We start from the raw sequence: 57,237 nt of genomic DNA, 5'->3' as shown, positions 1-57,237 counted from the left end.
CGATGTGGTTGCTAGTTGCCACAACGCAGTCACTAAAGGCGGAGCCCGCCGGTGGCTTGTTTGGCGGCCGCCAATCGTCGGAAAGCTAGGTTCAGAGAAACAGACTTGCACCTCGGGAGGGGATGAGGATTGCATCTCGCCCTTGAGGTCGCTGGAGTTCGGTTCCTAGACGACGGCGAGGTTGCAGCGGTCCTGGCGTGGCGCTCAGAGCTGTGCCGTGAGCAGGACCTAACGGAGCTTGGCGATCCCAATGCCATCGATTTTGGCGCGGTCTTTGATGGATTCCTCGCTACGCGTCATTGCTTTCGAAATCGCCTTGAGTGCCATGCCCTTCTTGGCGAGCAATTTGAGCTTTTCGAGTTCCTCATGCGTCCAGGGTTGGCGGTGCCGTTCAAATCGCTCGGCCATGATCTGCTCCTACTCTGCCGGGACATATCCAGCATTCGCACTATCTATATCAGTGATGGCGCCGAGCGGCCGGACGTGTAGAGGCGTGCCGACACCATCCCGCAGCTCGGGGCACAATCGGGCCCCAGTGGATTGACTCCAACGCTTGGAACCCTCTGTTCCTGGCGGCAATGATAGCTCCGATGGCGCTGCATGTTGCGCCCGAACACCGCGCCGCTCAGGACATCGAGCGCGGCGAACAGCGTGGTGGTTCCGTGGCGCTTGTAGTCGTGGGTCAGGGTGGCGCCGCGGCCCTTCTTCAGCGGCAGTCCGGGCTGGGTGCGGTCGAGCGCCTGGATCTGCGATTTCTCGTCGATGCTCAGCACCAGGGCATGGGCCGGCGGGCTGACGTGGAGCCCGACGACGTCGTGCAATTTCTCGGCAAAGGCGGGATCGTTGGAGAGCTTGAACTGCCGCCAGCGATGCGGGGCCAGGCCATGGGCCTTCCAGATCTTTTGCACCGTGGAGACCGGCAGTCCCGCGACCTTGGCCATGGCCCGCGTGGTCCAGTGAGTGGCCTCATGGGGCGGCGGCTTCAGTGTCATAGCGATCACGGCCGAGGCCCTGTCTTCCGCCACGGGAACCTTGCCCGGGCGCCGCGTCCTGTCGCGCAACAGCCCTTCGACGCCTTCCGCCATGAAGCGGGCCTGCCAGCGCCAGACGGCGGTCTTCGCCGTGCCGAACTCGGCCATGATGGCGTGGGTGCCGACGCCGTCGGCACTCATGAGCACGATCCGAGCGCGCCAGACGTGTTTCTGCGGCGTGTTGCGATCGGCAACCAGGGCGAGGAGCCGTTCCCGGTCCGCCTCGTCGAGAGTGACCGTGATCCCGTTGCGCATGCGCCAGACAAGCACAAACCGGGGCCAAACGGAATCCACCAACGGACTCTTCTGTCTCGGTCAATCCACTAGCTCTTTGCCCCGAAAGTACACCCTGAGAGCGCGGCGGCGGCATGACCGAAGGCACGCTGCAGCGTCAAGACGAAGAAGCTACGCGGCAAGCCACGTGATTTCAGTGGCGGGTCCTCGAGGGATGGCGTGCGTGGTCGTGGCGCCGCCATGAAGTATCTGGCCCATAAGTCATCCCTGAATGTGGGGCCAGATGGACTGATTCCACCACACTCCGAGACTGAACACCGAACCCCGAGGGGCAACGTCAAAGCGGTTGTCCTGCTGGCGGGCGCGATGGACTGAGCGTCGGCTGCGGGGTTTTGTCGGCGAAGGCCCGCTCTCCAGCGCGGATTTCCTGAAGGATACGGTCAGCGAGCGGCACGAGGTGGAAGCCCAGTGCCTGCGTGTTCACCGGCGCCATCCACCTCATGAGGTCAGACCCATGTGAGAGAAGGAGGAACAGATCTATGCCCGGTTCTCGTCAGGGATGCGATGAAGGGTCGACCATGGTCGAATACTCTTCACTCCCCTCCCGTTATCGCGATAATTTCGATTTTCTAAAAAACAATTTCGTCCATGAATACCATTACGACCCGCCCTTCCGGAGATAGTGTTTCAAAATAATCTTTTTCTATCTCGCGGAATTCGCTGACAAGAACATACTCTCCATCATTCAGCCTTGTCGGCGTCCAGTATGATATGCAATGCCTGATTTGCGTGCCGCATGCCGGTCTCCAGTAGCTTGCGACCTTGATGCTCGCGACCTCCCCAGCAAAGAACCCGTTCTGGCAGGCGATGCCCCACTGGGTCTCAAGCAGGTCGGTAAAATACCGGCGATAATCACATTGCGCCAGATCGGCCAGTTGGACGCCATGCAGCTGCGCGGCCTGCGAGGACGCCGCCATATTGACCGCGGACCGGTTCGCCACCTTCACGGCGGAGAGCGCGCATTGAATGCGGTGGAAGAAAGCGAGGTCCGATCGGCTGGAGGGGTCCCGCATCAGGTCGCGCAGCCGGCGCTGCATGCCCAGTTCCGGCACATGGGTGCCGCGCTCCCAGCGTGAAACCGTGGCCTGCTCCACGTTCAGCCGCTCCCCGAGCCCAGCCTGCGTCAATCCGTGGACACGTCGGTAACGCCGGATCTGATCGCGCCAACACTGGCTCATGTCGATCGCCTCATACGCATATATGCCGCCTCATCACCCCCGAGGGAATTAAGCACTATTTCCCGATGCTTTGGCAACCGCTCCAGCGGGGCCGAACGACACAATCGGAATTGCTTCCTTTACCTTCGAGGTTCACGTGACAGCAGCGGGCGAGGCAAACAATAGTCATCATCCTGCCTATATTTTTGGCATCGACCGCGGCGGCACATTTACCGATGTGGTTGCATGGGCACCGGACGGGACTATTCAAACCGCCAAGGTCCTCTCCGCTCAGCCGGGCGTCGAAGACGATGCGGCGGTGATCGGCATCCGCAGTATTCTGGAGGGCCCGGGCGGCGACGGCACCCCGCCCGGGGCGATCGAAGTCATCCGAATGGGCACGACGGTGGGCACCAACGCCCTGCTGGAGCGCAGGGGCGAGCCGGTGGCGCTGCTGGTCACCCGCGGTTTTCGCGATGCGCTGCGCATCGGCTACCAGAACCGCCCGCGCCTTTTCGACCTGCACATCGTCCTGCCGGAAAGCCTGCATGCAACCGCCGTGGAGATCGACGAGCGGATGGCGGCGGACGGCTCGGTGGTCACCGGGCTCGACACCGATCAGCTGCGCGCGCAGGGCTATGCCTCGCTGGCCATCGCCTTCATGCACAGCTATCGCAATCCCTCCCACGAGATCGCGGCGGCGCAGATCGCGCGGGAGGCCGGCTTCGCGTTCGTGGCCATGTCCCACGAGTGCAGCCGCCTGATCAAATACATCAGCCGCGCCGATACGGCGGTGGTCGATGCGAACCTGACGCCGGTCCTGCGCCGCTACATCGCCCAGCTCAAGGACCAATTGTCCGGCACGCCGCTGCTCTTCATGCAGTCGAACGGCGGGCTAATCGCCGCGGACGCCTTCCGCGGCAAGGATTGCGTGCTGTCGGGGCCGGCGGGCGGGATCGTCGGCGCGGTGGAGGCGGCGCGTGCGTCGGGCTTCGATCGCATCATCGGCTTCGACATGGGCGGCACGTCCACGGATGTCACCCATTATGCCGGCGAGCTTGAGCGCACGACGGAAAGCGAGATTGCCGGCGTGCGCATCCGCGTGCCCACGCTGGCCATCCACACCGTCGCCGCCGGTGGCGGTTCGCTTTTGTCCCTGGACGGGCAGCGCTTCCGCATCGGCCCGGGGTCGGCGGGCGCCAATCCGGGGCCGGCCTGCTATCGCAACGGCGGGCCGCTCACGGTGACCGATTGCAATCTCCTGCTCGGCCGGCTGGCCCCGGAGCATTTCCCCCGCATCTTCGGGCCCGGCCGGGACCAGGGGCTGGATGCGGACGCCACCCGGGCCGGCTTCGAGGCCCTCGCAGCGGAACTGGCGCTGCGGACCGGCCGCGGAAAGTCCATCCACGATTGCGCGGAGGGCTTCCGGCGGATCGCCGTGGAGAACATGGCGAACGCCATCAAGAAGATCTCCATCGAAAAGGGATACGACCTCGCCAGATATGTGCTGTGCAGCTTCGGCGGCGCCGGCGGGCAGCATGCCTGCGACGTGGCCGACGCGCTCGGCATGTCCCGCGTGCTGGTGCATCCCCTGGCCGGGGTCCTGTCCGCTTATGGCATGGGGGTCGCCAACCTGCGGGTGATCGAGGAGGAGAGTGTCGAGGCCCGACTTGACCCGGCCTCCTGCCCGCAGTTCGAGGCCAGGAGCGAGGCTCTGCTTCGACAGGCCGCCGCGAGGCTCGCCGCCCAGGGCATCCACGCCGGCGACATCACCTTCGAGCGGCGGGCGACGCTGCGCTACGAGGGCTCGAATGTGGGCCTGCAGGTCGCGTTCGCCCGAATGGAAGAGGCGGCCGCCGCCTTCGTCGCTGCCTATGCGGCGCGCTACGGCTTCACGCTGCCGGGCAAGGCCGTCATCGTCGAGGCCCTGTCCGTGGAGGCGATCGGCCACTCCCGGGTGGAGGATGTCGCGCTGCGCCCGCAGGCGGAGGGGGAGCCCGCCGCGCCCATCGCCGCCAGCCGGCTCTATGTGGATGGCGCCTTCCATCCGCTTCCCGTCTTTCACGGCGAGAGCCTGGCTGCAGGCCAGCGCCTGCCCGGCCCGGCGATGATCATCGACCGGAACGCGACCACGGTGGTGGACCCCGGATGGGGCGCGCAGGTGATGGCGGATGGCGCCATCCTGCTGACCCGCGCCGGCCAAAAGGAGAATCCGCTCCTGACGCCGGATGTGGCCGATCCGGTCTATCTCGAAGTCTTCAACAACCGCTTCATGGCCATCGCCGACCAGATGGGCCAGGCGCTCATCAACACCGCGCACTCGGTCAACATCAAGGAGCGGCTCGACTTTTCCTGCGCCATCTTCGACCGCGCGGCAAACCTCGTATCCAATGCGCCCCACATTCCCATCCATCTGGGCGCCATGTCCGAGAGCGTGGAGGTGGCGCTGCATGCCTTCGGGGAGAGCTTCAAGCCGGGCGATGTGTTCGTTCTCAACTCACCCTATCGCGGCGGCGCCCACCTGCCGGACATCACCGTCATCGCCCCGGTGTTCGACGCGCAGGGCCGGGAGCTGATGTTCTTCACCGCATCGCGCGGCCACCATGCCGACGTGGGCGGATCGACCCCTGGGTCCATGCCCCCGACAGCACCTCGATCCTCGATGAGGGCGTGCTCATCGAGCCCACCCTGCTGGTGGAGGCGGGGGTGTTCCTTGAGGAGAAGATGCGCGCGCTGCTCGGCTCGGGCCGGTATCCGGCGCGCAACCCGGAGCAGAACCTGGCGGACCTCAGGGCGCAGGTGGCGGCCTGCATGCGGGGCGCGGCGGAGCTGCGGGGCCTATGCGCCGAGTTCGGGTCGGCGGTGCCGCTCGCCTATGCCGGGCATATCCAGGATGCGGCGGAAGAGGAGGTGCGGCAGGTCATCTCCACCTTGGATGACGGGACCTTCACCTACGAGCACGACCTCGGCTTCCAGGTCTCGGTGCGCATCTCCATCGAGCGGGAATCGCGCAGCGCGACCATCGACTTCACCGGAACGAGCGCCGAGGTGCCGCTCAATTTCAATGCCCCGCCCTGCATCACTCGGTCGGCGGTGCTCTACGTGTTCCGCACCCTGGTGCAGCGGGACATTCCCTTGAATGCGGGCTGCCTGCGGCCCATCACCATCATCATCCCGGAGGGCTCGCTGCTCAATCCGCGCTATCCGGCGGCGGTGGCCGCAGGCAATCCGGAAACATCGGTGCTGGTCACCGATGCCCTGTTCGGCGCCCTCCAGATCCACGCCGCGTGCCAGGGCACCATGAACAACGTGACCTTCGGCGACGCGGAATACCAGTATTACGAGACGATCTGCGGCGGCGCCGGCGCGGTGGAGGGCTTCGACGGCACCTCGGCCGTCCACACCCACATGACCAACTCGCTGATGACCGACCCGGAAGTGCTTGAACTGCGCTTTCCGGTGCGGCTCGAAGACTTCAGCATCCGCGCTGGATCGGGCGGGGCGGGGCGGTTCCGCGGCGGGGATGGCACCGTGCGGCGGCTACGCTTCCTGCGGCCGATGGAACTTGCCGTGGTCACCAACCGCCGGCGCATCCCGCCCTATGGCGTGAAGGGCGGCGCGCCGGGTGCGCCCGGCCTGAATGCCCTGCTGCGCGCCGACGGCACCATCGAGCCCCTGGGCAGCTGCAGCCGCGCCATGGTGGCTGCGGGCGACTGCGTGGAGATCCAGACCCCCGGCGGCGGCGGCTTCGGCGCGCCGGGCGATCGCAGCTGAGGGGAAGCCGCATGAAACCGTTCCTTTACATCGACAATTGGAACCGCGCCCAGCCCAGGAACCGGCTGGAGCAGCTGCTCGAGGAGCGCAGCTGGCCGGTGGAGCGCATCCGCGCCCAGTCGTCCACCCTGCCGGCACCCCTCGAATATTGCGGCGTCTTCGTCGGCCCGAGCGATTCATCGGCCTATGATCTCGACCCCTGGATCGTCGAGGAGCGGGGCACCCTGCGGCGCCTGGCGCAGTCGGGCGTGCCGGTCCTCGGCCTGTGCTTCGGCTCGCAGATGCTCGGCGCCGCGCTGTTCGGGGTGGACGTGGTGCAGCGGCGCCGCGCGCGGGAGAGCGGCTTCGGCGAAATCGTGCGTGCGCCCGCGGCATCCGATGACCCGCTGCTGGCGAATCTGCCGGATCGCCTGGACGTGTTCCACTGGCATGGCGACGAGGTGGTGCCGGGCCATCCCGACATGGAGGTGCTGGCGGCGAGCGCGGCCTGCAGCAACCAGATCTGGCGCTGGCGCGGCGGCCCGGCCTGGGGCGTGCAGCCTCATCCCGAATACGACCGGGCCGGGCTGTGCGCGTGGTTCTCGCAGGACGAGGAGCGCTTCCGCGCCGCCGGCTACGACACCGGGCAGGCCGCCGCGGCTGCGGTGGATTGCGGGCCGGCAGCGACGATGTTCGAGAATTTCCTCGCCATCGTGGCGGCGCAGGCGGCCGCCGCCGCAGGGAGGCGCCGATGAGCGCGCCCTCCTTGGTTCCCGCCGGGGCCTCGCCGCACGCGATCCGCCTGGCCTGCCGCAGCGGGGCGTTCGCCGGCCTCACCTCCGGCATCGCCGCGGGCTATGTGCAGGGCAACATCGTGATCCTGCCGCGGGACTGGGCCGACGACTTCCTGCGCTTCTGCCAGCGCAATCCCAAGCCCTGCCCGCTCATCGCCGTCGGCGATCCCGGCGATCCCGCCTTCGAGGAGCTGGGCCTCGACCTCGACATCCGCACCGATCTGCCCGCCTACCGGATCTACGATCACGGAAAGCTGGTGGCCGAGGTGCCCGACATCATCGCCCACTGGCGGAAGGACTTCGTGGCCTTCGTCATCGGCTGCTCCTACTCGTTCGAGGAGGCGCTGGGCGCCGCCGGCCTGGGCATCCGCCATGTGGAGTGCGGCTCCATCGTGCCCATGTACCGCACCAACCTGGCCTGCCGCCCAGCCGGCCGCCTGTCCGGGAAGATGGTGGTGTCCATGCGCCCGTTCACGCCGGCGCATGCCATCCGGGCCATCGAGATCACCTCGTGCTTTGCCGCGGTCCATGGTGCGCCCGTGCATCTGGGGGCGCCGGAGGCCATCGGCATCGCCGACCTTTCGGCCCCCGCGTTCGGCGACCCGGTGCCGCTGCGGCCCGGCGAGATTCCGGTGTTCTGGGCATGCGGATACACGCCGCAGACGGTGATCGAACATGCCGCGCCGCCGCTCGCCATCACCCACGCGCCTGGGCGCCTGCTGGTGACCGACCTTCTCAACGCGCGTCTCGGCGCGACTTGAGGCTTTCAGCAAACAACAAGGAAACCTTCCATGAACCGCAGGGAACTCATTGCCGGCATCGCCGGCCTCTCGCTCGCCGCCGCCGGCCGCGCCCAGGCGCAAGCCGTGCCGGAGGTCACCATTGGGACGATCTACCCGCTCACCGGCGCCAGCGCGCAGGTCGGCTTCGATGCGAAGCTGGCGGTGGAGACCGCGCTCGACGTGGTCAACACGGTGCACGACCTGGACCTGCCCACCGCCCGCAACGCCGGCCTCGCGGGCCTTGGCGGCGCCAAGGTGCGGGTGGTGTTCGCCGATCACCAGGGCGATCCGCAGAAGGGGCGGGCGGAAGCCGAGCGCCTGATTACGCAGGAGAAGGTCTCCGCCATCTTCGGCACCTACCACAGCTCGGTCGCCACCACCGTGAGCACCACCGCCGACCGCTACCAGGTGCCTTTCCTGGCCGCGGATTCCTCCTCGCCGACGCTCCAGCGGCGCAAGCTGCGCTACTTCTTCCGCGCCATGGCGGACGACGAGCAGTTCTCGAAGGTGATGTTCGATTTCCTCGATGCCGAGCGTAAGGGCGGCCGGGCGGTGGAGAAGATCGCCCTGTTCCACGAGGACACCATCTTCGGGACCGATTCCTCCAACATTCAGCGCCAGCTGGCGGAGAGCCGCGGCTACCGGATCGTGGCCGACATCAAGTACCGGGCCAACTCGCCCTCGCTCACCTCCGAGGTGCAGCAGCTGAAGGCCGCGCAACCGGACGTGCTACTGCCTTCGAGCTACACCACCGACGCCATCCTGCTCATCAAGACCATGAACGATCTGGGCTTCCAGCCTCCGGCGATGATCGCCCAGGCGGCCGGCTTCGTGGACAAGGCGCTTTATGATGCGGTGGGCGACAAGGTGGACGGCCTGATCACCCGCGCTGAATTCTCCCTCGACCTGGCCCAGCGGCGGCCGATGATCGCCAAGATCAACGACCTGTATCGCGCCCGCTCCGGCAAGGACATGAACGAGAACACCTCGCGGGAATTCATGGCGGTGATCCTCCTCGCCGACGCCATCGACCGCGCGCGCTCCACCTCCGGCCCCGCGGTTCGCGACGCCCTCGCCGCCACCGATCTTCCCGGCGACCGCACCATCATGCCCTGGAAGTATGTGAAGTTCGGGCCGGACGGCCAGAATACCGGCCTCAACCCGGTCCTCCTCCAGTATATCGACGGCCGCTTCGCCACCATCTTCCCGCCCGACGTCGCCGTGCGCCCCGTCAAGTGGCCAATGCGCTGACGGGGGCCCACATGACAAGCGATACACTGATCCAGGTGCTGCTGAGCGGGCTGCTGATGGGGCTGATCTACGGCCTCGTCGCAGTGGGGCTCTCGCTCATTTTCGGCCTGATGGACGTGGTCAACTTCGCCCATGGCGAATTCCTGATGATCGCCATGTATGTGATGTTCGGCCTTGTGGTCTTCTCCGGCATCGACCCGCTGGTGATGACGCCGCTGGCGGTGGGGGCGCTGTTCGTGCTCGGGGCCCTCACCTATGTGGGGGTCATCCGCCACGCCATGCGGGCCAAGACCAATGTCGGCATGGTGCAGATCTTCGCCACCTTCGGCCTGGCCATCACCATGCGCGGCGTGGCGCAATATTTCCTGACACCGAACTACCGCTCCCTGCCGGAGAGCCTGCTCGGCGGCAAGACGGTGGCGCTGGCCGGAATCGTGGTGCCGCTGCCTCAGCTGGCGGGTGGGCTGATCTCGCTGGCGGCCTTCGGCGCCCTGTTCGCCCTCATGACGCGGACGGATCTCGGCCGCGCCCTTGAGGCGACGCGCGAGGATGCAGGCGCGGTGGCCCTCGTGGGTATCGACAAGGATCGCGAGTTCATGATCGGCTGGGGAATCGGCGCGGCCCTCATCGGCCTCGCCGGCTCCGTGCTGGCGATCTTCTACTACATCTATCCAGATGTGGGCGCGCCATTCGCCGTGATCGCCTACATCACGGTTGTCCTCGGCGGCTTTGGCAGCATCTTCGGCGCCCTGCTGGCCGGCGTCATCGTCGGGCTGGCGGAAGCGGCGATGACCCTGGTTGCGCCACCCGCGATGAAATCCATCGGCATCTACATTCTTTTCCTGGCCGTCGTCATCTTCCGCCCGCGCGGCCTATTCGGGAAATTCTGATGTTTGGGACAAGCAAGACTCCACAATCGCGCGGGCAGGTCGCCATCGCCCTTTTGGCCACGGCCGGGGTGCTGGTGTTCACCCGCTGGGTCAGCGACCCCTATGTGCAGAACGTGCTGGTGCTAACGCTGATGTATGCGGCGCTGGCCCAGAGCTGGAACATCCTGGGCGGATACTGCGGCCAGATCTCTCTGGGGCACGGCCTCTACTTCGGCATCGGCGCCTATGCCTCCACGCTGCTGTTCGTACGCGCGGACGTGTCGCCCTGGCTCGGAATGCTCGTCGGCGGTGCGCTCGCCGGCGGGCTGGCGGCGGCACTGGGCTATTTCCTGTTCCGGCTGAGCGGCCATTACTTCACCATCGCGACCTTCGTGGTGGCGGAGGTCGGGTTTCTCCTGATGCTGAACTGGGAATGGGTGGGCGGCGCGCTGGGCATCCAGATTCCATTCGAGGCGGACAGCTGGGCGACGCTCCAGTTCGCGCGGGACAAGGTGCCCTATATTCTCACGGCCCTTGCTCTCGCGCTCATCGCCTGGGTCGCCTCGCTGGTGCTGGAGCGGTCGAAATGGGGGTTCTGGTGGCGCGCCATCAAGGATAACCCGGAGGCGGCCGAAAGCCTCGGGGTCGAAGTCTTCGGCTCGAAGGTCGCCGCGGCCGCCATATCCGCCTTCTTCACGGCGGTCTGCGGCTCCTTCTACGCGCAGTTCGTGTCCTATATCGACCCGGAAAGCGTGATGAGCTTCCATTTCTCCCTGCTCATCGCCCTGCCGGCGGTGCTGGGGGGCATCGGCACCCTGTGGGGGCCGGTCCTCGGCGCGGTGGTGCTCATTCCCACGTCGGAACTGACGCGGAGCTATCTCGGCGGCTCCGGCAACGGCACCGACCTCATCATCTACGGCGCGCTCATCCTCCTGGTCTCGCTGCTGCGGCCGCAGGGCCTCGTGAGCCTCTTCGCGTTGCCCCGAACAAAACAGGTGCATCCCTCATGAGCGCCACCATCCTGGATGTGGGTCACATCACCTGCCGCTTCGGCGGACTGCTTGCGAACGACGACATTTCCCTGTCCGTGCAGGAAGGGGAGATCGTTGGCCTGATCGGCCCGAACGGGGCGGGCAAATCGACCCTGTTCAACATCGTTGCCGGAGCCGTATCGCCGACGTCCGGCTCAGTCTCCTTCCTGGGACGGGATGTCACCGCCCTCCGCCCGAGCGGGCGGTGTCGTCTGGGCCTCTCGCGGACCTTTCAGGTGATGCGAAGTTTCAACTCGATGAATACGCTGGAGAACGTCATCGTCGGGGCCCTTGCCTGCGGCGAGGGCGCGCGTCAGGCGCGCCGGAACGCATATGAGGTGCTCGACTTCGTGGGGCTCACGCGGCGCGCCGAGGTTCCGGCCAGCGAACTGACGCCCGCGGAGAAGCGCCGGCTAGAGGTCGCGCGGGCCCTGGCGACGCGCCCGAAGCTGTTGTTGCTCGACGAGGTCATGTCGGGCCTCACGCCCTCCGAGGCGCGCGCAGGCATGGACCTCATCGTGCGGATTCGGGAGGCCGGCATCTCGATCCTGCTGGTGGAGCATGTCATGGAGATCGTGGCGCCGCTTGTCGACCGCGCCATCGTGCTCAACCTGGGACGGATCCTGACGCAAGGAGCTCCTGCGGACGTGCTCAAAGACGAGCGCGTCGTTTCTGCTTATCTGGGAGAGGAATATCATGCTTGAGGTTCGCTCTCTCACCACCACCTACCAAGGACTAACGGCGATCTCGGATATTTCCATCGACGTGCGCGAGGCAGAGATCATTCTTGTGGCCGGGGCCAATGGGGCGGGAAAATCCACGCTGCTCAAATCGATTACCGGGATGGAACGTGCCCAGGCGGGCACGGTGTCGTTCCTCGGCACACGGATCGAGCGAATGCCACCGCACCGCATCACGGCGGCTGGCATTGCTTTCGTGCCCGAAAACAGGCGGCTGTTCCCGCGTCTCTCGGTACAGGATACCTTGCGGCTCGGCAGCTATCTCCATCGGCGGGACCCGCAGCGCGATGCGCCGCTGAACCTAGTGTTCGATATCTTTCCCCGCCTAGCCGAGCGACTGGACCAGCGGGCGGAGACGCTGTCCGGCGGCGAACAACAGATGCTGGCCATAGGCCGAGCCCTGATGACGCGACCGCGCCTGCTGCTCCTGGACGAGCCATCCCAAGGCATCATGCCCAAGCTCGTAAACGAAATTCTCTTTGCGGTGGAAAAAATATGCGCAGAAGGAGTGAGTATAATTCTCGTTGAACAGCGGATAAAGCAGAGCATCAAAATCTCAGACCGGTACTATCTGCTAAAAAATGGTAAAATTATCTCGTCCGGACCATCGAATGCGATTGGAGGGGCGACAGACCTTGAATCTGTCTATCTGTCATAGTAGCGGCGCCATGCAATACCACCCGCCACATTTTGACGAATATGCGGCCATGAGGGCCGGGACCGCCCAATGCAGCGCGATCTGGGTGCGGGAATATCCGGCGGAGACTGAGACGGTCATGTCTTTCCCTTTCCGTATCGGAGGATGGGGCGGGCCCGGCGCGGGGGCGCCCCCAGTCCTGAATCAGTTCCCCGGCTTCGTGCCGGACGCGGCCGGCTGGCCGTACCATCATCTGAGCGGGAAAGCGCATTTCCTCGGCGCTCAGCTAGCCGTCCCCGTTGGCGTCGGGCATGGCGAAGGGGCGGTCGGCCATGTTCTTCGTCACCTCGGCGAGGAGCTTGCCGAACTCCTCGCGGGACAGCGTTGATCACGATGGCATTCACGCGGGTCAGGTCGGCAAAGCCGTCGCCGTCTAGGTCCGTTTCAGTGGTCATGGTCCGGCCGTCGGCGCTGGTCGTGATGATCTCGCCGGGGGCCCGCGCCCCTGGGTTGATCGTCTGACCCTGGTAGTTCGCGATGTTCTCGACGCGGTTGCCATTGGCCCGCACCACGGTCGTGTCATTCTGGGTCGCGATCAGCGTGCCACTGCTGCTGCCCAGATATTGTTTGACCGTCTTCGCAAGGCCCGTCCGCCGTCGTCGTCACCACGCTGGTATCAATCGATGAGCCGTCGCGCGCAAGGTCTGTCAGTGTGACGGTCGTGCCGCTGGCGTTTGTCACCCGGCTTTCGTGCTGGTCAATGACGCTGTCGCCGTCCAGATCGTAGTCGATATTCGTTGTTTTTCCGTCGGCACTGCGGGTCGTCGTGGTGCGATCGACGTGGGCACCGACCACATTAGTGTAGGAAAGCGTCGTGGTGCGGCCGTCGTCGCCATTGTTGACAATGGCTTGGGTCTGAGTGCTCTCGAAGATGCCCTCGCCATTGGCGTCCTGCTGCAAGGCGCTTGTGAGGCCATTTGCGCTGGTGGTGCTGATCGTCTCTTTGGCGAGATTTCCGCCGGCATCGTAGGCCTTCACATCCATAGAGCTCGATCCGTCGCCGTTGACGGTGGTGGTGCGCTGCGTGAGGCAGCCATCGTTGTCGCAGCTCAGCACGACGTCGGCCGCGGTTCCGGGGGAGCCGTCGGACTTGGTGAAAGTCGTGGAGACGAGCATCTGCGAGCCGTCCGCCAGCACGGCTTGCGTGTTGTCCGGCTTGAGGTTGATCGAGGTGATGCCAAGCTGCGCGAGGGAATTGAGCGTGGTGGTGCCGTCGGTGTTGGTGACAAGCACCTTGAAGCTCGACCACTGGGCATCGCCGGAATCGAGCTTGCCGTTGTGGTTGGTGTCGAAGACGTCGGCGAGCGCCTGCATGTCGCTCGTGGCCGTCGGGTCCCAGGTGGTGAATTGGAAGGCCTGGGGCGAATCCACGTCTCCCGCGCCCGTATAATCGTAGACGAGCATACCACATCTATAATTTTCAAAAATAGATAGCATTTCCGATGTCAAATAATAATGATACGGAAATTGAGATCCGTCATCTCAGATATTTAGTCGCTGCAGCCGAGCATGGGAGCTTTCGGAGGGCTGCGGCGGCACTTGGGGTGCAGGAATCATCCGTGAGTCAACGGATCCGGGACGTCGAGGACCAGCTCGGCGCTTCCCTGTTCTTGCGACACCCTGGAGGGATTAACCTGACGATAGCTGGACAACACTTCCTCCATCGGGTCCGACACGCCTTGAACCATATTCGTGACGGAGCAGCGGAGGTGGCAGCCATTGGTCGCGCTGAGGAGAGATACATCAAAGTAGGACTGTTTTCGTCACTTTCTTCGGGATTTCTGTTGATCTTGTTTCGAACATATGATGAAAAACATGGGCCCGTTCACATATATTTCGTCGAAGGCGAGGCACATGAACATGTAAGTGCTCTTCGACAATTTCAGCTTGATATCGCTTTTGTCATCGGATTGGCCGATTGGCCGGAATGCGATACGACTTATCTTTGGTCGGAACAAGTCCTTGTGGCATTGCCTGAAGGCCATCCGCTTTCCGCCAAAGACGCGTTGACATAGCGAGATCTCAGTTCTGAGAAAATTCTTATCCGAGACACTGCGGCTGGGATGAGAATCCAAGACTATGTCATTCGCAAGATCCGGGAAGTCGAATGCGAGCCCCATGTCGAGGCTCAGCTCGGTGGGCGATATAAGCTTCTCAATCTCGTCGCGTCCGGCCGCGGAATAACGTTGGAGCGAGATACATCCCGTCAGCGGTAGGATCAGGAACGACGCGCTCGACCCTGGCGATTGCGAAATAGCCGCGGGTCTCGGCAACCTTCCGGGGTTCGTAATAAACAATCCAGTCCCCGATGCAGGCCTCGACCCGTCCTAGATACTGATGCGGGAACTGATACCGTTCAGCCGGGCTGTCGTCGTAGATCGAGTCCGAGCGGTGAATGAAGACGCCGAATCCCATGTGCCATCCCTGATCCCCGTTCGATCGTATCGCACATTGGAGGGCATTCGGCAGCGAGGGGCCCACTCACTCTCGGTCGCGCGTGCGCACTACCGGCGCGGCACAAACGTTCAGTATTCCCTTCTCTTTGCCATGAGCGATAAGACGCCTATCTATAAATCATCGAATCGCTATCATGTGAGCTATAGAAAGGAGCTCTATCGCTCATGGTGTGGAACTGGACGCAGCACGGCTGGCCGCAGTTTGCCTTTGATCCGGTCGCCCTTGAACCGCTGGAGCGACGGTTCCTGCTGCTTACCGGCGAGGTGATCGGCGCGGTCCGGCATGTGAGCGACGACGAGCGCGACCTGCTGCGGATCGAACTGCTCAGCGACGAGGCCGTCAAGACCAGCGCGATTGAAGGGGAGACGCTGGATCGCCTCAGCGTGCAATCCTCCCTGCGCCGCCAGCTCGGCCTCGATACCGACAATCGCAACGTGAAGCCGAAGGAGCGCGGCATCGCGGAGATGATGGTGGATCTCTACCGGAGCTGGGCGGCCCCTCTCGACGCCGACACATTGTTCCGTTGGCACCGCATGCTGATGGCGGACAGCGGGCATCTGGAGACGATCGGGGGCTATCGCCGCCACGAGGAGGCGATGCAGATCGTCTCTGGCCGGCATGATCGGCCGATGGTGCATTTCGAGGCGCCTCCATCCTCCCGGGTTCCAGAGGAGATGACCGCCTACCTCGACTGGTTCAATGGCTCAGCACCGGACGGCGACACGCCCCTGCCGGCACTCACCCGGGCCGGGATCGGGCATCTCTATTTCGAGAGCATCCATCCCTTCGAGGACGGCAACGGCCGGGTCGGCCGAGCCCTCGCGGAAAAATCCCTCGCCCAGAACATCGGGCAACCGACCCTGATCGCGCTCGCTTATACCATCGAGCAGCACCGCAAGGCCTATTACGACCAGCTCGAGGTTCATCAGCGCACGCTCGCTATCACGGGCTGGCTGGTCTATTTCGCCGAAACGATCATCAAGGCCCAGCAGGTGACGCTCGACCGCGTGGCGTTCCACATCGCCAAGGCCCGCTTTTACGATCGCTTCCGCGACAAGATGAACGACCGGCAGGAGAAGGTGGTTGCCCGCCTGTTCCGCGAGGGTCCCGGCGGGTTCACGGGTGGCCTGAGCGCGGAGAACTACATCGCGATCACCGGCACCTCACGTCCGACCGCCACGCGCGACCTGCACGACCTAGTCGAAAAAGGCGCCCTGACGCGCATCGGCGAGCGCCGATACACGCGCTACCATTTGAACCTACCGGGAACAGCTTGAATGCCATAACTTCGGGAGAGGCATAGGGCGATAATCGCGCTCTGTCGGTCAACAGGACGCAACGGGCAAAAGGGTCCCGATCTGGAGGAGCGCCAAAAGCAGACTTTGGCGAACCTCCAGGAATTGGACATCCCGCTCGGTCATCTCGTTCGGCAAGTTGCGCATTTTGGGGCACCGCCGTCTTTCAAGTGGTTGGTAGAACACGGTTGCAAGCACTGCCATGATTGCGCAGTACCCGACACGTTGTAACGCGGCGCGCTGGACAAATTCCCCATCGAAGAAGAAGACGAAGTTCGGCCTGCAAAATTGTAGAGCCGTCGATCATATGCCCTGGCGCGATCGGTTCCAAGGGCGAGAGGATGATCCGCTGTGCCGCTTCCCATAGAGAATGGGTCCGCAGCATTGGCGAACCATGATCAACTTGCATCCAGATCCACTATGCCCATCCAGAACATGGAGTATGCGCCCACATCCACATCGTACTTGCGCGCAAAAGTCAGCTTGCCGTCGTCATGGACGCGGAAGACGGACAGTCCGGCGGCATTCGTCTTCATCCCTGATCCATAGCGCACAGTCACTGGAAGATTGTGCTCGACCACCATCATCCGGCCGCTCGGGTCCACATGGAACGTGCGCGGGTGGATGCCTTGGGTGTCCACATGCTGGATGGGCCGCGGCTCGCCCGTCGCCTGATCGATCGCAAAGACGGCGATGCTGTTCTCGCCGCCTTTGAAGACCTCGACGCCGTCGACGTCCTCGGTCTGCTCCGCCCGGTTTGCCACATAGACGAACCGGCCGTTGGGGTGGACATGGATCGGCCCCGCGGCCTGCCGTGCCCGTCCGGCGTGCGAGCCATCAAGGGTGCCAACCCTGAACAGAAGCCGGGGATCGACGCCGTCGTCGCTCATCTTCATAAGCGCGATCTGGTTCTGCGTCTCGATAGATAGAAAAATCCACGGCTTCGTCGGATGAAAGTCCAGATGACGGGGGCCGAAGGCCCTGCCCCCGTCGGGAGCGATGGAGACCTCATTGGTGAGAAGGCCGCGCCGATAGTCGAAGACCTTGATCGCGCCGGGCTCCTCGGGCCGCGCGGAGGTTCCTTCGTTGCCACGGGTGACGAGGAGCGCGCGCCGGTTGTCCGGCGTCACGCGGACCTGATGGGCATAGATGCCTGCATCGGGCATTTGCGGCTGTCGTACCTCCTCTCCCGGCGTGCCATCCCCGTTGATGCGGTACACCCTGAGTGCGCTCGGCCGGTTGAAGGCGACCAGGATGTTCTGCGCGGGAATGTCGGTGGAGAGGTGGATGGGGCGCGTGGGTAGCGCCACCGGCGCCCCATAAAGCCCGAGCTCGCCGCTGCGTTCATCGATGCTGAGAGCGCTGAGGTGATGGGCCGTGCCAGGCGTCGCGCCATTGCCGGGCGCGGTGTTGCTCGTGGCGACGTAGAGGAACCGCCGCGAGCGGTGGGGCCACGCATATTGCACGTTGTCGGGCAGCGTGACGGTGCCGCGACGCGTCAGGGTCAGTGCCTCCACGTCGACATCATAGTGGGTGAGGTCCGGCCCGACGTTCGCGTAGAGCGCCAGCCTGCCGGGTGGCGTCTGCGCGGACGAAGCGGCCGAGAGGGTGAGGCTACCGGCGACAGCGGACAAGAAGGCTCTCCGATCGATCATGTTGAGGCTCCTGCATGGGCTAGTGGGCCGACGTTGAGCGGCGCCGGTTCACTCGTCGCGGACGACGAGCTTGAGCAGGAGGGCGAAGACCATGGACACCGCGAGAAATCCGGCCATGGCTAGCAGTCCGGCCTCGAAGGTGCCGGTGGCATCCTTGAGCCAGCCGACGACCGTCGGGCCGAAGAACCCGCCGGTGGTGCCGATGGTGTTGATGAAGGCGATGCCGCCCGCAGCCGCGATGCCGGTGAGGAACCGCGTCGGGATCGACCAGAAGATCGCCCGCGCTGCCGTGACGCCGACGAGTGCGGCGGTGAGCCCCAGCAGGGAGAGGTCGAAGCGCCCGGTGGAGATGGCGATGAGAAAGCCGGCAGCGGCGAGGCCGCAGCAGGTGGCGAGATTGAAGACCTTGCGTCCGGACCGGTCCGCGAAGCGGGCCCACAGGATCATGCCGATGCTGGCGGCGAGATAGGGCAGCGCCGAAATCCAGCCGATCTCCAGATTGGTCAGGTTCTGCTGCTTGAGGATCTGCGGCAGCCAGATCTGGATGCCATAGGAACCGACGGTGAAGCCCAGGTAAACGACGGTGCAGATCCAGACGCGAACGTCACGCAAAGCGGAGCCGAACTTGGTCACGGCGCGATCGCGCTTCTCGCCTTCAACGCTGGCGATGATGACGCGCTTCTCGTCGTCGGTGAGCCACTTGGCGTCCTGAGGCCGGTCGGCCAAGAGTTTCAACAGGATGAGGCCGATGATGACCGCCGGAAGCCCCTCGATGATGAACAGCCACTGCCATCCGGCAAGACCGTGGTTGCCATCGAGCTCCAGCAGCATCCCGCCGAGGGGACCCCCGATCACCGACGAGAAGGGAATGGCAACGAGGAACCACGACAGGATCCGCGCGCGATACTGGGCCGGGAACCAGGCCGACAGGAAGAAGGCGACGCCGGGAAAGAATCCGGCCTCCGCAACGCCCAACGCGAACCGCATCAGGTAGAAGCTCGTCGGGCCCGACACCAGGCTCATGGCGCACGACAGGAGGCCCCAGGAAATCATGATGCGCGAGATCCAGATCCGGGCCCCGAACCTGTAGAGCATCATGTTGCTCGGGATCTCAAATCCGCAATAGCCGATGAATAAGATGCCCGCGCCCCAGCCGAACTGGGTGGCGGAGAGGCCGATGTCGCGGTTCATCTGCAAGGCCGCGAACGCAATGTTGGTGCGATCGAGGAAATTGAAGACGTAGCCCAGAGTCAGGATGGGCAGCATCCGCCAGATCACTTTGCGGAATGTAGCTTGCCTGAGCGCGTCATCATCCAGGGCGACGCCTTGCGGACTGGTCTGTTCGATGGCCATGTTGGTCACGGTTTCCTCCCCGTTCAGCCTCTTGTTGCCGAGGCCTTTCTTGGTTGGTGCCCGTCTTGTGCGGGCAATATGATGAGGTCAGTCCTGAGGCGAGCGGGACGCCAGTTCCTGAAGCTTGGCGAGCAGGGCCTGGTCGACGGCGATGCCCTCCCGCCGTGCCCGCGCGAGGTTCCGGTTCTCGATCTCGCCGGGCACCAGCACGGGAGACTTGGGATCGGCCGGCGGGGTCGTGTGCAGGATGTGGGCGAAATCTTCCATGCGCTCGGACAGCCAATCGGGGGGCCGAGGCGCCGGGTATCAATCAGAAGGAAGTAATGGCCAAGATTCTGTGGCTCTTCGGGCGCGTCGACCCAGGATTTGACGTGGGTGAGATAGGCCGCACCCGAGAGAAGGCCTGCCAGCAGGTCGACGACCAGAGCGAGGCCGTAGCCCTTGTGGCCCCCGATGGGCAGGAGGAAGCCGTCCAGTGCCGCATTCGGATCGGTGGTGGGGCGACCGAGCCGATCGGTCGCCCAGGTGTCGGGAATGGGCTGGCCCGCCTTGGCGGCGTTCCGGATCTTGGCCCGGGCCGCGACGCTGATTGCCATATCGAGGATGATGGGATCGCCCCCGGGATTGGGAAAGCCGAAGCCGCACGGGCTGTTGCCAAGACGCGCCTCGCGTCCGCCCCAGGGCACGATGGTGGTGGTGGCGTTGCTGCCAATGAGGCTAGCAAAGCCGGCCTCTGCGGCGATATGGCTGTAGGGCGAGACCGGACCGAAATGATTGCTGCCGCGGGCCAGCGCCAGCGCGACGCCTGTGGTTGCGGTAGCGGCCATGGCGGCTTCCAGCGCCCGCATCCCGACCAGGGGACCGACGCCATTGTCGCCGTCCACGCGGACAAGTGCGGGCGTGACCTGTTCGACCGTGATGGACGGGCGCGGATTGATGCCGTTGATCTGAAGGCGCTCGCCATAGGATTCAATGCGGCCGACCCCATGGGTCGCAAGGCCGAACATCTCCGCGAGCGCTAGGACACGGGCGGCATCGACGGCATCCTTCCGGTCGAGGCCCAGCCCCGTCAGCGCCGTCGTCGCGAGTTCGGTCAGCTCGGCCTCGGACAGGACCGGCTTCGATTGCTTGTCCAACAAAACGCTTCCTCCACTCCTGCGGACAAGCGCATGCTTTCCGCATCTTTCCCGGGCCGGCCGGCACGCTTCTTGACGACAATTATGGGGCGGTGGATAGGATATGAAAACGAAGCTATACATGCCTTCATAACGCAGGATTTATGAGCAATGGATACGCGCTTTCTCGAGTGCTTTGTGGCCGTGGTCGAGCACGGCTCCGTCGCCGAGGCCGCTCGCCAGCTCAATCTCGCTCCGACGACGCTGGCGCTGCGGATCCGTGCCCTGGAGGAGGAGTTCGGCTTCGCCCTCATGGCCCGCTCGGGGCGCACCGCCCGGCCCACCTTGGCCGGCGAGGCGCTGGCGCTGCGCGCGGCAGGGATACTGCGAGATCTGCGCGACCTTAGGACGGTGCATGATCAAGACAAGCCGCGTGGACAATTGCGGCTCGGCGTCGCCCAGACTGCCATCACGACCATCCTGTGCGACGTGCTTCCTGCTCTGGCGCAGAAGTATCCGGACCTAGAAATCATCGTCCAGAAGGGATCGTCCGCTCACATTTTCGAAAAGCTGAATGCGGGGGAGGTGGACGCAGGTTTCCTGTTCCATCCGCCCTTCAGGCTGCCCAAGACCCTCGCCTGGCGTGCCCTGAGGGCCGAGCGCTTTATCGTCATAACCTCCAGCAGCGAGGCCTGCGCCGATCCGCTCCGACTACTCAAGGAGCGGCCGCTGGTGCGCTACGATCGCTCCCTGTGGTCCGGCCAGATCGCGGAGAATTACCTGCGGCAGCAGCGGATACGTCCGAAAGACCGGATCGAACTCGACGCGCTCGATGCGATCGCCGTCCTGGTCCATCGCGGCCTCGGCGTCTCGCTGGTGCCGGACCGCGCGCTGCCGCTTCCCGAAGGATTGACCATCCGCAAGCATGCACTCCCCGAGCCGGCACCCCGAAGGGAGCTGGGACTGCTCTGGCCGGTGACCTCCACCCACGCCCGCGCGATTCGGGTAGCCGAAGAGGAGACCGCGCTGGCCATCGGCAATGGAGCGTCCTCGATACCGCTCTGAGGCAAGTCGGGCGCTCCGGAGAACTTATCCGCCGATAAGAGCCGAGCACACTCCCGGTCCGTTCTAGACCAGCGGTACCGGCAATCCCTTGGATCTGTCGACTACAAGTCTCAGATCTCGGTCTGCTTTGACAGGCTCAAGGCGTCGTCGACCTCGATGCCGAGATAGCGCACGGTGCTCTTGAGCTTGGTATGGCCCAGCAGGAGCTGGCAGGCGCGGAGGTTTCCGGTCCGCTTGTAAAGGATGGAGACCTTTGTTCGCCGCAGGCTGTGTGTCCCGTAGCCGGCTGGATTGAGGCCGATCAAGGTGACCCATTGGTCGACGAGGCGCTCCTACTGCCTCGTAGTGACGTGCCCTCCACTATGGCTGCGGCTTGGCCAAAGCCAGTCGCTGCCCTTTGCGCGCCGGATCGCGAGCCAAGCTGCAAGCGCGTCCTTGGTCGGCTCGGTGATCTCAAAGGGGACTGGCTGCCCGGTCTTGTGCTGGATGACGACTGACCTCGAGCGGACACTGCTGCCGGAGAAGACATCACCGACTTTCAATGCAACGAGATCGCAACCGCGTAGCTTGCTATCGATTGCGAGATTGAACATCGTGAGATCGCGCACGCGATTGCCGATCTGCAACCGGGTGCGCAGCGCCCAAATGTGCTTGGCTTTCAGCGGAGGCTTTGCACCGACGATTCGGCCGGCATTCCACGGTTCGCGCTGGGACAGGGTTTCTTGATTGATGTGCATGGCGCCCTCCTTGCGAGGAGCAGCCCCGCTGTAAGCTAACGCCATGATCGGGAATCGGGAACAGATTGAAGCCCGCCCCCGCGCCAGTTGCGGACTCTGACCTCTCCGCAAATTGCCGACATTCGATGGAGGGAGCTGCCCTCTCACCCGGATGCGCGGTCCTCCACTGCACCCGTTCAAAAGTAGCGGATCAGCACCAAGCGCGCGCCCGTTGGGGGCCCCTCGGGGTGACGAGACGCCTCTGGCTTCATGCGACGGATCTCGCGGCCAGCCATCTCGGCAAATAGCTCCGCGCTGTGAGCGCCAGGTCGCCGGCAGGCTGAATGCCGGCCTTGCCAAGAAACGTCATGAGCTCTCCGCGGTCGTGAAGGTCAAGGAGGTCAACCGCGCCGCCGATATGTGCGCCGCCGATGAATATCTGCGGAATGGTGCGCTGGCCGGTAAGGGTATGCAGCACCTTGCGGATATCGCCGCCTATTCCGTCAGCCTGCATCGCCACCGAATCGAGATCAACCGACCGGAACGGAAGGCCCAGGTCCCGGAGGAACCGGCGCACCGCCCAGCAGAATTCGCACCATTCCAGCGCGAACATCACGACGGGCTGTTCCGGATCGTTGATCGCCTGTCGCACGAAGTGGCGGGCGCCATCCGGAGGCGGTTCGCTTGCGGCCGCCGCTGCCGCCGCAGGTTGCGATGCGGGGGCGCTGAAACGGCACGACGGCGTCGAATTCGAAATTTCCCTCTCGACGGCGTCCATCTCCTGTTCGATCGCATCGAAGAGCGGTGTCGACAGGTAGCGCTCGCCCGTATCGGGCACCATGAACAGGATGCGGGAGCCCTTTTGCGCCGTCTTCGCGACTTCGAGCGCCGCTGCCAGCGTCGCGCCGCCGGTGATGCCGCAGAAGATGCCTTCCTGCCGCGCAAGCTCGCGGGCGAGGCGCAGGGATTCTGCGCCGCCGACGGGTTGGATGGCATCGATCAGGCCGGTGTCGAGGGCGTCCGCGGTGAGTTGCGGGATGAAGTCGGGAGCCCATCCCTGCATGGGATGCGGGCGGAACAGCGGATGGCTCTCGGCCGGGGTGCCATCAGCCTTGCAGCGCTGCCTCAATCCGCTTGCCAGCATCGGCGTATTTTCGGGCTCCGAGACGACGATCCGCGTGGCCGCACTCTCGGCCCGCAGCACCCGCGCAATGCCCTTGAGCGTGCCCCCGGTCCCCGCGCCGGTCACGAAATAGTCGGGTCCCGTCCCTCCGAAAGCCGCCAGGATTTCACGTGCGGTCGTGCGGCTGTGAATGTCGGCGTTGGCCTGGTTTTCGAATTGACGGGTCCAGAACCATCCGTGCTTCGCCGCGAGCTCGCATGCCTTCTCGACCATGCCCGTGCCCTTCTCGGCAGCGGGCGTCAACACGACCCGCGCGCCCAGGAACCGCATCAACTTTCGGCGCTCGACCGAGAAGCTCTCCGCCATCACGATAACCAGAGGATAGCCCTTGCGCGCGCAGACCATCGCAAGCCCGATCCCGGTGTTGCCGCTCGTCGCCTCGATCACGGTCTGGCCGGGCTTCAATCTGCCGTCGCGCTCGGCGGCCTCGATGACACCCAGGGCCAGCCGGTCCTTGACCGAACCCAAGGGATTGAACGCCTCGAGCTTGGCATAAAGCTCCATGTCAGGCGGGGAAAGTCGCGCCAGGCGGACGACAGGCGTGTTGCCGATCGTATCGAGGATGGAGGTATAGATTTTGGACATCGCACGATCCTTTCTGGATGAAGATTTTGTTTGGCCGGCTAGGAGCGGGCCTCAGCGCCGGTCCGTGCGCCTTCCATCCGCCGTCCGGCCTCGCTGGCTGGAAATTAGCGATGCACCCTGGCACGGGTCCTTATCAGTGGCTGATCGTTCCCTTATCATTTGTTGTTTTTCGGCCTCTGCAGAGACCATTCGTGATGCTGCACCGCTTTGGATTCTTCGAGCTGGATGAAGGGGCCCGTTCCCTCACCTTGCGGGGAGCTACCCAGAAGATGCAGCCCCGCGTCTTCGACCTGCTGGTCTACCTCGTCCGGAACGCTGGTCGCGTGGTGCCCAAGGACGAGTTGATGGACAACCTTTGGCCAAACCTGACCGTCACGGAAGCCTCGCTGCAGCGTGCTGTCAGCCTTGCCCGCGCAGCGCTCGCTGCGGGCGGGCTCGAACATGCGATCCGCAGCTACGTCAGGCATGGCTATCGCTTCGCGATTGATGAGCCAAGTCTTGGGGCCGCTGTCCCGAGCTTCGATGCGAGCGAGCCCCGTCGCGCCCGGGCGCTGGAGCTGGCACGGGCGAAGGACTGGCACGGGGCTGCGATGGTCTTCGAAAGGCTCGACGCGGAGGGGCAGCTCTGTGCGGCCGATATTGAAATTTGGGCACTGGCCGTGGAATGCCAGGGCCGCCCCGCCGCGGCGATACCGGTCCTGACCTGCGCCCTCGCTGCACATGTCGCAGAGGGAAAGCCCGAGCTGGCCGCAAGAGTAGCCGTGACGATCGCCAAGCTCGAACTCGAGCGCTCGGCACCGGCCGCAGCTTCGGGGTGGATGGCACGGGCCGAAGCGCTTCTCGGCGATGCCGACGATCCGCGCACAAGCGCCTACTTGCTATGGATGAAGGCGCGGCAGGTCATCTTCGCCGGGAATGCGGCGGAGGCGCTCGATCTGGCGCAGCAGTCCCATCGCGCCGCTGTTCAGTGCGGCGATTCAGGGCTAATCGCCCTCACTCTAGTCTATATGGGCTTCTACAATATTTCGCTTGGGCACATCGAGAAAGGCGTCGACCAGCAGAATCACGCCGCGGCCATCGCCCTGTCGAGCAACGTGGATCCGGTCTTGGGCAGCCTTGTCTACTGCAACATCCTGTGGAGTTGCCGCACCTATCCCGACTGGTCACGCGCCCGGCAATGGAGTGAGGGTTTCGACAGTTGGTGCGCCGCAAGTTATGCAGTTGTTCCAGGGACCTGCGACCTGCACCGCGCCGAGATCCTTGGAGCGCAGCGTGACCTCAGCGGCGCGCTTGTGGCCATCGACCAGGCTTTGCCGAAGTTATCCGAGGAGGAATCCTGGTCCATCGGCGATGGTTATCGGGTGCGCGGCGACGTCCGCGCTATGATTGGTGATTTGGACGGGGCGCGAAAGGACTACGCCGCTGCATATGCTGCAGGTTGGGACGCTGAGCCGGGAAGCGCGGTGCTGCTTGCCGAAACGGGCAAGGTGGAGATGGCGTTGGCGGCTCTGGACAGCGTGCTTGAGGGCGCTAGCTGGTACCATGTTCAACGGCGCGGGCTTCTCTTGGCGCACAAGGCACGCATCGCTGCCATGGGCGGCCATCGCGATATCGCCGCCAACACCCTGGACGAGTTGAAGATGCAATCCGCGCGCTGGACGCAGCCGGCAGTGCATGCCTTGATCAACGAGACACGCCATCTGCTCGCGAGCGACACGGAGGCAACACCGTTCCTGATGCTCGCCAGACAGCTCTGGACCAGCGCCGGGATCGAGTACCACGCAGCGCGCGTCCGGCTGGAACTGGCTCGTCTCTTGGTCGAGGCCGGAAACAGCGCCGCTGCGCAGATCGAGATCGCCGCAGCAGAGCGCATCGCCACCCGCATAGGCTCCCGGCGGCTTCAGAAGTTGGCCGCGGATCTGCAACCGAGGCTGGATTCCAGGCTGCAGCCGCCCGGAGTGACCGCGTAAGGGTAAACCGTCGCCGACGTAGATGATCATCGTAAGATCAGTCGCCGGTAAGGACGATCAGCGCCCACCTCCCATAGTTTCCACGTCGTCACGCATGGTGCGCGGCCACAGTGTTCGGCTCGGGTGATGCTCGGCCGTTCAGAGGGAACTATGCAATGCAACTTTATGTCATCCGCCGGCCGAGCGCCTGGGCGTCGCTCGCCGAACTGGAACTGGCCGGCGCCAAGTCCGCCAGGATCGGCAACGAAGAGATGCCCGACCGCGTTCGCTGGATCCGCAGCTATGTGGTGAACGAGCCCGACGGCCGCATCGGCACCTTTTGCATCTATGAAGCTAGGGATGGTGACGCCATCCGAGAGCATGCCCGCCGCGTCGGTATGCCGGGCGAGGAATTCTACCCGGTCGCGACCACCGTCGTCGTGCGGCCAGACCCGGTCGAAGCCGAGATGGTGTGAAACCCACGCACCGCGCGGCCGATGCAGCCACCGTGAGCCAAACCGGCGGGAGAACCTCGCAGAGGGGGCCTGGCACGTCCGGGTCTTCCGGTTTGGACGAAGGGTCCCCTCATCGGACGCGCGGTCCTCCACTGCCATCCCGTTTCAGACAGCACGCCGCTGCTTCCCATTCCAAGCGTCGTCAGAAAACCCGCGTGCGTCAGGTCGAGGGGCGGCGATCTTGAAATTGATGGATCTCAATCCCCTTGCGTACACACGCACACCGAATGGATCGCCTCCGTGTCAACCAACCCCGTCCTCCATCATCGCCTGCCGGCGGGCCGCAGCAGCCGCGGAGCCCTGGTCGTGCTTGCGGCCACGGCCGCCATGGCTATGGGATTTGGCGGCTTGGGACTGATCACGGTCTTCATGGGTCCAATCGAAGCCGACCTCCAGTGGTCGCGGTCGGACACCAGCCTGGGCTATGCCTTGTCCACCGCCGGAATGGCCATCGGCGGTCTGTTCTGGGGCCGGCTTTCCGACCGCATGGACGTCCGGATCCTGTTCGCAATCGGTGCCGCCGGAATGGTGGGCTCGCTGCTGGCGATGTCGAGCCTCCAGTCCTTGCTCGTATTCAACGTAGCTCATGCAGCCTACGGCGGCTTCGGCTTCTCCGTGCTCTACTCCTCGCTCCTCTCGACCAGCGGCGAATGGTTCCCCGAACGGCGCGGATTGGTGATGGGATTGGTCACTGCCGGTGGAGCACTGGGGCAAGGCCTGCTTCCCTTCTTCGCCAGTTTTCTCATCAACGCATTCGGTTGGCGCTGGGCCTTTGTCGGAACTGGCATCACACTTCTTGCTGTACTTGCCCTCGCCTTGCCTGTGCTGAACTGGCCGGAGGGAACGCGGGCGCCCGCGGCTAACGTGGCTAGTGTTCTCGATACGGCGAGGGCTGAGAGGGGCACAGTGGCGGTGCTGGCGTTCGCCGCATTCCTGTGCTGCGCGTGCATGGGCGTGCCGGTCGTGCACATGGCGAGCTTCATCGGCATGATCTGCGGCTCGCCCGGCGTTGGCGTCAACAGCTTGGTCCTGGCGATGATTGCCGGCGCGGTCGGTCGCGTGTGCTGTGGTTTGATCGCCGATCGGATCGGCCCTTTGAAGGTCTATGCCCTGGCGTCGACCATCCAGACCGCTTGCGTGATGGCATTTCCGGCGCTCGGAGACAGCCTGTCGTTTATGGCTCTCTCCGCCCTTTTCGGATTCGGTTTCGCGGGCAACATGACCTCTCTGTCGCTTTGCGTGCGCCAGGCAGTGCCAGCCTGCCGCTTTGGCGGAGCCATCGGTGCCGTGATGATGGTCGCGTGGGCGGGAATGGCGCTGGGCGGCTATGCAGGAGGGGTGCTCTTCGACTTGTCGCGCAGCTACACGCCCTCGTTCCTATTGGCGGGCCTCTCAGGCATGCTGAACCTCGCGGTTATAGGCGCATTCGCAGCAACGAAGAACTCGGCCGCGATTGCTATGAGGCCGGCGGGCAAGCATGAATCAACTGGCGCACCTGCGACGTGACTCTAACAGAGACCATCATGAAGATTTGGCGTGTTTGAGCACCTCGGCCGCTTTAAGGGTGCTTCCCGCGATTCAGTCCCTCCCAATGTGCCATCGAGCACGGACGGCGGATTCTCCTTCGGCCAGTAAAGTCGGAACATCGGAATGAATGCGTCGTCGACAGCGGGAAGCCAGTTTGATTCCTTGTCCGGACCCGGGTTCAAGTGCGGCCTGAGTGCGGAGAACTACATCGCGATCACGGGTACCTCGCGTCCGACCGCCACGCGCGATCTACACGACCTAGTCGAGAAAGGTCATGCTGTTCTTCGAGGATGCCGTCCGGCAGATGGCGGAAAAGTCGCCTGTTTGAGTAGAGCTGGACAGTCCTTTTCGCGTCAACGCGACAGGAGGTCCCCTAACGCCATAACCCGCCGAGAATGGCCGTGAGTTCCTGGCCGGCCGCCACGAGCACGGGGGACATGATGGCGATCTGAGACGGGGTGAAGCGGGTGCGCGGGCCGGAGATAGTCAGCGCGCCCGCAAGGGCGATGCCGCCGGAAAAAACCGGCACTGAGATGGCGGCTGTTTCCGTGTCCCGCTCTCCTTGGGACACCAAGGGCAAATTCGCGAGCAGCGTCCGCCGCTCCGCCACATCCCGGGTGCGCGAGAAGGCCGTCAGCACATGCCCAGCGGCCCCCTTGTCGAGGGCAAGCACGTCGCCCTCGCGGATATGGTCGCGGATGGGCTGATTGGAATCTTCCCGGAACAGGCAGACCCGCACCGGCCCGTCGCGATGGAAGAACGAGGCGCTCTCCCCGGTCTCCCGCACCAGCTCGCGCAGGATGGGACGGACGTGCCGGTCGAGCCTGAAACTGCGCTGGTAGAGGCTGCCGAGCCGCATCACCTCGAAGCCCAGCGCGTAGGTCTTGTCCGGCATCCGCACCAGGCATCCGGCGCGCTCCAGCGAGACGGCAAGGCGCAGGATGGTGCTCTTGTAAAAGCCCGTCCGCTCGGACAGCTCGTGCAGGCTGAGGGCCGTGTCGCCATCCCGGAACGCCCCGAGGATGCGGAAGGCGCGGTCCACCGCCTCCACCCCGCCCGCGGACTTCGCGTCCTTCTCCACGTCTGAAGACATCCCGCCTCCCGTTCACGCTTACGCACGCCTCCGCGGCGGTTGACACGCCTGATCCGTGAGGATAGTTCTATCAGAAAGAAACTAGTTCTGTCTAGCAGAATTTTGGGGAGGCAAGAGTGGAGCGCTACCAGCTCTTTATCGACGGCACGTGGTGCGATCCGGCGTCGAGCGTGTGGTTCGAGACCAGCGAGCCCTTCTCGGGAGAGCCGTGGGCGCTGATCCCCCGCGGCACCGCCGCCGATGCCGACCGCGCCATCGAGGCCGCCCACCGCGCCTTCCTCTCGCCGGAATGGTCCTCGCTCACCGCCACCCAGCGCGGCGCGCTGCTGCGCAAGCTCGCCGGCCTGATCGAGGAGAATGTGGACCTGCTCGGCAAGATCGAGCAGCGCGACAACGGCAAGCTCATGGCCGAGGTCGCGGGCCAGGTCCGCAACGTGGCGCAGTGGTTCCACTATTATGCGGGGCTCGCCGACAAGGTCGGCGGCGACGTGGTGCCGATCAACAAGGCAGACGTCTTCAACTATACGAAGCTCGAGCCGCTGGGCGTGGTTGTGGCCATCACGCCGTGGAATTCTCCCCTCGCGCTCACCACATGGAAGATGGCGCCCGCTCTGGCTGCGGGAAACACCATCGTCATCAAGCCCTCGGAATACACCTCCGCCTCGCTGCTGGAGCTGGCGAAGCTGGCTGAGCAGGCGGGCTTTCCGAAGGGCGTCGTGAATGTTGTGACCGGCTTCGGCCCCGATGTGGGCGAGCCCCTGGTCCGCCACCCGCTCACCGCCAAGGTGGCCTTCACCGGTGGCGACATCGGCGGGCAGAAGGTGAATGAGGCGGCGGCGCCGGGCCTCAAGAAGGTGACGCTGGAACTCGGCGGCAAGTCCCCCAACATCGTGTTCGACGATGCCGACCTGGAGCAGGCGGTGAAGGGGGCGGTGGCCGGCGTGTTCGGCGCCTCCGGCCAGACCTGCATGGCGGGCTCTCGCCTGCTGCTGCAGGAGAGCATCCACGACGCCTTCCTCGCCCGCCTGATCGAGGTGGTGAAGGACGCGAAGATCGGCGATCCCGCGCTCATGGAGACGCAGGTCGGCCCCATCGCCACCCGCGCCCAGTTCGAGAAGATCCTGCGCATGATCGAGATGGGCAAGGAGGACGGCGCCACCCTCGCGCTCGGCGGCCATGCCCTGTCCGGCCCGGGCTACGGCCAGGGGCAGTTCGTGGCGCCCACCATCTTCACCGGCGTGCGCAACGACATGCGCATCGCCCAGCAGGAGGTGTTCGGCCCCGTGGTCTGCGTCCTGAAATTCAAGGACGAGGACGAGGCGCTGGCCATCGCCAACGACGTGCCCTTCGGCCTCGCTGCCGGCGTGTGGACCAAGGACCTGCATCGCGCCCTGTGGTGCGTCGACCGCCTGAAGGCGGGCACGGTTTGGGTGAACAACTATCGCTCCACCAGCTTCGCCACCCCCTTCGGCGGCTACAAGCGCTCCGGCCTTGGCCGCGAGGGCGGCGTGGAGGCGATCAAGGAATATCTGCAGACCAAGAGCGTGTGGATCACCACCCGGCCCAACCGCTCCAACCCCTTCATCCTGGGCTGAGAGAGCGCCGTGACACCCTCTCCCGATCCCGGCCAGTGGTGGCGCACCGCCATCATCGACATCGCGCCCGGCACCATCCGCGTGCGGGGCTATGCCATCGAGGACCTCATCGGCGCTGTCTCCTTTCCGGAGATGATCTGGCTGATGCTGCGCGGCGACCTGCCGAGCGCCGATCAAGCGGCGCTGCTCGGTGCGGTGCTGGTGGCAGCGGTAGATCACGGTCCACAGGCGCCTTCCATCGCCATCGCACGCATGGCCATGACCTGCGGCGTCGGGGTGAACAACGCCATGGCATCGGCCGTGAATGCGCTGGGCGATGTCCATGGCGGCGCCGGCCAGCAATGCATGGAGCTGTATGCCGCCGTCGATGGCCGGGCCGGACACGGCATCGCCCTCGATGCCGCCGCCGGTGCTGAGATCGGCGCCCGCCTGCTGCGGCGCGAGCATGTGCCGGGCTTCGGCCACCGCTTCCATCCGGTGGACCCGCGGGCGGGGCGGCTGCTCGCGCTGGTGGACGGCGCGGTGGCGCGGGGCGCTGTCACGGGCCGTTTCGCCGCCATCGGCCGCGCGGTGGAGGATGCGCTCGCGACGGCCAGGGGCAAGCGCCTGCCCATGAATATCGACGGTGCGACCGCCGTGGTCCTGTCCGAGCTCGGCTTCGCGCCGGAGGAGGGCCGCGGGCTGTTCATCCTCTCCCGCTCGGTGGGCATCCTCGCCCACGCCATGGAGCAGAAGGCGCAGGGCGGCCGCATCAAGGGGCCGATGCCGCCTGCGGTGCCATACGCCTACGACGGCGCGGCCCCGCGCGCGCTCCCCCGCACGACCACCACGGCGGGAGGAACCACGCCATGATCCGTGAGAAGCACCTGCCCCTCGCCGGCATCCGCGTGCTCGACTTCGGGCATACGGTCATGGGCCCATCCTGCGCCATGATCCTCGCCGATCTCGGCGCCGACGTGCTGAAGATCGAGCCGGCTCCGGGCGGCGACCCCACCCGCCAGCTCCAGGGCTTCGGCATGGGCTATTTCGGCTATTTCAACCGCAACAAGCGCTCCCTGGCGGTGGATCTGAAGAGCGATGCGGGCCGCGAGATCGCCCGCCGCCTCATCAAGGGCGCCGACGTGCTGGTGGAGAACTTCGCCCCCGGCACCATGGGCCGTCTGGGGCTCGATTCGGAGGCCGCCACCGGCCTCAACCCCCGGCTCGTCTATGCCAGGCTCAAGGGGTTCCTCGACGGCCCCTATGCCCATCGCCTCGCCCTCGACGAGGTGGTGCAGATGATGTCCGGCCTCGCCTACATGACCGGGCCCAGTGGACGGCCTCTGCGGGCGGGGACATCGGTGGTGGACATCGCCGGCGGCATGTTCGCTGTCATCGCCATCCTCGCCGCGCTGCGCGAGCGCGAGGCGACCGGTGAGGGGCAGGTGGTGGAGGCGGCGCTGTTCGAGACCACCGTCTTCCTCATGGGCCAGCACCTCGCCTACGCGGCGCAGACCAATGAGCCCATCCCTCCCATGCCCGAGCGCGTCTCGGCCTGGGCTGTCTACGAGCCGTTCGCTCTCAAGGATGGGCGGCAGATGTTCGTCGGCATCACCACCGACGGGCATTGGCAGCGCTTCTGCGCGCTGGTCGGCTGGCAGGACATGCTTACCGACGCCAGCCTGGCCACCAACAACGGCCGCGTCGCGGCGCGCGGACGCATCCTGCCCTGCTTCTCCTGCCTGTTCGGGTCGCTGACACAGGACGAGGCGGTGGCGCTCTGCGAGAAGGCCCGCATTCCCTTCGCGCCCATCGCCCGGCCAGAGGATCTTTTCCACGATCCCCACCTCGCCGCCACCGGCGGACTGATGCCGACGCGCCTGCCGAATGGCGTGGAGACGCGCCTGCCGCGCCTGCCCATCCACATGGGCGAGGCGGACCTCTCGCTGCGCAGCGACCCGCCGGAGGTGGGAGCCGATACGGCCGACGTTCTCGAAGCTCTCGGCTATGCGCCGGACACCATCGCCGCGCTGGCGCGGGAAGGCGTGGTGGCCATGAGCAGCGCAGCGCCCCGCTGAAGCACACCAACGACAACGAAACTCCGGGAGGAGAACATGCCAGTGACAGCAAAAGGCCCGGACCTGCTCGTGGTGGGCTGCGGCATCGCCGGGCTCAGCGCGGCCGTGTCAGCTCTGGAAGGCGGACTTTCTGTGACGCTGCTCGAGCGCGCGCCGGAAGAGGAGTTCGGCGGCAACACGCGCTGGACCGAAGCCTACATGCGCATGAAGAACGACAGCGAGATCTCCGACGATTTCGAGGAGCATTTCGCCACCAATGCCGGCCCCAATCTCGATCCCAACGTCCTGACCGAAGTGGCGCGCCCCTATGCGGACTGGCCGGCGGTGGTGAAGGCCCATCCCTTCCCGGACCCCGAGGTCATCTCCACCTTTGCCGCCGAGGTGCCGCCGACCATTGCCTGGCTGAAGGGCTTCGGCCTGAAGTTCGGCCCCCAGCCCATCTATCTCCTCACCCAGAACACCACGCGCATCGCCGCGCAGGGCGGCGGGCTCGCGCTCATCGAGCGGCTCATGGCCGAGGCAAAGCGGCTCGGCGCCGAGGTGCGCTTCCGTACCACCGCCACCGCCCTGCTGCGCGATGACGACGGACGCATCGCGGGTGTCGCCGTCACCGGTCCGGACGGGCGGCGGGAGGAGATCCGCGCGGGCGCCACCGTGTTCGCCTCGGGCGGCTTCCAGGGCAACCCGGAGATGATGACGCGCTACATCGGCCAGAAGGCCGCCAACATCCGCCCCGTGGCCCGCGGCGGCTACTACAATCGCGGCGAGGGCATCCGCATGATGCTGGAGGCCGGCGCCGCGCCCGCCGGCGAGTTCGGCTCCTACCATGCCGAGCCGGTGGATCCCCGCTCGCTCCAGGCCGAGGCGGTGGTGTTCATCTATCCCTATGGCGTGCTCGTGAACCGCGACGGACGGCGCTTCCTCGACGAGGCACCCGGCACGGTGGATGCCCACTACGACAATATCGGCAGGGCCATCGCCGACCAGCCGGGCGGCATCTCCTGGGTCATCTTCGACGCCAAGGTGGAGGACATCCCGCGCTGGCGCACCTCCATTCGCTCGGATATTCCGGCAGTGGAGGCGCCCACGCTGGAGGCGCTGGTGGAAAAGCTGGGGCTGCCGGCCGAGACCCTCAGCACCATCGCCGCCTTCAATGCCGCCTGTCCTGACGACAGCGGCGACTTCACCCCCTTCGCCATCGACCACCGGGCGACCACGGGCCTCGAGCCCCGCAAATCGCACTGGTGCCGGCGGATCGAGACGTCGCCGTTCCGCGCCTATCCCATCATCTCCACCGCCTGCTTCACCTTCGGCGGCGTGAAGGTGAACGCCTCGGCGCAGGTGCTGGATGGCGATGGCAAGGTCATCCCCGGCCTCTACGCCGCCGGCGAGACGGTGGGTCTTTATCACCAAGTCTATACGGGCTCGACCTCCGTGCTGCGTGGCGCCGTGTTCGGTCGCCTTGCGGGCCTGCACGCGGCCGCGAACCTCGCCCCACGCCTGAAGGCGGCGCTCTGAACCAGATACAAGAGGGAGGACAACTATGAAAAAGACGATGCTGGCGGCCGCATGTGCGGTGGCCATCGCCCTACCGCTCGCCGGCGCCCGGGCCCAGTCCTATTCGGACGGCACGGTGAAGATCGGCATCCTGACGGACCTGTCCGGCCAGCTGTCCGACTCCACCGGCGCCGGCTCCATCCTTGCAGCGGAAATGGCGGTGGCGGACTTCGGCCCCATCGAGGGCGCGAAGGTGGAGATCATCTCCGCCGATCACCAGAACAAGGCCGACATCGGCGCCGCGACGGCACGCAAATGGTACGAGGTGGACGGCGTCGACACCATCATGGACGTGCCCAATTCCGCCGTGGCGTTGGCCGTGCAGCAGATCACGCGGGAGAAGGACCGCATCGCCATCTTCTCCTCGCCCGCCTCCTCGGACCTGACCGGCAAGGCCTGCTCGCCGAACGGCATCCACTGGACCTATGACACCTACGCCCTCGCCCATGTGACCGGGGATGCGGTGGTGGCCTCCGGCCTGAAGAACTGGTTCTTCCTGACCTCCGACTATGCCTTCGGCCATGCGCTGGAGCGTGACACCGGCGCGGTGGTCCAGACGGCGGGCGGCAAGGTCTATGGCTCAGTGCGGATGCCGGCCAATGCGCCGGATTTCTCATCCTTCCTGCTGCAGGCCCAGAGCTCCAAGGCAGAGGTCGTCGCCCTCGCGACCGCCGGCCTCGATACGCAGAATGCCATCAAGCAGGCCGCGGAGTTCGGCCTTACGGAATCGGGCAAGACTATTGCGGCCCTGCTCCTCGCCGATACGGAGGTGCACGCCCTCGGCCTCAAGGCCACGCAGGGCATCCGCCTCACCGCTCCCTTCTACTGGGACATGAATGACGGCACCCGCGCCTTCGCCAAGCGCTTCTACGAGAAGCGCAAGGCCATGCCCACCTTCTACCAGGCGGGTGTCTACGGCGCCGTGACCCACTACCTGAAGGCCGTTAAGGCGGCGAAGACGGATGCCGCCAGCGTGGTGATGGCGAAGATGAAGGACACGCCGGTCAATGATTTCATGACCAAGGATGGCAAGGTGCGCGAGGACGGCCGCGTCATCCGCGACATGTACCTGTTCCAGGTGAAGACGCCGGCGGAGTCCAAGGCGCCGTGGGACTATTACAAGCTCACGGCGACCGTGCCCGGCGACCGGGCCTTCCGCCCGCTCGCCGAAAGCGAATGCCCGCTTGTGAAGAAGATGTAGGGGCGCTGGCACTAGGCCGCGGCCTCATAAATTTGCGCATGCGGGACGTGCCAGAACGCTATGGACCGCGCACAACCTTCTACAACCTTTTCGTGCGCTGGCGGGCGGCCGGAGTCTGGGCCGGCCGCTGGAGGCGGTCTCGGCCGCCTATGACGGCAACATCGTCGTGATCGACAGTTCCTGTGTTCGGGTGCACCAGCACGGCGCCGCGGTCAAAAAGGGGGCCAGGACGGCACCGACGATCGTTGCATGGGACGCTCCCAGGGCGGCCTGACCACCAAGATCCATGCCCTGGGCGATGCTGAAGGCAGGCCCATCCATCTCGCCCTGACCGCCGGACAGGCGGGCGATGCACCCGCAGGGCGGGAGTTGCTGGCCCGCTTCCCACCGGGCGGCATCCTTCTCGCCGACAAGGCCTACGACACCGACGCCATCCGCGCCGAGATGGCGGAGCGCAGCACCTTTGCCAAGGTGCCGCCACGTGTCATCCGCAAGCGCACCTTCGCCTTCAGTCCGTGGCTCTATCGCCAGAGGACCACATCGAACGTTTCTTCAACCACATCAATCAGATGCGTGGCCTTGCCACGCGCTAAAGGAGGTCGCGGACCGACTTCTTGCCCCTGCCTTGAAGCGGACGCTTCTACCGTCGCTAACGAGCCAGTTTCGCTGTGCCGTGCCGCCCACACGTCATGACTCCAAAGCCGACGTTCCGAGTGTCCGCTTCGGGTTATCTTTTGCCTCTGCAGTGAGGACAGCCACCCAGGCTTCCAGGTCATTGGGGGCTCGCCAAAATCCGGAACATCAGTTCCCGTTGAAAGCGTGGTAGCAGCCCAGTTGCTGGTGCTCCCGTCATTGAGGACGGTGATACAATGCCTGCTTCGCACCACGCGTGCGTAGCGAAGAGCGTTCATATCACCCACCAAGGAGGGAGAGGTGGTCGCGAGTTGAAGGGACAGCAGCTCGAAGTGACGAGAGGCGGGGGCGGACCTGGTGCTTGTGAATGACGTTTCTTGAGAGGCGGGGAGGCATCGGGCGTCTGCCGACTTCCGTGCTCTTCAGAGGCCGCCGTGGAAGCAGGCTCGGCGAGCCGAGCGTCTCATAGACCGTCGAATTTTGGAGAAGACGAGATTCGGATGCCGGCGCGAGCCGCGCCCCCATCTTGCCAGGGCGGTCAATGGGCTTCCAGCGACAGGATGGAAAAGCGCGACTTCCGCGCAATTGCCGAAGCAATTTCTGTTCTGAAATGGCGCACCCGACACGATTCGAACGTGTGGCCTTCGCCTTCGGAGGGATTACTGGTAGCTCCGTCGAAATTGCGAAGGAGCGCCAAATAATGCGCTATCATACTGCGAATAATAAAGAATTTGAAACCCACCCCAGCCGCGACTATCCTTTTCTCCGCCACGATTTTCGCCCTTCTGCTTACGTGGTGCTTACGCGAGATCAGGCGATCGGACTGGAGAAGCACCATGGCTAAGCTCACAAAAAGGGCCGTCGATGCCGCGGAATCTGGCGCCAAGGATTACGTGATCTGGGACGACGAGCTCCCTGGCTTTGGCCTGCGCGTGTTCAAGTCCGGCAAGCGAAGCTACGTCCTTCAGTATCGGTCGGCTGGCCGATCGCGCCGGTTCACGATCGGACTGCATGGGGTGTGGACACCGGAACGCGCGCGCCAGGAAGCTAAAGCCCAATTGGGCCGCATCGCGCAAGGCGACGACCCGGCCGAAGAACGGCTGCTCGATCGCAAGGCGCTCACGGTCAAGGAACTCTGTGACCTCTACCTCGCCGATCTGCAAGCGGGTCTCATCCTCGGAAAGGGTGGCCGCCCCAAGAAGCCGGGCACGATCGCCTCCGATCTCGGCCGCATCCACCGTCATATCGTTCCCCTCCTCGGCACGCGTCGCGTCAGGGACCTGATGAAAGCCGACATCACGAGGGCCATGAAGGACATCATGGCAGGGAAGACGCGTGTCACCGTCATGACGAAGAACCTGCGCGGCAAGTCCATCGTGAGAGGCGGGGCCGGCACAGCTACGCGGACAATCGGCCTGCTCGGCGGCATCCTCACCTATGCGGTCGAAGCCGGGATCATCGAAACGAACCCAGCACATGGCGTGCGGCGGCCGAAGGACAACGTGCGCGCGCGGCGGCTGAGCGAAGCCGAATATCGCGTCCTCGGTGACCTTCTCAAGACGGCGGCCGAGAATGAGAACTACCAGATGTCGGTCGAGGTCATCCGCCAGATCGCGCTCACCGGATGCCGCCGCATGGAGATGGTCACGCTGCGATGGGCGGAAGCCGATACGGATTCGAGCTGCCTCCGGCTGATCGACAGCAAGGAGGGAAGCTCCATCCGCCCCATCGGGCTGCCCGTGGTGGAATATCTGGAGAAGCGCCGGAAAGAGGCGGTCGGCGATTACGTCTTCCCCGGCCGGGGCGGCGAGAATGCGTTCGGCAGCTTTCCCAATCACTGGAGGAAGATCTTCGCGGCCTCGTCACTGGCCGACGTCACCCCTCATATCCTGCGCCACAGCTTCGCCAGCGTCGCGAACGATCTCGGCTTCACCGAGGTCACCATTGCCGCCCTGGTCGGCCATGCGAAGGGATCGGTCACGAGCAACTACATCCACACGCTCGACACCGCCCTGATCATGGCAGCCGATACGATCTCCGGCTACATTCAGGGGCTGCTCGACGGAGTTGAGTTCAAGCAGACTGCCTATGCGCTGGATCGCGGCTCCCGGAAAGCGGCATTGGCCCGGTTTCTCCAGAGGGTCGCCGGTGATGAGGATCCGGAACCGGACCAAAGCGAGCATCTCGTTGCATGAGTCGGTGCTCTTCCCCAGAGCATCCTGCGCCCCCCTGCCGGTGGGGGCCCTCCATGGGGCTCCTCGCCCTGGTGGCCATCTCCAATTATGCTGACGGGCTGCCTCTTTTTTTTCGCAGGAAAGCTTCTGCACCGGGGATGGCATCGACCCCGGACGCTCGAACATGGTGGACGGAATGGGACAGGTCGGCTGCCACCCGAGCCGCTCACCGACCGTGTCCCTCAGAAATCCGCGCCGGAGATGCGAGAGATCAGCTGCGCGAGATCGGCTGCCTAGCGGCGTGCCTCCTCACGACCATTGCGTAATTCTTGCAATCTCATTGAACATCCCCGCCGCGCCCCGGCGGAGCGGATCGAGCGCCTCGGCCCGTTCTTTCGCCCATGCGATCCAATCGCTCAAATTGCGATCCCCGACGCTGACGTCGCCTTCATCGAAGGCGCGCTTCTCCACTTCTGCCAGAAGCACAAGCAACCTATCGCGCTGCTCCAAATCCGCTGCAAGCTCGCGGAGCTTGTTCCAGCGTTTGTCATCGATTTCCCTGAGACGCCTGGCCTCGTAGCGCCGGGCCTCTTCTTCCCGATGCCGCTTCTCACGCTCCTCGCGCTCGCGCTTCTGCTGATCTAGGATCGGTCCCGCAGCCATGATGGTACCGACGATCTCCGGCAGCAGGTCGCCAATCTTTGTCTTCTGGCTTTCGATCCATTGAGGCTGCCGGCCATCCAGGTAGGTGGTGATCGACACGCGCAGGAAGCCTGACGAGCCGAGGCCCGATTGATGGTGGTCGGGATAGGCTGTCCACGTCCGCGTCTCATCGCGCGGCTTAAGCGACTTCACCAGCTTCTCCACGATCGAGCATTCAACGAGGTGGCTCGCAATTTTGAAGGTCACCTTTCCTGTCATCGGGGACTGCTCAATCCTGCCTCCGGCTTTCTCGACGCCCGTGAAAATCGCGCTCGTGACCCGGAAACGGTATAGGTCACGTATGGTTAGGTCGGGAAGCAGTCGAGGTGTCCACCAACTTTCGTGCCTTCGCCGTCTGCTCTCTTGCTCGCATTCCTTCTGCTGCTTCTTGTGCTCCGCAAGCCACGCCTTCACGCGTGGATGAAGGTCATCCAGGCCATCCGGCACTCCAATGGCTTCTACCTTCGCAGCGGCAGCCGTCGCCGACCTCTCAGCTTCCTGTAACGGCGCTGGCTTGGCGGGCGTGGGGTAGATATCCGTCACCTGCGGAATTCCGTCCCTGCGGGGCGGCAGCTTGAATGCAACCACCGGCTTGCCTACCTCCCTTTTGGCCCAATAGCCGCGCGGTGGATAAGGCACGTCCATTCTGTCGCAGATCTTGGCAAGCCCATTTCCGCTGATCCCGAACTCCTCCGCTAAACGGCTCATCGGTCTTTGCCAGACCAGCGCGAACAGCTCGTCGCGGCTCACATGCCGCGGCTCCTTGTGTACCGGTATGTCCGCCATATCTATCCCGCTTCACACTTGGTTGAACGCAAAGGCGACAAGAAGCTCACGTGCCGGATCGCACGCTGCGTGATCGATGCTCAATTCCGGTTCGCGCGGCTCTGGCTGCCCATCTTGCAACACGGCTCGTGCGCGAGAAGCCCACCACTTACGATTTTGGGGACGGCAGTTCGTATCTCAAAAATCCCAATTAAAAATCAAATATTTATTTAATTTTCGCGGGCTTCAAACTCAGCAGCTAAAATGGTTTTTGAGAAGGTCTTCGCCACCGCGCGCGATTGGACCGCATCTCCCGCGCGTTTCTCCTGCCTTCGAGACTGCCATGCCGATCCTCTCGCAATTCCTGAAGGCAGAGACAGCCGAGCGGGAGGTGCCATCGACCGCCTACCAGATCAAGGCCGCGCGCTTCCCGGCCTATCGCGACCTCGCCGGCTTCGACTTCGCCAGCAGCGAGGTCAACAAGGCGCTCGCGCGCCAGCTCCACCGCTGCGAGTTCCTCGACGACGCGCACAAAGCCGTCCTAATCGGCGGTCCCGGCACCGGCAAGACCCATATTGCCACGGCTCTTGGCGTCCTCGCCATCGAGCATCATCACAGGCGGGTCCGCTTCTTCTCCACCGTCAAGCTCGTCAACGCCCTCGAACAGGAGAAGGCCCAGGGCAAAGCCGGTCAGATCGCGGGGCGGCTCGTCCACGCCGATCTCGTCATTCTAGATGAGCTCCGCTACCTGCTGTTCAGCGCCTCAGGCGGCGCTTTACTGTTCCACCTGATCAGCAAGCTCTATGAGGGCACCAGCGTGGTCATCACCACCAATCTCAGCTTCTCCGAATGGCCCACAGTCTTCGGCGACGCGAAGATGACCACGGCACTACTCGACCGCCTCACCCACCACTGTCATATCCTCGAGACCGGCAACGACAGCTTCCACTTCAAGAGCAGCTCGGCAAAGCCACCCAAACCCACCAGGGAGAAGCCCCGAAACTTGACCGCCACCTGAACCGAAGACCACCATGAGCCTGGGTCACTTGTCAGTGGAAATCCAGGGTCACTTCTCGCCGGAAATCAACACTCAGCGACCGCGGGCCCTTCGCCAACGTCGGGCCGATGAAGGGCCGCAAGCGAACGCTTGCCTTCAGCCCGTGGCTCTATCGCCAGCGCAACCTCATCGAGCGCTTCTTCTCAAAGCTCAAATACTATCGCGCCGTCGAAACACGATACGAAAAGCTCGCCACAAACTTCTTCGCCGCCGTCAAACTCGCCGCAGCAGATCTGGATGCACTTTATAATTCGGAGACCTAGTGTCCGGTCTCGACGATGTCGTAGTGGATTGACCCTCACGAATTAGACGTCTCGTTCCGATCGCTTTTGGTGCGGCATAGATCGATGAACTGCTCCATCTTCTTGGTCAGGTCATTTCGCCGCCAAGAGAGATAGGATTGCGCTTCCATCTCCGATCCGCCGGCGAGGGAACGAATGCAGATCTCCTCGCCACCGCAGAAGCGGGGCACGCCGCAAAAGATGGTGTAAGCTAGGCCTGAAGTCACCAAGCCGAGTATGCCGGTGAGGCTGCTGGCCTCGATGCCTGAGGGCATGGTCAGTCCCTGCCGGTCGAACGCGGCGGCGATGATCGCCCGCATGGTCGGCCACTCCTCCTGCGTGCCGATGACGAAGTGGTGCTCCACCAGATCGGCCAGCGTGAGCTCTGCGCGCGCCGCCAAGGGGTGGTCCGGGTGCATGAGAGCATGCAGCCGGTGGCGGGCCACGGCGAGGGAATCGATGGCGGGGTTCTGGTAGGAGTACTCCAGGAATGCGAAATCAAGCTGATTCTCCAGCAGCATGTCGCGCTGGCGGGGTGCCGATTGAAAGGTCAGTTCCACCCGCACATGGGGGTTCTGCTCCAGATAATCGCGAACCGTGTCGGCAACGAAGGTGTGGCCGTTGATGGTGGTATAGCCGATGCGAAGGGTGGCGAGCGTGCCAGAGGCGATCAGCTGCGCCCTCTCCTCGGCCTTGCGCACGCTGCCGAGCAGCGCCTTTGCATCCACCAGGAACTGGCGCCCGGCCTCGGTCAGCCGGACCACTCGGGTACTACGCCACAGCAGGGCGACGCCGATCCGCTCCTCAAGCTCGCGTACCGTTCTGCTGACCGCCGGCTGGGCCAGATGCAGCCGCTCCGCGGCGCGGTGAAAGCTCAGTTCCTCCGCCACCGCGACGAAGGCCGAGAGGTGACGCAGCTCGTACTTCAATTGATGCCTCCGTCATATCAATAGACGACACACATAGCATTTATCATGCCGGTATAGCCAATCTAAGCTGATTCTAATGGACTCAGATTGATAACAATTAGGCAACACCCGGATGTCCGCGACGCTCCAACCTCCCACCGGCCTGACGGGCTCCGCCCTCGAAATTGCGATTGCTTTCCGGTGCGGCGCGGTGACGCCGCAGGCACTGGTGGAGCAACTGCTGGCGCGGATCGCCGAGGACGGGGACGCGCGGACCTTCGTCTGGGTTGCCGGGGACCGTGCTCGGGCCGAGGCGCAGGCGGCGGGCGCGCGCATCGCGCAGGGCCGGGCCCTAGGCTTTCTGGACGGGATCCCCGTGGCCTGGAAGGACAATATCGACCTTGCCGGCGCGCCTAGCCGCGCGGGCTCTCCGCTCATGCCGACAGCGCCGGTCGCCGACGATGCCGACTGCGTGGCCAACGCCGCCGAGGCGGGCGTGGTCAATCTGGGCAAGCTCAACATGAGCGAGCTCGCCTACACCGGGCTCGGACTGAATTCCTACTTCGGCACGCCGCGCAACATTCACGGCCCCGATCACGTGCCCGGCGGCTCCTCGTCGGGGTCGGCGGCCGCCGTGGCCCACGGCCAGGTGGCACTGGGGATCGGTACCGATACGGGCGGATCGGTCCGCCTGCCGGCCGCCTTCAATGGGGTGGTGGGTTACAAATCGAGTGAGGGGCGCATTTCAACCCGGGGCGTGGTGCCCCTCTCCCGCTCTCTCGACACGGTGGGCATCCTCGCCCGCTCGGTGGCCGACTGCGTGCTGGGCGACATAGCGCTGCGCGGCGCGCTGGCGAGCCCGGTGCGGCGACCTCGGATCGCGGATGTCGCCGTCCTCGTGCCCTCCAATCTCGATCTTGCCGCCTGCGCCGAGGCAGTCTCCCGAAATTTCAGCGCATCGCTGGATCTGCTCAGGAGCGCCGGCGCTCCCGTGTCGGTCCTTCCAGTGCCCGAGCTGGACGAGGTCCGCACCCTGATCGCGCGGTACGGCACTCTGACGGCGGCGGAAGCCTATCTCGAATACCAAGCCATGATCGATGGCGCCGATCGCGGCGACATGGACCCGAACATCGTGCGCCGCATGCTCGATGGCAAAGCGATGCTGGCCAGCGATCTGCTGTCGATCCAGCGGGCGCGGGCTGCGCTCGTTCCAAGGATCCGCGAGCGCCTCGCGGGCCGTCTCCTCGCGATGCCGACGACCCCCATCACCGCGCCACGCATCGAAGCCGTCGCCAGGGATGCGGATCGGTTCCGAGACCTCAACCTGACGAGCCTCCAGTTCACCGCCCTCGGCAATGTTCTCGACCTGTGTGGCGTCGCGTTGCCCAACGGGTTCGACGGCGGCGGCCTGCCCACGAGCATCCTCCTCAATGCGCCGGGCGGCGAGGACGAGCAGCTGCTGGGAGCGGCTTTGGCCATCGAGGCAGTGCTGGAGACGGGCGCCGTCGCCGCCCGCCGGAGCGCGGCACGGGCGGCAACGCTCGCATAACAAGCCAAAACAGAGGGATTTCACACATGAGCAGCAAGCGAGAGACGACTCCCGTTACCCGCCGCGCCGTCCTGGCCTCCGGCGGCGCCCTCCTGGCGATGCCAGCGCTGATACGAACCGCTTGGGCCCGCGAGCCGGTGACGCTGGGGGTGGTGATGCCATTGTCCGGGGCGGCGGCACAGTTCGGCATCAATTCGCGCGACGGCATCCAGCTGGCGGTGAACGAGATCAACGCCGCGGGCGGCCTCAACGGCGCACCGGTGAAGCTGATCGTGGCCGATGCCACCTCCAACGCCACCAACGCCGCGACCGTGGCGCAGCGCATGATCTCCCAGGAAAAGCTCTCGGCAATGCTGGGCTGCTTCGTCTCCGGACTGACGATGGCCGTCTCCGAGGTGACCGAGCGCCGCGGCATTCCGCTGCTCTCGGTCTCATTCGCAGACAGCCTGATGACGCGCGGCTTCAAGACCTTGTTCAGCCTCACCAATACCGGCTCGGAGATCGGCCGGGCGACCTTCGACTACACGCTGGATATTGCCAGGGAGAATGGCGCGCCGGTGTCCAAGGTGGCGCTGATGTACGAGGACACCGCCTATGGCAGTTCCCAAGCGGGCGGCCTGCGGAAGGCGGCCGAGGCGGCCGGGATCAAGGTGGTGATGGATGCGGCCTATCCGCTCGGCATCACCGATGTGAGCCCGCTCATCACCGAGCTGCGCCAGTCCGCGGCGGACGTGGTGTTCCCGGTATCCTACCTCAATGACAGCCTGCTCATCATCCGCTCCATGCGCCAGCAGGGCCTCAAGCTGCCCGTCGTCGGCGGCGCGGCGGGCTATGTGATCCCCAACTTCGTCGAGAGCCTCGGGCCTTATGCCGAGGGCGTCCTGTCCATCGCGCCGTGCAACCACGATCAGGTTCCCGCTTTCGCCGAGAAGTTCCGCAGGCGCTTCGGACACTTCATGACCTGGGAGTCGCAGGCCTTCGCCACACTTGTCGGCTGCCTGCAGATGGCGGTGGAGGCGAGCGCCGACGCCTCGCCCGCCGGGGTTCAGAAGGCGCTGCAGACCATGACCTTCGACAAGGGGCTGGCGACCATGTTCACCGGCGGCAAGGTCAGGTTCGACGCCCGGAACATCAACGAATATGCCCGGCCGATCATGGTCCAGTGGCGCGACGGCAGCCCGGTGACCATCTACCCCAAGCAATTCGCCCTGGCCCAGCCCGTATGGAAGTTCTGATCCGTCTTCCATGTCATGCCGGACGCTCGCGCTCGGCATGCTTTGCAGGGTGCAGATGATGAATTTTGTGACTTTTCTTCAGCTCAGCATAGACGGCCTGCTGACAGGCGGCATCTATGTAATCGTCTCCATCGGGCTCAGCCTGGTGTTCGGCGTCATGCACATCGTGAACTTCGCCCATGCCGAGTTCCTCATGCTCGGCATGTTCATCGCGTGGTTCGCATGGTCATGGCTCGGCCTCGACCCGATGCTCGGCGCCTTCCTCTCGCTCGCGCTCGTCTTCGTTTTGGGCATGGGGCTCCAGCGCTGGCTGATCCAGCCGGTGCAGGGGGCCTCGCAGATGTCCCAGATCTTCCTGACCGTGGGCCTCATGTTCATGCTGGAGAATGGGGCGCTCCTGCTGTTCGGGGCGGATTTCCGCTCCGTCAGCACGCCCTACCAGACCATGGGCATGGAACTGCTGGCAATCCCCGGCCAGGGCAAGGTGCTGGTGGGGCTCGACAAGGTCCTGGCTTTCGCCATGGCGGCGCTCATCGGACTCGCGGTCTGGGCCTTGGTCCAGTTCTCGCGCTTCGGCATGGCGATCCGGGCCACGGCACAGGATCCCATGGCGGCCCAGCTCATGGGCATCAACACCCGGCGTGTCTATCGCATCGCCTTCGGCCTCGGCGTCGGCCTGACGGCCTTCGGCGGCGCGGTGATCCTGCCCTACATGAGCGTCTTCCCGACGGTGGGTACCCAGTTCGCAGTGCTAATGTTCACCGCCGTGGTGCTAGGCGGCCTCGGCAATGTGGCGGGCGCGGTGCTGGGCGGGTTGTTGGTGGGCGTTGTCCAGTCGCTCTCCACGCTGCTTCTGCCCATCCAGATGCAGAACTTCGCACTCTTCGTCGTCTTCATCGCCGTGCTGGCGCTGCGTCCGCAGGGCCTCCTATCGCGGAGGGCCGCATGAACAGGCGTTCGATCCTTCTCTCCGCCACCGGCCTGGTGCTGCTTGCGCTGGCGCCGCTGAACGCCGATCCGCAGGGCTACCTGCTGCGGGTGATGTGCCTCGTCCTGCTATTCGCGGCCATGGGGCAGGCGTGGAACATCGTCGGCGGGCTCGCCGCGCAGGTGTCGCTAGGGCATGCAGCCTATTTCGGCATCGGCGCCTACACCTCCACCTTGCTCCTGGGCCATTTCGCGGTGTCGCCGTGGATCGGCGCCGTGTCGGGCATGGGGCTTGCGGGGCTGTTTGCCGCCCTGCTCAGCCTGCCGACGGCGCGGCTCACCGGTCATTATTTCGCCCTCGCGACCCTCGCCGCGGGCGAGGCCCTGCGGGTGATTGCCAACAGCTGGACGTCGGTCACTGGCGGTTCGTCCGGCATCTCGGTGCCCTACCGTCCGGGAAACAGCATTTGGTATCTGCAGTTCGCGGACCTGACCTGGTATTACTACCTGTTCCTGGCGGCGCTGCTTCTGGTCACCGGGCTGTTCTGGGCGATCAAGCGTTCGGCGTTCGGCTACCGATTGTGCGCTCTGCGCCAGAACGAGGAGGCGGCAGAGGTCATCGGCATCGACACCTATCGGGAGAAGCTCCTGGCGAGCATTCTCTCTGCCGTCATCACCGCTTTTCTGGGCACGCTCTATGCCCAGTTCCAGTTCTTCTTCGACCCGGACACCATTTTCTCCCTGGCGAACATCTCGGTGAAGATGGCCCTAATCGCCATTCTTGGCGGGGTGGGAGCGGTGTTCGGCCCCTGGGCCGGGGCGCTCTTCATAGTGGTGGTGGAGGAAGGGGTGAACACGGCCTTCGGCAGCGCCGCGGCCGGCCTGTCGCAATTCGCCTATGGCGGCCTCCTGGTGCTGATGGTGCTCATCGAGCCCCGGGGGCTGTTCCGCCTTGCCGAGCGGCTTGGCCTCAAGTTCCGGAGGGTGGCATGAACGGGCCCAGGGTGCGGGTGAGCGGACTGACGCGCCGCTTCGGCGGCCTCGTCGCGGTCAACGGCGTCAGTTTCGAGATCGGTGCGGGCGAGATCGTCGGGCTGATCGGACCCAACGGAGCGGGCAAGACCACGCTATTCAACCTGCTGGTCGGCCTCTGCCGGCCGAGCGAGGGCCGGGTGGAGCTGGAAGGGGCCGATGTCGCCGGCCTCAAGCCCCATCGCGTGGCGAGGGCGGGCATGACCAAGACCTTCCAGAACGTCGCGCTATTTCCTGAGCTGTCGGTACGCGACAACGTGATGATGGGCGGCCTGCTGCGGGTCGGCCTCGGCGAAGCGCGCCGCGCCGCCGACCGGGTGCTGGAGCGGGTGGGCCTCACGGCCATCGCACACAAGCCTGCCGGTGCACTTTCCCTGCCCGAGCGCGCCCGGGTGGAGGTGGCGCGGGCCCTGTGCACCCGGCCGAAAGTGCTGCTGCTGGACGAGGTGATGGCGGCCCTCACCCCCACCGAGATGGAGGAGATTATCGACCTAGTGAAGGGGCTCAGGGACGAAGGCACCACCTTCATGGTGGTTGAGCATCACATGAAGGCGGTCATGAGCCTCTGCGACCGATTGCTGGTGCTGAATTTCGGCCGGTTGATCGCCGATGGCAGCCCGACGCAGGTGACGCGCAACCACGATGTGATCGAGGCCTATCTGGGATCGAGCTTCGCCGCCAGCCACCGCAACGCCGACATCGCGACGGAGGCCTGAGCATGGCACCGCAGGCAATTTCCCTTCTCTCCGTCACCGGCCTGCGGGTCTCCTACGGCGGTCCTTGGGTGCTCGACGACATCAGCCTGGAGATGGCCGAGAGCGAGTTCCTCGCCATCATCGGCGCCAATACGGCGGGCAAGAGCAGTTTTGTGCGGGCGCTGTCCGGCCTGGTGCCCAAGGTCGAGGGGCGCATGGTCTTTGCCGGCGCCGACCTGCGTGCCCTCGAAGCGCACAGTATCCCGCAGCTCGGCATCGCCCATGTGCCCGAGGGCCGGCATGTCTTCCCCAAACTGACCGTCGAGGAAAATCTGCGAGCCGGCGCCTATCTCCGCGGATCCAAGGCTGAGATCATCGAGACGCTCGCCCATGTCTACGATTTGTTTCCACGCCTCAAGGAGCGCTTCCGCCAGCTAGCGGGAACGCTCTCCGGCGGCGAGCAGCAGATGGTGGCGGTGGGACGGGGCATGATGCTGCGCCCGCGCCTGCTGATCCTGGACGAGCCGAGCCTCGGTCTCGCGCCCAAGGTGGTCGAGGAGATGCACCAGCGTTTCATCGACATTCATGCGGCCGGCACGTCCGTGCTCCTGATCGAGCAGAACGTGTCCCTGGCGCTGAGCTGCGCGCAGCGGGCCTATGTGTTCCAGTCCGGCCGCATCGCGATGGAAGGGCGGGCACAGGACATGCTGAATGACGATTCGATCCGTCGGGCCTATCTGGGAATCTGAACGCGTCGGACAGGCGAAGGAAAGCGCTCCCCCATGTCGCACGACCACGATCACGATCACGGCTCCGGCAGCCATCTGGACGACATGACCGCCCGGGTGATGGCGCTGGAGAAGGTGTTGACCGAGAAGGGCCTGATTGATCCCGACGCACTCGACGCCATCATCGATACCTACGAGACCCGCGTGGGTCCGCGCAACGGCGCGCGGGTGGTGGCCCGCGCCTGGACCGATCCCGCCTTCGCCGAATGGCTCGCCCGCGACGGTGCAGCGGCCATCGGCTCCATGGGCTATACCGGCCGGCAGGGCGAGCACCTGCATGCGGTCTTCAATACCGAGGAGGTGCACAACCTCGTCGTCTGCACCCTATGTTCCTGCTACCCGTGGAGCGTGCTGGGGCTGCCGCCGGTCTGGTACAAGTCCCATGCCTATCGGGCCCGGGCCGTAAGCGACCCGCGCGGGGTTCTGGCGGAGTTCGGCCTTCACCTGCCAGCGGGCACGTCGCTCCGAGTGTGGGATTCCAACTCGGAGATGCGTTATCTCGTGGTGCCCCGGCGCCCGGAAGGCACCGAGGGGTGGGATATGGAGGCGCTGGCGCCCCTGGTCACCCGCAATTCCATGATCGGCACCGAGCTCGCCCTCGCTCCCACCGCGCAGAAGGCATCGCAGCCATGAACGGCCCGCAGGATGTCGGCGGGCGCCATGGCTTCGGCCCCTTGATTCTGGAACAGGACGAGCCGCTGTTTCACGCGCCCTGGGAGAAGCGCGCCTTGGCGGTGACTCTGGCCGCCGGCGCCATGGGCCACTGGAGCATCGACCAGACCCGCTGGGCGCGCGAGAACAGGGCGCCGGCCGAGTATTATGCGACGAGCTACTACAAGCTCTGGATCCTCGCCGTTGAGCGCCTGCTCGTGGAGCACGGGCTGGTCCGGCCCGAGGAATTGGCGGAGGGAAAGGCTCTCTTCGAGACCGTGCCGCCCAAGCGCGTGCTTAAGGCGCAGGACGTGGCCGCAGTCCTCGCCCGCGGCGCGCCGGTGGATCGTGATCCCGGCCCCGTCAAGCCGCGCTTCGACCCGGGGGATCTGGTGCGCACGCGCAACCTGCAGCCACCCGGCCATATCCGGCTTCCGGCCTATGCCCGGGACAAGGTGGGCCGCATCGAGGCGTTGCGCGGCTATCACGTCTTCGCCGATGCCAGCGCGAGGGGCGACGAAGGCGTCGCGCACTGGCTCTACACTGTCGTTTTCGACGCCCGGACCTTGTGGGGCGACGATGCGGCAGCGTCGGACACGGTCTCCATCGATGCCTGGGAGCCCTATCTTGAGCATGTCTGAGCAACGTATCCTCAACCCTCCGGCCGAAGCGTTACCTGGTCTTCCCGTCGACGAGGGGGAGCCGGCCTTCTTCGAGCCCTGGCAGGCAAAGGCGTTCGCCCTCACGGTGAGCCTCAATGAGGCTGGCTTCTTCGCCTGGAGCGAATGGACCGAGGCCTTCGCGGCCGTGCTCGCTGCCACCGACGCGCCCATGGCGGAGGCGCGGACCGCGGCCTATGCCGAAGCCTATTATCGAAGCTGGCTCGATGCCCTCGAGCAGCTCATCGGCCGCCACAAGGTGGCCGACGCCGCCGAACTGAACTTCATCGCCCAGACGTGGAAGCGTGCCGCGGAGGCAACGCGGCACGGCACACCCATCCGTTACGAGGCGGGCCTTCCCTGAGCCGCACCTTGCACGCCTGAACTTGCCCAATAGGATGCCTTCGATCCTTCCCGTCATAGGCGTCGAACGAACTCCGGTGATGGCCAGTGCCCCGATTGAGCACACCTCGCGCGTCGAGTGGCTCGCTGCGCGCCGTTTTCCGGCGACGGGGAACCAAAAGCCTTCGCACCCCCGCTGCTCCGCGCCGAAAGGCATCAGCAGCGTCTCATTCAAGCCATCAAGGTTGAGAAATCACCCATGCAGACAATTGGCAGCAACCAACACCAAGAAATACGTGACGCCGTGCGTGCCCTGTGCGCGGATTTCCCCGCCGAATACCATCGCAAGGTGGACGAGGTCCGCGGCTATCCGGAGGCGTTCGTGGATGCCCTCACCAGGGCAGGCTGGATGGCGGCGCTGATCCCGGAAGACTATGGCGGCTCTGGCCTGGGGCTCACCGAGGCGTCGGTGATCATGGAGGAAATCAACCGGGCCGGCGGAAATTCGGGGGCCTGCCACGGCCAGATGTACAATATGAATACGTTGGTGCGGCACGGCTCGCTGGAGCAGCGCCGGCACTACCTGCCGAAGATCGCATCGGGCGAGCTGCGCCTCCAGTCCATGGGCGTCACCGAGCCCACCACCGGCACCGACACCACCAAGATCAAGACCACCGCCGTGAAGAAGGGTGACCGCTACGTCATCAACGGCCAGAAGGTCTGGATCTCGCGCGTCCAGCACTCCGACCTCATGATCCTGCTCGCCCGCACCACGCCGCTGGACCAGGTGAAGAAAAAGTCTGACGGCCTGTCCATCTTCATCGTGGATATCAAGGAGGCGATGACCGGCGGCATGGCGGTGCGGCCGATTCTCAACATGGTGAATCACGAGACCAACGAGCTGTTCTTCGACGATCTGGAGATCCCGGCCGATAACCTCATCGGCGAGGAGGGCCAGGGCTTCAAATACATCCTGACGGGTCTGAACGCCGAGCGTACCCTGATCGCGGCCGAGTGCATCGGCGACGGCTACTGGTTCATCGACAAGGTGTCGGCCTATGCCAAGGAGCGGACGGTGTTCGGCCGGCCCATCGGCCAGAACCAGGGGGTGCAGTTCCCCATCGCCGAGGCCTTCATCGAGGTGGAGGCGGCCAACCTCATGCGGTTCGAGGCCTGCCGGCTCTACGACGCGCACGAGCCCTGCGGCGCCCAGGCCAACATGGCGAAATACCTCGCCGCCAAGGCCTCCTGGGAGGCCGCCAACGCCTGCCTTCAGTTCCACGGCGGCTTCGGCTTCGCCTGCGAGTACGACGTGGAGCGCAAGTTCCGCGAGACGCGCCTCTACCAGGTGGCGCCCATCTCCACCAACCTCATCTTGAGCCATATGGCCGAGCATGTGCTCGGCCTGCCGAGGTCGTTCTGATGACCGCCTGCCTGCCGCTCGACGGCCTACTGGTGGTGGCCATCGAGCAGGCGGTGGCCGCGCCCTTCTGTACCGCCCGCCTCGCCGATGCCGGTGCGCGGGTAATCAAGATCGAGCGGCCGGAGGGAGACTTCGCCCGCGGATACGACCATGTGGCCAAGGGCCAGTCGAGCTATTTTGTCTGGCTCAACCGGGGCAAGGATTCCCTCGCCCTCGACCTGGCAACCGCAGACGGCCGGGAGGCGCTGCGCGCCCTCATCGCCACGGCCGACGTGCTGGTGCAGAACCTGAAGCCCGGCGCTCTGGAGCGCCTCGGCTTCGGCCGACCAGCACTGCGCGCCGCCCATCCCCGGCTGATCGTCTGCTCCATCAGCGGCTATGGCGACGAGGGGCCGCTGGCGGACCGCAAGGCCTATGATCTGCTGGTGCAGGCCGAGGCGGGCCTCGCCTCCATCACCGGCGGTCCGAAGGAGCCCTCGCGGGTGGGCATCTCGGTGGTGGACATCGCCACCGGCGCCACCGCCTATGCCGCCATCCTGGAGGCCCTCGTGGGGCGATCGGTGAGCGGCGCGGGCGCAGACATCCGCGTCTCCATGTTCGACGTGATGGCCGAATGGCTCACCGTGCCGCTGCTGCAGCACGAGGGCGGTATGCCGCCGGCCCGGGTAGGCCTCGCCCATCCCTCCATTGCCCCCTATGGGGTGTTCCGCACCGGCGACGGCAAGGACATCCTCATCTCCATCCAGAACAACCGGGAATGGGCGCAGTTCGCCGCCGTTTTCCTGAAGGATGCGGCGCGCGCCCGCGATCCCCGGTTCGCCAGCAATGTGGCGCGCGTGGAAAACCGCGCAGCCACCGACGCCCTTGTCGGCGACGCCTTCGCTCGACTCGATGCGCCGGCGGCGGTGGGCCTTCTTCTGGAGGCGGACGTGGCCTTCGCCTCAGTAAACGACATGGGGGCACTGTCGCGGCATCCGCACCTGCGCCGCATCACTGTGGTGACCGCCGCCGGGCCAGTGAGCCTGCCCGCCCCGGCGGCGGTCTTCATGGGGGCGGTGCGCAGCTATGGAGCGGTGCCGGCGATCGGCGCGCACGCACCCCTTGCCACCCTCGCGCCGGACCGGGAGACACCGTGACGAACGACATCGAGACGCTCCACATGGACCACCTGCGCGGATGGATTGGCCGCGAGGAGATCGCCACCGACCATGTGGCCGCCGAGCTTGCCGGCCGCTTCCGCGCCACCTTCGACGAGGCGCCGGGCGCGCCGTGCCCCGGCGATCCGGCTCCGGCTCTGCTGCATTGGTGCCTGGCGCTGCCGGGGGCCCTCACCCGGACGCTGGGACCGGACGGGCATCCCGCGCGCGGCGGCTTCCTGCCGCCCGTGGCCCTGCCGCGCCGCATGTGGGCGGGCGGCAGCCTCGCCTTCCACAACATTCTGAGGATCGGCGACGCCATGCGCCGCACCTCGCGCATCGCCGACGTGAGCGTGAAGGCGGGGCGCTCCGGCACCTTGTGCTTCGTGACCGTACAGCACGAGATCGACGTGGCCGGCCGCCCCATCCTCAGCGAGCGGCAGGACATCGTCTATCGCAACCTCGATGCCGGAGGCGCGCCCTCCAAGGCGCCGGAGCCGGCGGCCGAAGGATGGCACCGGCGCGAAGTCCTCGCCGTCCCGCCCCTCCTGTTCCGCTATTCCGCCCTCACCTTCAACGGCCACCGCATCCACTACGACCATCCGTATGCGACGCAGGTGGAGAGCTATCCCGGTCTGGTGGTGCACGGCCCCCTGCAGGCGACGCTGCCGCTGCGCTTCGCGGCCGAGATCCACGGCGTGCCGCCCCGCCGCTTCACCTTCCGCGGCCTCTCGCCACTATTCGACAACGCACCCTTCTTCCTCAATGCGGAGGCAGACGGTGCCACCCTGAAGCTGTGGACGGCTTGCGCCAGAGGCCCGGTGGCCCTGAGCGCGGAGGCGCAGTGGTGAGGACCGGCGCGCTCGACTTCCTCATCCCCCTGTTCGTGCCGGGCGACCGGTCCGACCGCTTCGCCAAGGCGGCGGCGGCCGGTGCCGACGCCATCATCCTCGACCTGGAAGATGCGGTGGCGGCGCCGGCGAAGAATGCCGCCCGCGCCGCCCTCGCCACCGGCTTCACGGCGCTGCCAGTGCTGGTGCGCATCAACGGCGCCGGTACACCGTGGCACGGGGCGGACGTTGCCGCAGTGGCGGCGTTGCGGCCCGCCGCCATCATGCTGCCGAAGACCGAAAGCCTCTCGGTGCTGGACACCGTTGCATCCGCCCTGCCGCCGGACGTTCCGGTGGTGGCGCTGCTGGAGACCGCCCTCGGTCTCGCCAACGCCCGCGCCCTCTCCGCCCATCCGGCTGTCGCACGCCTTGCCTTCGGCTCCATCGATCTCAGCGCCGACCTTGGCTGCGCCCACAGCCGCGAGGCGTTGCTGCACGCCCGCTGCGAGGTGGTGCTTGCCGCCCGCCTCGCCGGCCTTGCCGCACCCATAGATGGTGTCACCACCGCCATCGACAATGCCGTTGCCATCGTCGACGACGCGCGCCACGCCTGCGCCCTCGGCTTCGGCGGGAAGCTCGCCATCCACCCGTTCCAGATCGCCCCGATCCGCGAAGGCTTCACGCCGGGCGCGGTGGAGATCGCCTGGGCGCGGCGCGTGCTCGCGAGCGGTAACAGCGCCGTGGCGGTGGACGGGGCCATGGTGGACGAACCGGTGCGTATCCGCGCCCGCGCGATCATTTCCCGTGCCACATCTGAGTGAGGCGTAATGCGAAGGTGAGCAAGAAGGGCTTTTTGAGGATGAAGATACTGGGGGCAACTAGATGGCTCGCGGGTTGCAACTCAGTGAATGCGTTCGAATTAATCACGCTAAATCAGGCCCTGTAGCTGGAGGGGCCGTCCATAACGCCATCACGCCACAGATAACCGGGCACGACGCTATCGTCGGGCAATCTGAGGGGCACCTAATTTTGAAGGAGATGACCTGGCGGAGTCCTCTAAGTACGACTTCTATGCCTGTCCATCTGAAACTTCCTTTCGGATGTTGATAACAGAGCTGATGCACGGCACTTTCAGATCATATAGCATAATTTTTTAGTATTGAAATAATTATTTCATATATAAAATTATCACAAAAATAAATATAATAAATCCACTCTTCTGACGCTATAAAATATCTTATAACCTCATAAAGGTGATTTATACCAGTGAAGCCAAAATCTAAATTGCAGTCAGAAATACGGCATCTACGAACCTTCGTCGCCGCCGCAGAATTCGGCAGCTTTCGCAAGGCTGCGAATGGTCTTCATGTTCAGGAATCAGCAGTCAGCCGGCGCATCCGAGACCTGGAAGATCAAATCGGTGCGTCCTTGTTTATTCGTCACGCGGGTGGCATTGCCCTAACCTTGGCTGGGCAGCGGTTCCTGACACGAGCGCGATTGGCATTGGGCCAGCTGGATGAAGGCCTAAGGGAGGTGAGCGCTATCGGCCGCTCAGAGACAGGCCACCTGAGAGTAGGGCTGTTCTCGTCTATCGCCTCCGGCTTTGTCTCCCGGCTGTTTGGACTTTATGATGATAGGTATCCGAGCGTCGAGGTTGATTTTATTGAAGGATCGGCAGAATGTCATATGTTTTTACTCAATAAACTTCAGATGGATATTGCCTTCACGATTGGGAACCGGAAACAACATCCGTACGATGCTCACGAGCTTTGGCGGGAGCAGGTGTTCGCGGCTGTCTGGGATGAGCATCCCCTGGGCGCTAAGAGTGAATTGAGCTGGAGCGATCTCGCGCTTGAGGAGTTTCTGGTACGTCCCGGCGGGCCGGGCGATGAGGTCCGAGACTACCTTAGCCTTCGGCTAAGCCAGATTGGACGCCAGCCTCGGTTTCGGGTTCAGAACATCGGACGATATAGTCTCTTGGGTCTCGTGGCCTCGCGTCGCGGCGTCGCGCCCATGCTTGCGTCGGAGACGGCCATTTCAATCCCGGGGGTGATTTACCGGCCGATCGCCGGAGAGATCCTACCCTTCTTTGCCATCACGTCTCCAAAGAACGATAATCCAGCTGCCCGGACTCTGCTCAGCCTCGCTCGGATTCTGAGCCGCTCGGAAAACTCGCGCCCGTAGCGATGTGCTTCTCCTGCCCCTCCTTGGTCCGCCGCGACTTCGCAAATCCTCGATCCGCCGCCATGAAGCGTTCGAGCATCGGGCGATGAGCCGGGCGGGATCCGGTATGGAGCTTCCTGCTTCTCCACCGAGCACCTGCGCATAAGCGACAAGATCGCGGTGGAGCTTCGCCGGCAACTCCACCGTCACCTTCACCGGCTTGTCGTCGAGGATCTCGGTGAGCTTCAGCTTCGGCATATCAGCCTCCAAAAGGTTCGAGAACGAGATCGCGCGTAACGATGACCCGCACCGGGTACCCCGCCCGGATGGTCAGCGTCGGCGCAATGTTGAGCTGGCGCTGGACGATCTGGCGTCCCGTCTGGCTGATGCTGTCGGAGGCGCCCTCGCGCAGGGCGCTGGCGAGGTCGCTGTCGTTGCCAGACGAGCCCGCATTCGCGCCGGCGCTCAGGATGGTGGAGAGCACGGCGGCCTTGAACAACTCGCCCCAGTGATAGTCGACGCCGTCCTCAAGGCCGGCATAGCCTTGGGCGTCGGCACCAAGCTGGCGCTCCAGCACGATGGAGCGGCCATTGGGGAAGATCAGCCGGTTCCAGACCAGGAGCAGCCGGCGCTGTCCGAAACCGACACCATTGTCATACTGACCTATGATGCGCGTGCCCTGGGGAATTAGGAGGATCCGGCCGGTCGGGCTGTCATGGACATTCTCGGTGACCTGGGCGGTGATCTGACCCGGTAGGTCGGAGCGGATGCCGGTGATCAGCGCTGCGGGAATGACGGCGCCCGCCTGCAGGATGTGGACCGTGGCGGGAGCCGTAACACGGTCCTGCGACACGGTGCGTCGGTCTACCGCCTGGTTGAGAAAGGCCACCTGCCGTTCCTGGGCCGTGGGTGTTGCCGCCTGCGACACGAGACCGAGGGATGCTAGATCGGGGACAGCTGCCGCCGTTGTTGCCACCCCTACGCTGACCTGTTGCCCCACGACAGGGCTCGCCGGCCGCGTGTTGGTCTGGGCGAACAGACGTCCGGTCCGCGCGGCCTCGGTCTCCTGCTGCTGGCGCTGCTCCTCAGGGCTCAGAGCGGAATTGGGGATGCCTCCCATCGTGGGGATCGGCGGCTGGGCCGTCGTCTGTGCATTGAGGATCGGCCGGCCGAGGTCCCCTGGCAGCGGCGGTCCGAGCTTGGGGATGCCGGTGTAATCCTTCGGCAGGCCGGCGAGCCCGTCCGGCGTCGCCTTGATATCGGTGGCGTAGAGTTCCTGTCCCGGCCCACGGTCCCTGCGCGCCTGAAGGGCGTAGATCAAGGCACCGCCGATCCCGAGCCCGGCAACCAGCCCCAGCCCGGCCAGCACTTTTCGGGAAAGCCGAGTCACCCGTGGCGGCTCCGGCCGAAGCCGCATGGCCGCCACAGCCTCCCCCGTCAGCGGCCGGGTGCCGGCATCACTGGCCGGTCCCGGCCCTTTCTCTTTCCCGGGTTCGATGCCGCTCATAGGACCGGCCTCCCATCGGTACGGGAGATGCGCACGCGCTTCTGGTCCTTGTCGGCGCCAAAGCGCAGCTCGGCTGCGGCGAAGAGGCGGTCGACGATCATGTAGCTGCCACGCACGCGATAGTTCACGAGCTCGGAGGTGTCGCCCTGGGGGCCGACCACGAACAGCGGCGGCATCTCGCCCTGGGCGATCCCGCGGGGAAACTCGATGAACACCTGCTGGCCATCGTCGAACGCCCGTAGCGGTCGCCACGGCGCCCGGTCACCGGTGACCTCGTAGCGGAAGTTCACTTTGGTCAGGTCGATGCCGGCGGCGACGGGTTGCATGACTGCCGCCTCGGCATTCTGGCGCCTCAGGGCGATAAGCTGGTCCTGGGGATACTGCCAGGAGACCGAGGCCATGTAGGTCTTCTCGGTGGACCGCAGCTCCATGTGATAGGTGCGCAGATTGGTGTTGATGACGA

At 64.9% G+C, this 57,237-nt stretch carries 46 protein-coding genes and 8 pseudogenes (1 of these 54 cut by a window edge); 37 read left to right on the top strand and 17 right to left on the bottom strand.

Features of this window, described 5'->3' with window-relative positions:
* Positions 1-228 precede the first annotated feature (228 nt).
* From EZH22_RS12395 to EZH22_RS12385, 3 genes and pseudogenes are all read right to left on the bottom strand, one after another.
* Positions 229-408 carry a Myb-like DNA-binding domain-containing protein gene (locus EZH22_RS12395; RefSeq protein WP_203195904.1) on the bottom strand — a complete coding sequence of 60 codons (180 nt, stop codon included), beginning with the start codon at positions 406-408 and terminating at the stop codon, positions 229-231.
* Between the two features lie 179 nt (positions 409-587).
* Positions 588-1,286, bottom strand: a pseudogene (locus EZH22_RS12390) (IS630 family transposase); the annotation flags it as partial.
* Between the two features lie 608 nt (positions 1,287-1,894).
* Positions 1,895-2,503 (bottom strand): helix-turn-helix domain-containing protein, encoded by a 609-nt coding sequence (locus EZH22_RS12385; RefSeq protein ID WP_203195903.1) that lies wholly within the window; start codon positions 2,501-2,503, stop codon positions 1,895-1,897.
* A 136-nt stretch (positions 2,504-2,639) separates the two neighbouring features.
* Here EZH22_RS12385 and EZH22_RS12380 point away from each other — a divergent pair.
* The 8 genes and pseudogenes from EZH22_RS12380 (at position 2,640) to EZH22_RS12345 (ending at position 12,360) form a co-directional block, all read left to right on the top strand.
* Positions 2,640-6,256 (top strand): annotated as a pseudogene (locus tag EZH22_RS12380) (hydantoinase B/oxoprolinase family protein).
* An 11-nt stretch (positions 6,257-6,267) separates the two neighbouring features.
* Positions 6,268-6,990, top strand: a complete 723-nt coding sequence (locus tag EZH22_RS12375) for a type 1 glutamine amidotransferase (protein WP_203195902.1) — start codon at positions 6,268-6,270, stop codon at positions 6,988-6,990.
* A complete protein-coding gene (locus EZH22_RS12370; protein WP_203195901.1) occupies positions 6,987-7,790 on the top strand; it encodes a putative hydro-lyase in 804 nt (267 codons plus the stop codon). The genes EZH22_RS12375 and EZH22_RS12370 overlap by 4 nt, the downstream gene beginning before the upstream one ends.
* A gap of 30 nt (positions 7,791-7,820) precedes the next feature.
* Positions 7,821-9,062, top strand: coding sequence for an ABC transporter substrate-binding protein (locus EZH22_RS12365; RefSeq protein ID WP_203195900.1), 1,242 nt, complete (start codon positions 7,821-7,823; stop codon positions 9,060-9,062).
* A gap of 11 nt (positions 9,063-9,073) precedes the next feature.
* On the top strand, positions 9,074-9,952 hold the full coding sequence (locus tag EZH22_RS12360; RefSeq protein WP_203195899.1) for a branched-chain amino acid ABC transporter permease: 879 nt from the start codon (positions 9,074-9,076) through the stop codon (positions 9,950-9,952).
* Positions 9,952-10,941: a branched-chain amino acid ABC transporter permease gene (locus EZH22_RS12355; protein WP_203195898.1), complete on the top strand. Its 990-nt coding sequence runs from the start codon at positions 9,952-9,954 to the stop codon at positions 10,939-10,941. Before EZH22_RS12360 ends, EZH22_RS12355 begins: the two co-directional genes overlap by 1 nt.
* Entirely contained in the window at positions 10,938-11,666 is a 729-nt protein-coding gene (locus tag EZH22_RS12350) for an ABC transporter ATP-binding protein (RefSeq protein ID WP_203195897.1), read from the top strand. Before EZH22_RS12355 ends, EZH22_RS12350 begins: the two co-directional genes overlap by 4 nt.
* Entirely contained in the window at positions 11,659-12,360 is a 702-nt protein-coding gene (locus EZH22_RS12345) for an ABC transporter ATP-binding protein (RefSeq protein ID WP_203195896.1), read from the top strand. Before EZH22_RS12350 ends, EZH22_RS12345 begins: the two co-directional genes overlap by 8 nt.
* Before the next feature lie 558 nt (positions 12,361-12,918).
* On the opposite strand, the gene EZH22_RS12340 is transcribed toward EZH22_RS12345, so the two are convergent.
* A complete protein-coding gene (locus EZH22_RS12340; RefSeq protein WP_203195895.1) occupies positions 12,919-13,803 on the bottom strand; it encodes a hypothetical protein in 885 nt (294 codons plus the stop codon).
* A 38-nt stretch (positions 13,804-13,841) separates the two neighbouring features.
* On the opposite strand from EZH22_RS12340, the gene EZH22_RS12335 reads away from it, so the two are divergent.
* Positions 13,842-14,414: a LysR family transcriptional regulator gene (locus EZH22_RS12335; RefSeq protein WP_231711445.1), complete on the top strand. Its 573-nt coding sequence runs from the start codon at positions 13,842-13,844 to the stop codon at positions 14,412-14,414.
* Between the two features lie 175 nt (positions 14,415-14,589).
* Here the strand turns inward: EZH22_RS12335 and EZH22_RS12330 are convergent.
* Positions 14,590-14,814: pseudogene (locus EZH22_RS12330) on the bottom strand (HNH endonuclease); the annotation flags it as partial.
* A gap of 206 nt (positions 14,815-15,020) precedes the next feature.
* On the opposite strand from EZH22_RS12330, the gene EZH22_RS12325 reads away from it, so the two are divergent.
* Entirely contained in the window at positions 15,021-16,133 is a 1,113-nt protein-coding gene (locus tag EZH22_RS12325; protein WP_203195893.1) for a Fic family protein, read from the top strand.
* Between the two features lie 416 nt (positions 16,134-16,549).
* On the opposite strand, the gene EZH22_RS12320 is transcribed toward EZH22_RS12325, so the two are convergent.
* From EZH22_RS12320 to EZH22_RS12310, 3 genes and pseudogenes are all read right to left on the bottom strand, one after another.
* Entirely contained in the window at positions 16,550-17,806 is a 1,257-nt protein-coding gene (locus EZH22_RS12320; protein WP_203195892.1) for a lactonase family protein, read from the bottom strand.
* Between the two features lie 48 nt (positions 17,807-17,854).
* On the bottom strand, positions 17,855-19,159 hold the full coding sequence (locus EZH22_RS12315) for an MFS transporter (protein WP_231711527.1): 1,305 nt from the start codon (positions 19,157-19,159) through the stop codon (positions 17,855-17,857).
* A gap of 87 nt (positions 19,160-19,246) precedes the next feature.
* Positions 19,247-20,418, bottom strand: a pseudogene (locus EZH22_RS12310) (Ldh family oxidoreductase).
* Positions 20,419-20,472: 54 nt separating this feature from the next.
* On the opposite strand from EZH22_RS12310, the gene EZH22_RS12305 reads away from it, so the two are divergent.
* Entirely contained in the window at positions 20,473-21,339 is an 867-nt protein-coding gene (locus EZH22_RS12305; protein WP_231711444.1) for a LysR family transcriptional regulator, read from the top strand.
* Between the two features lie 110 nt (positions 21,340-21,449).
* Here the strand turns inward: EZH22_RS12305 and EZH22_RS12300 are convergent.
* Together EZH22_RS12300 and EZH22_RS12295 are read right to left on the bottom strand one after the other, a co-directional pair.
* Positions 21,450-22,076 (bottom strand): annotated as a pseudogene (locus EZH22_RS12300) (tyrosine-type recombinase/integrase).
* Positions 22,077-22,323: 247 nt separating this feature from the next.
* Positions 22,324-23,823, bottom strand: a complete 1,500-nt coding sequence (locus EZH22_RS12295; protein ID WP_203195889.1) for a pyridoxal-phosphate dependent enzyme — start codon at positions 23,821-23,823, stop codon at positions 22,324-22,326.
* A 17-nt stretch (positions 23,824-23,840) separates the two neighbouring features.
* Here EZH22_RS12295 and EZH22_RS12290 point away from each other — a divergent pair, with 17 nt between their 5' ends.
* The 3 genes from EZH22_RS12290 to EZH22_RS12280 all read left to right on the top strand — a co-directional run bounded on the left by EZH22_RS12290 (position 23,841) and on the right by EZH22_RS12280 (position 27,793).
* Positions 23,841-25,793: a winged helix-turn-helix domain-containing protein gene (locus EZH22_RS12290; protein ID WP_203195888.1), complete on the top strand. Its 1,953-nt coding sequence runs from the start codon at positions 23,841-23,843 to the stop codon at positions 25,791-25,793.
* Between the two features lie 155 nt (positions 25,794-25,948).
* Positions 25,949-26,248: a nickel-binding protein gene (locus EZH22_RS12285; RefSeq protein ID WP_203195887.1), complete on the top strand. Its 300-nt coding sequence runs from the start codon at positions 25,949-25,951 to the stop codon at positions 26,246-26,248.
* A 279-nt stretch (positions 26,249-26,527) separates the two neighbouring features.
* Positions 26,528-27,793: an MFS transporter gene (locus EZH22_RS12280; RefSeq protein WP_203195886.1), complete on the top strand. Its 1,266-nt coding sequence runs from the start codon at positions 26,528-26,530 to the stop codon at positions 27,791-27,793.
* Positions 27,794-28,187: 394 nt separating this feature from the next.
* Here the strand turns inward: EZH22_RS12280 and EZH22_RS12275 are convergent, their stop codons facing one another.
* Positions 28,188-28,907 carry an IclR family transcriptional regulator gene (locus tag EZH22_RS12275; protein WP_203195885.1) on the bottom strand — a complete coding sequence of 240 codons (720 nt, stop codon included), beginning with the start codon at positions 28,905-28,907 and terminating at the stop codon, positions 28,188-28,190.
* Positions 28,908-29,023: 116 nt separating this feature from the next.
* Between EZH22_RS12275 and EZH22_RS12270 the strand changes: the two genes are divergently transcribed.
* The 6 genes and pseudogenes from EZH22_RS12270 to EZH22_RS31760 all read left to right on the top strand — a co-directional run.
* Positions 29,024-30,502, top strand: a complete 1,479-nt coding sequence (locus EZH22_RS12270) for an aldehyde dehydrogenase (protein WP_203195884.1) — start codon at positions 29,024-29,026, stop codon at positions 30,500-30,502.
* 9 nt (positions 30,503-30,511) lie between these two features.
* Entirely contained in the window at positions 30,512-31,354 is an 843-nt protein-coding gene (locus EZH22_RS12265; RefSeq protein WP_203195883.1) for a citryl-CoA lyase, read from the top strand.
* Positions 31,351-32,559, top strand: coding sequence for a CaiB/BaiF CoA transferase family protein (locus EZH22_RS12260; RefSeq protein ID WP_203195882.1), 1,209 nt, complete (start codon positions 31,351-31,353; stop codon positions 32,557-32,559). The genes EZH22_RS12265 and EZH22_RS12260 overlap by 4 nt, the downstream gene beginning before the upstream one ends.
* 36 nt (positions 32,560-32,595) lie before the next feature.
* Positions 32,596-34,077: an FAD-dependent oxidoreductase gene (locus EZH22_RS12255; protein ID WP_203195881.1), complete on the top strand. Its 1,482-nt coding sequence runs from the start codon at positions 32,596-32,598 to the stop codon at positions 34,075-34,077.
* Between the two features lie 25 nt (positions 34,078-34,102).
* On the top strand, positions 34,103-35,317 hold the full coding sequence (locus tag EZH22_RS12250; protein WP_203195880.1) for an ABC transporter substrate-binding protein: 1,215 nt from the start codon (positions 34,103-34,105) through the stop codon (positions 35,315-35,317).
* Between the two features lie 44 nt (positions 35,318-35,361).
* A pseudogene (locus EZH22_RS31760) lies at positions 35,362-35,907 on the top strand (IS5 family transposase); the annotation flags it as partial.
* Between the two features lie 581 nt (positions 35,908-36,488).
* On the opposite strand, the gene EZH22_RS12240 reads toward EZH22_RS31760, so the two are convergent.
* A complete protein-coding gene (locus EZH22_RS12240; RefSeq protein ID WP_203195878.1) occupies positions 36,489-36,788 on the bottom strand; it encodes a hypothetical protein in 300 nt (99 codons plus the stop codon).
* On the opposite strand from EZH22_RS12240, the gene EZH22_RS12235 reads away from it, so the two are divergent.
* Positions 36,787-38,145, top strand: coding sequence for a tyrosine-type recombinase/integrase (locus EZH22_RS12235; RefSeq protein ID WP_203195877.1), 1,359 nt, complete (start codon positions 36,787-36,789; stop codon positions 38,143-38,145). The two genes, EZH22_RS12240 and EZH22_RS12235, sit on opposite strands and share 2 nt — an antisense overlap.
* 288 nt (positions 38,146-38,433) lie before the next feature.
* On the opposite strand, the gene EZH22_RS12230 is transcribed toward EZH22_RS12235, so the two are convergent.
* Positions 38,434-39,576: a hypothetical protein gene (locus EZH22_RS12230; RefSeq protein WP_231711443.1), complete on the bottom strand. Its 1,143-nt coding sequence runs from the start codon at positions 39,574-39,576 to the stop codon at positions 38,434-38,436.
* 286 nt (positions 39,577-39,862) lie between these two features.
* Here EZH22_RS12230 and istB point away from each other — a divergent pair, with 286 nt between their 5' ends.
* Together istB and EZH22_RS12220 are read left to right on the top strand one after the other, a co-directional pair.
* Positions 39,863-40,609 (top strand): IS21-like element helper ATPase IstB, encoded by a 747-nt coding sequence (istB, locus tag EZH22_RS12225; RefSeq protein WP_269902918.1) that lies wholly within the window; start codon positions 39,863-39,865, stop codon positions 40,607-40,609.
* A gap of 146 nt (positions 40,610-40,755) precedes the next feature.
* Positions 40,756-40,911: pseudogene (locus tag EZH22_RS12220) on the top strand (transposase); the annotation flags it as partial.
* A gap of 35 nt (positions 40,912-40,946) precedes the next feature.
* Here EZH22_RS12220 and EZH22_RS12215 read toward each other — a convergent pair.
* Entirely contained in the window at positions 40,947-41,858 is a 912-nt protein-coding gene (locus EZH22_RS12215; RefSeq protein WP_203195873.1) for a LysR family transcriptional regulator, read from the bottom strand.
* A gap of 112 nt (positions 41,859-41,970) precedes the next feature.
* Between EZH22_RS12215 and EZH22_RS12210 the strand changes: the two genes are divergently transcribed.
* From EZH22_RS12210 to EZH22_RS12150, 14 genes are all read left to right on the top strand, one after another.
* Positions 41,971-43,386: an amidase family protein gene (locus EZH22_RS12210; RefSeq protein WP_203195872.1), complete on the top strand. Its 1,416-nt coding sequence runs from the start codon at positions 41,971-41,973 to the stop codon at positions 43,384-43,386.
* Positions 43,387-43,412: 26 nt separating this feature from the next.
* A complete protein-coding gene (locus tag EZH22_RS12205; RefSeq protein WP_203195871.1) occupies positions 43,413-44,621 on the top strand; it encodes an ABC transporter substrate-binding protein in 1,209 nt (402 codons plus the stop codon).
* Positions 44,622-44,676: 55 nt separating this feature from the next.
* Positions 44,677-45,570 (top strand): branched-chain amino acid ABC transporter permease, encoded by an 894-nt coding sequence (locus EZH22_RS12200; protein ID WP_231711442.1) that lies wholly within the window; start codon positions 44,677-44,679, stop codon positions 45,568-45,570.
* Positions 45,567-46,541, top strand: a complete 975-nt coding sequence (locus tag EZH22_RS12195) for a branched-chain amino acid ABC transporter permease (RefSeq protein WP_203195870.1) — start codon at positions 45,567-45,569, stop codon at positions 46,539-46,541. Before EZH22_RS12200 ends, EZH22_RS12195 begins: the two co-directional genes overlap by 4 nt.
* Positions 46,538-47,296, top strand: a complete 759-nt coding sequence (locus EZH22_RS12190; protein WP_203195869.1) for an ABC transporter ATP-binding protein — start codon at positions 46,538-46,540, stop codon at positions 47,294-47,296. Before EZH22_RS12195 ends, EZH22_RS12190 begins: the two co-directional genes overlap by 4 nt.
* 2 nt (positions 47,297-47,298) lie before the next feature.
* Positions 47,299-48,024, top strand: a complete 726-nt coding sequence (locus EZH22_RS12185; protein WP_203195868.1) for an ABC transporter ATP-binding protein — start codon at positions 47,299-47,301, stop codon at positions 48,022-48,024.
* Between the two features lie 33 nt (positions 48,025-48,057).
* A complete protein-coding gene (gene nthA / locus EZH22_RS12180; RefSeq protein ID WP_203195867.1) occupies positions 48,058-48,696 on the top strand; it encodes a nitrile hydratase subunit alpha in 639 nt (212 codons plus the stop codon).
* Positions 48,693-49,355, top strand: a complete 663-nt coding sequence (gene nthB, locus EZH22_RS12175) for a nitrile hydratase subunit beta (protein ID WP_203195866.1) — start codon at positions 48,693-48,695, stop codon at positions 49,353-49,355. The genes nthA and nthB overlap by 4 nt, the downstream gene beginning before the upstream one ends.
* Complete coding sequence (locus EZH22_RS12170; protein ID WP_203195865.1) at positions 49,348-49,737, top strand: nitrile hydratase accessory protein; 390 nt, start codon at positions 49,348-49,350, stop codon at positions 49,735-49,737. The genes nthB and EZH22_RS12170 overlap by 8 nt, the downstream gene beginning before the upstream one ends.
* Positions 49,738-49,974: 237 nt before the next feature.
* Positions 49,975-51,138 (top strand): acyl-CoA dehydrogenase family protein, encoded by a 1,164-nt coding sequence (locus EZH22_RS12165; protein WP_203195864.1) that lies wholly within the window; start codon positions 49,975-49,977, stop codon positions 51,136-51,138.
* Entirely contained in the window at positions 51,138-52,274 is a 1,137-nt protein-coding gene (locus EZH22_RS12160) for a CaiB/BaiF CoA transferase family protein (RefSeq protein ID WP_203195863.1), read from the top strand. Before EZH22_RS12165 ends, EZH22_RS12160 begins: the two co-directional genes overlap by 1 nt.
* A 23-nt stretch (positions 52,275-52,297) precedes the next feature.
* Positions 52,298-53,125 carry an FAS1-like dehydratase domain-containing protein gene (locus EZH22_RS31755; protein WP_231711524.1) on the top strand — a complete coding sequence of 276 codons (828 nt, stop codon included), beginning with the start codon at positions 52,298-52,300 and terminating at the stop codon, positions 53,123-53,125.
* Positions 53,122-53,925: an HpcH/HpaI aldolase/citrate lyase family protein gene (locus EZH22_RS12155; protein ID WP_408647730.1), complete on the top strand. Its 804-nt coding sequence runs from the start codon at positions 53,122-53,124 to the stop codon at positions 53,923-53,925. Before EZH22_RS31755 ends, EZH22_RS12155 begins: the two co-directional genes overlap by 4 nt.
* A 445-nt stretch (positions 53,926-54,370) precedes the next feature.
* Positions 54,371-55,288, top strand: coding sequence for a LysR family transcriptional regulator (locus tag EZH22_RS12150; RefSeq protein WP_231711440.1), 918 nt, complete (start codon positions 54,371-54,373; stop codon positions 55,286-55,288).
* Here EZH22_RS12150 and EZH22_RS12145 read toward each other — a convergent pair.
* The 3 genes and pseudogenes from EZH22_RS12145 to trbG form a co-directional block, all read right to left on the bottom strand.
* Positions 55,242-55,525, bottom strand: a pseudogene (locus tag EZH22_RS12145) (DUF2274 domain-containing protein). The gene EZH22_RS12150 and the pseudogene EZH22_RS12145 overlap by 47 nt on opposite strands.
* 1 nt (position 55,526) lies before the next feature.
* On the bottom strand, positions 55,527-56,774 hold the full coding sequence (locus tag EZH22_RS12140) for a TrbI/VirB10 family protein (protein WP_203195861.1): 1,248 nt from the start codon (positions 56,772-56,774) through the stop codon (positions 55,527-55,529).
* On the bottom strand, positions 56,771-57,237 hold the final stretch of the coding sequence (trbG, locus tag EZH22_RS12135) for a P-type conjugative transfer protein TrbG (protein WP_203195860.1). The gene runs 586 nt beyond the window's last position; 467 of the gene's 1,053 nt are visible here — the last part of the coding sequence; the start codon falls outside the window, past its right edge; it ends in the stop codon at positions 56,771-56,773. The genes EZH22_RS12140 and trbG overlap by 4 nt, the downstream gene beginning before the upstream one ends.

Source organism: Xanthobacter dioxanivorans (assembly GCF_016807805.1).
Classification (GTDB): Bacteria; Pseudomonadota; Alphaproteobacteria; order Rhizobiales; family Xanthobacteraceae; genus Xanthobacter; species Xanthobacter dioxanivorans.
The sequence above is the reverse complement of the archived record's forward strand: the minus strand, read 5'-3'. Positions and strand labels throughout refer to the sequence as shown.

Excerpts from the sequence above, each read along its gene's own strand:
- EZH22_RS12395 (WP_203195904.1), bottom strand. The coding sequence starts at position 408 with ATGGCCGAGCGATTTGAACGGCACCGCCAACCCTGGACGCATGAGGAA.
- EZH22_RS12385 (WP_203195903.1), bottom strand. The coding sequence starts at position 2,503 with ATGAGCCAGTGTTGGCGCGATCAGATCCGGCGTTACCGACGTGTCCAC.
- EZH22_RS12375 (WP_203195902.1), top strand. The coding sequence starts at position 6,268 with ATGAAACCGTTCCTTTACATCGACAATTGGAACCGCGCCCAGCCCAGG.
- EZH22_RS12370 (WP_203195901.1), top strand. The coding sequence starts at position 6,987 with ATGAGCGCGCCCTCCTTGGTTCCCGCCGGGGCCTCGCCGCACGCGATC.
- EZH22_RS12365 (WP_203195900.1), top strand. The coding sequence starts at position 7,821 with ATGAACCGCAGGGAACTCATTGCCGGCATCGCCGGCCTCTCGCTCGCC.
- EZH22_RS12360 (WP_203195899.1), top strand. The coding sequence starts at position 9,074 with ATGACAAGCGATACACTGATCCAGGTGCTGCTGAGCGGGCTGCTGATG.
- EZH22_RS12355 (WP_203195898.1), top strand. The coding sequence starts at position 9,952 with ATGTTTGGGACAAGCAAGACTCCACAATCGCGCGGGCAGGTCGCCATC.
- EZH22_RS12350 (WP_203195897.1), top strand. The coding sequence starts at position 10,938 with ATGAGCGCCACCATCCTGGATGTGGGTCACATCACCTGCCGCTTCGGC.
- EZH22_RS12345 (WP_203195896.1), top strand. The coding sequence starts at position 11,659 with ATGCTTGAGGTTCGCTCTCTCACCACCACCTACCAAGGACTAACGGCG.
- EZH22_RS12340 (WP_203195895.1), bottom strand. The coding sequence starts at position 13,803 with ATGCTCGTCTACGATTATACGGGCGCGGGAGACGTGGATTCGCCCCAG.
- EZH22_RS12335 (WP_231711445.1), top strand. The coding sequence starts at position 13,842 with ATGTCAAATAATAATGATACGGAAATTGAGATCCGTCATCTCAGATAT.
- EZH22_RS12325 (WP_203195893.1), top strand. The coding sequence starts at position 15,021 with ATGGTGTGGAACTGGACGCAGCACGGCTGGCCGCAGTTTGCCTTTGAT.
- EZH22_RS12320 (WP_203195892.1), bottom strand. The coding sequence starts at position 17,806 with ATGATCGATCGGAGAGCCTTCTTGTCCGCTGTCGCCGGTAGCCTCACC.
- EZH22_RS12315 (WP_231711527.1), bottom strand. The coding sequence starts at position 19,159 with ATGGCCATCGAACAGACCAGTCCGCAAGGCGTCGCCCTGGATGATGAC.
- EZH22_RS12295 (WP_203195889.1), bottom strand. The coding sequence starts at position 23,823 with ATGTCCAAAATCTATACCTCCATCCTCGATACGATCGGCAACACGCCT.
- EZH22_RS12290 (WP_203195888.1), top strand. The coding sequence starts at position 23,841 with ATGAAGATTTTGTTTGGCCGGCTAGGAGCGGGCCTCAGCGCCGGTCCG.
- EZH22_RS12285 (WP_203195887.1), top strand. The coding sequence starts at position 25,949 with ATGCAACTTTATGTCATCCGCCGGCCGAGCGCCTGGGCGTCGCTCGCC.
- EZH22_RS12275 (WP_203195885.1), bottom strand. The coding sequence starts at position 28,907 with ATGTCTTCAGACGTGGAGAAGGACGCGAAGTCCGCGGGCGGGGTGGAG.
- EZH22_RS12260 (WP_203195882.1), top strand. The coding sequence starts at position 31,351 with ATGATCCGTGAGAAGCACCTGCCCCTCGCCGGCATCCGCGTGCTCGAC.
- EZH22_RS12255 (WP_203195881.1), top strand. The coding sequence starts at position 32,596 with ATGCCAGTGACAGCAAAAGGCCCGGACCTGCTCGTGGTGGGCTGCGGC.
- EZH22_RS12250 (WP_203195880.1), top strand. The coding sequence starts at position 34,103 with ATGAAAAAGACGATGCTGGCGGCCGCATGTGCGGTGGCCATCGCCCTA.
- EZH22_RS12235 (WP_203195877.1), top strand. The coding sequence starts at position 36,787 with ATGGCTAAGCTCACAAAAAGGGCCGTCGATGCCGCGGAATCTGGCGCC.
- EZH22_RS12240 (WP_203195878.1), bottom strand. The coding sequence starts at position 36,788 with ATGGTGCTTCTCCAGTCCGATCGCCTGATCTCGCGTAAGCACCACGTA.
- EZH22_RS12210 (WP_203195872.1), top strand. The coding sequence starts at position 41,971 with ATGTCCGCGACGCTCCAACCTCCCACCGGCCTGACGGGCTCCGCCCTC.
- EZH22_RS12205 (WP_203195871.1), top strand. The coding sequence starts at position 43,413 with ATGAGCAGCAAGCGAGAGACGACTCCCGTTACCCGCCGCGCCGTCCTG.
- EZH22_RS12200 (WP_231711442.1), top strand. The coding sequence starts at position 44,677 with ATGATGAATTTTGTGACTTTTCTTCAGCTCAGCATAGACGGCCTGCTG.
- EZH22_RS12195 (WP_203195870.1), top strand. The coding sequence starts at position 45,567 with ATGAACAGGCGTTCGATCCTTCTCTCCGCCACCGGCCTGGTGCTGCTT.
- EZH22_RS12190 (WP_203195869.1), top strand. The coding sequence starts at position 46,538 with ATGAACGGGCCCAGGGTGCGGGTGAGCGGACTGACGCGCCGCTTCGGC.
- EZH22_RS12185 (WP_203195868.1), top strand. The coding sequence starts at position 47,299 with ATGGCACCGCAGGCAATTTCCCTTCTCTCCGTCACCGGCCTGCGGGTC.
- nthA (WP_203195867.1), top strand. The coding sequence starts at position 48,058 with ATGTCGCACGACCACGATCACGATCACGGCTCCGGCAGCCATCTGGAC.
- nthB (WP_203195866.1), top strand. The coding sequence starts at position 48,693 with ATGAACGGCCCGCAGGATGTCGGCGGGCGCCATGGCTTCGGCCCCTTG.
- EZH22_RS12170 (WP_203195865.1), top strand. The coding sequence starts at position 49,348 with ATGTCTGAGCAACGTATCCTCAACCCTCCGGCCGAAGCGTTACCTGGT.
- EZH22_RS12165 (WP_203195864.1), top strand. The coding sequence starts at position 49,975 with ATGCAGACAATTGGCAGCAACCAACACCAAGAAATACGTGACGCCGTG.
- EZH22_RS12160 (WP_203195863.1), top strand. The coding sequence starts at position 51,138 with ATGACCGCCTGCCTGCCGCTCGACGGCCTACTGGTGGTGGCCATCGAG.
- EZH22_RS31755 (WP_231711524.1), top strand. The coding sequence starts at position 52,298 with ATGGACCACCTGCGCGGATGGATTGGCCGCGAGGAGATCGCCACCGAC.
- EZH22_RS12140 (WP_203195861.1), bottom strand. The coding sequence starts at position 56,774 with ATGAGCGGCATCGAACCCGGGAAAGAGAAAGGGCCGGGACCGGCCAGT.